Source organism: Aeromonas sp. SrichE-2G (genome assembly GCF_017939565.1).
Taxonomy (GTDB): Bacteria; Pseudomonadota; Gammaproteobacteria; order Enterobacterales; family Aeromonadaceae; genus Aeromonas; species Aeromonas taiwanensis.
The window spans coordinates 508,794-564,465 of the sequence record NZ_JAGKRG010000004.1; the positions used below are offsets into that span (position 1 = coordinate 508,794).

Annotated in this window: 53 protein-coding genes (2 of these 53 only partly in view); 16 read left to right on the forward strand and 37 right to left on the reverse strand. The window is 64.6% G+C overall.

Going from position 1 to position 55,672, the window contains the following annotated elements:
* On the forward strand, positions 1-771 hold the 3' portion of the coding sequence (gene rihA, locus J9885_RS04390; protein ID WP_210548212.1) for a pyrimidine-specific ribonucleoside hydrolase RihA. It extends 165 nt beyond the left edge of the window; the window shows 771 of its 936 coding nt (coding positions 166-936); its start codon lies beyond the left edge, outside the window; it ends in the stop codon at positions 769-771.
* Between the two features lie 29 nt (positions 772-800).
* Positions 801-1,277 carry a hypothetical protein gene (locus J9885_RS04395; RefSeq protein ID WP_043761918.1) on the forward strand — a complete coding sequence of 159 codons (477 nt, stop codon included), beginning with the start codon at positions 801-803 and terminating at the stop codon, positions 1,275-1,277.
* Positions 1,278-1,369: 92 nt separating this feature from the next.
* Here the strand turns inward: J9885_RS04395 and J9885_RS04400 are convergent, their stop codons facing one another.
* The 3 genes from J9885_RS04400 to J9885_RS04410 form a co-directional block, all read right to left on the reverse strand.
* A complete protein-coding gene (locus tag J9885_RS04400; protein WP_210548213.1) occupies positions 1,370-1,666 on the reverse strand; it encodes a winged helix-turn-helix domain-containing protein in 297 nt (98 codons plus the stop codon).
* Positions 1,663-2,193: a DUF1523 family protein gene (locus J9885_RS04405; protein WP_043761911.1), complete on the reverse strand. Its 531-nt coding sequence runs from the start codon at positions 2,191-2,193 to the stop codon at positions 1,663-1,665. Before J9885_RS04405 ends, J9885_RS04400 begins: the two co-directional genes overlap by 4 nt.
* 169 nt (positions 2,194-2,362) lie before the next feature.
* A complete protein-coding gene (locus tag J9885_RS04410) occupies positions 2,363-3,985 on the reverse strand; it encodes a methyl-accepting chemotaxis protein (RefSeq protein ID WP_210548214.1) in 1,623 nt (540 codons plus the stop codon).
* A gap of 167 nt (positions 3,986-4,152) precedes the next feature.
* On the opposite strand from J9885_RS04410, the gene J9885_RS04415 reads away from it, so the two are divergent.
* Positions 4,153-4,785, forward strand: coding sequence for a LysE family translocator (locus tag J9885_RS04415; protein ID WP_043761907.1), 633 nt, complete (start codon positions 4,153-4,155; stop codon positions 4,783-4,785).
* 60 nt (positions 4,786-4,845) lie between these two features.
* Here the strand turns inward: J9885_RS04415 and J9885_RS04420 are convergent, their stop codons facing one another.
* The 3 genes from J9885_RS04420 to J9885_RS04430 are packed head-to-tail and all read right to left on the reverse strand — an operon-like array spanning position 4,846 to position 8,964.
* Positions 4,846-6,051, reverse strand: coding sequence for a cation:proton antiporter (locus tag J9885_RS04420; protein WP_210548215.1), 1,206 nt, complete (start codon positions 6,049-6,051; stop codon positions 4,846-4,848).
* A 36-nt stretch (positions 6,052-6,087) separates the two neighbouring features.
* The gene (locus tag J9885_RS04425) at positions 6,088-7,191 is read right to left on the reverse strand and encodes a beta-N-acetylglucosaminidase domain-containing protein (protein ID WP_134695552.1); all 1,104 of its coding nucleotides are present in this window, start codon (positions 7,189-7,191) and stop codon (positions 6,088-6,090) included.
* Between the two features lie 45 nt (positions 7,192-7,236).
* Positions 7,237-8,964, reverse strand: coding sequence for a potassium/proton antiporter (locus tag J9885_RS04430; RefSeq protein WP_043807954.1), 1,728 nt, complete (start codon positions 8,962-8,964; stop codon positions 7,237-7,239).
* Between the two features lie 355 nt (positions 8,965-9,319).
* Here J9885_RS04430 and J9885_RS04435 point away from each other — a divergent pair, with 355 nt between their 5' ends.
* A complete protein-coding gene (locus J9885_RS04435; protein ID WP_246876792.1) occupies positions 9,320-10,591 on the forward strand; it encodes a GGDEF domain-containing protein in 1,272 nt (423 codons plus the stop codon).
* A gap of 98 nt (positions 10,592-10,689) precedes the next feature.
* On the opposite strand, the gene J9885_RS04440 is transcribed toward J9885_RS04435, so the two are convergent.
* The 8 genes from J9885_RS04440 to asnS form a co-directional block, all read right to left on the reverse strand.
* Positions 10,690-10,836, reverse strand: a complete 147-nt coding sequence (locus J9885_RS04440) for a hypothetical protein (protein WP_010674048.1) — start codon at positions 10,834-10,836, stop codon at positions 10,690-10,692.
* Positions 10,836-11,522 carry a M15 family metallopeptidase gene (locus J9885_RS04445; protein WP_210548216.1) on the reverse strand — a complete coding sequence of 229 codons (687 nt, stop codon included), beginning with the start codon at positions 11,520-11,522 and terminating at the stop codon, positions 10,836-10,838. Before J9885_RS04445 ends, J9885_RS04440 begins: the two co-directional genes overlap by 1 nt.
* Before the next feature lie 52 nt (positions 11,523-11,574).
* Positions 11,575-12,702: a succinyl-diaminopimelate desuccinylase gene (gene dapE / locus J9885_RS04450; RefSeq protein WP_210548217.1), complete on the reverse strand. Its 1,128-nt coding sequence runs from the start codon at positions 12,700-12,702 to the stop codon at positions 11,575-11,577.
* 22 nt (positions 12,703-12,724) lie between these two features.
* Positions 12,725-13,075: an ArsC family reductase gene (locus J9885_RS04455; RefSeq protein ID WP_210548218.1), complete on the reverse strand. Its 351-nt coding sequence runs from the start codon at positions 13,073-13,075 to the stop codon at positions 12,725-12,727.
* Positions 13,076-13,271: 196 nt separating this feature from the next.
* On the reverse strand, positions 13,272-13,586 hold the full coding sequence (locus J9885_RS04460; protein WP_197068409.1) for a hypothetical protein: 315 nt from the start codon (positions 13,584-13,586) through the stop codon (positions 13,272-13,274).
* Between the two features lie 384 nt (positions 13,587-13,970).
* A complete protein-coding gene (locus J9885_RS04465; RefSeq protein WP_210548219.1) occupies positions 13,971-14,627 on the reverse strand; it encodes an adenine nucleotide alpha hydrolase in 657 nt (218 codons plus the stop codon).
* 125 nt (positions 14,628-14,752) lie between these two features.
* Positions 14,753-16,096, reverse strand: coding sequence for an anaerobic C4-dicarboxylate transporter (locus J9885_RS04470; protein WP_182954482.1), 1,344 nt, complete (start codon positions 16,094-16,096; stop codon positions 14,753-14,755).
* A 297-nt stretch (positions 16,097-16,393) separates the two neighbouring features.
* A complete protein-coding gene (gene asnS / locus J9885_RS04475; RefSeq protein ID WP_210548220.1) occupies positions 16,394-17,794 on the reverse strand; it encodes an asparagine--tRNA ligase in 1,401 nt (466 codons plus the stop codon).
* Between the two features lie 183 nt (positions 17,795-17,977).
* On the opposite strand from asnS, the gene J9885_RS04480 reads away from it, so the two are divergent.
* Positions 17,978-18,337, forward strand: coding sequence for a hypothetical protein (locus tag J9885_RS04480; protein WP_210548898.1), 360 nt, complete (start codon positions 17,978-17,980; stop codon positions 18,335-18,337).
* Here the strand turns inward: J9885_RS04480 and J9885_RS04485 are convergent.
* Both J9885_RS04485 and bioA read right to left on the reverse strand, forming a co-directional pair.
* Positions 18,325-19,146, reverse strand: a complete 822-nt coding sequence (locus J9885_RS04485) for a HAMP domain-containing protein (RefSeq protein WP_043761890.1) — start codon at positions 19,144-19,146, stop codon at positions 18,325-18,327. The two genes, J9885_RS04480 and J9885_RS04485, sit on opposite strands and share 13 nt — an antisense overlap.
* Before the next feature lie 145 nt (positions 19,147-19,291).
* The gene (gene bioA, locus J9885_RS04490; protein WP_210548221.1) at positions 19,292-20,566 is read right to left on the reverse strand and encodes an adenosylmethionine--8-amino-7-oxononanoate transaminase; all 1,275 of its coding nucleotides are present in this window, start codon (positions 20,564-20,566) and stop codon (positions 19,292-19,294) included.
* A gap of 189 nt (positions 20,567-20,755) precedes the next feature.
* Between bioA and bioB the strand changes: the two genes are divergently transcribed.
* From bioB to htpX, 5 genes are all read left to right on the forward strand, one after another.
* Positions 20,756-21,844, forward strand: coding sequence for a biotin synthase BioB (gene bioB / locus J9885_RS04495; protein ID WP_210548222.1), 1,089 nt, complete (start codon positions 20,756-20,758; stop codon positions 21,842-21,844).
* Positions 21,841-23,034, forward strand: coding sequence for an 8-amino-7-oxononanoate synthase (gene bioF, locus J9885_RS04500; protein WP_210548223.1), 1,194 nt, complete (start codon positions 21,841-21,843; stop codon positions 23,032-23,034). Before bioB ends, bioF begins: the two co-directional genes overlap by 4 nt.
* Positions 23,024-23,827, forward strand: coding sequence for a malonyl-ACP O-methyltransferase BioC (gene bioC, locus J9885_RS04505; RefSeq protein ID WP_210548224.1), 804 nt, complete (start codon positions 23,024-23,026; stop codon positions 23,825-23,827). Before bioF ends, bioC begins: the two co-directional genes overlap by 11 nt.
* Positions 23,828-23,955: 128 nt before the next feature.
* Positions 23,956-24,636 carry a dethiobiotin synthase gene (gene bioD / locus J9885_RS04510; protein WP_210548225.1) on the forward strand — a complete coding sequence of 227 codons (681 nt, stop codon included), beginning with the start codon at positions 23,956-23,958 and terminating at the stop codon, positions 24,634-24,636.
* 114 nt (positions 24,637-24,750) lie between these two features.
* Positions 24,751-25,623, forward strand: coding sequence for a protease HtpX (gene htpX, locus J9885_RS04515; protein ID WP_043761880.1), 873 nt, complete (start codon positions 24,751-24,753; stop codon positions 25,621-25,623).
* Positions 25,624-25,705: 82 nt separating this feature from the next.
* Here the strand turns inward: htpX and J9885_RS04520 are convergent, their stop codons facing one another.
* Both J9885_RS04520 and J9885_RS04525 read right to left on the reverse strand, forming a co-directional pair.
* On the reverse strand, positions 25,706-27,508 hold the full coding sequence (locus J9885_RS04520; protein WP_210548226.1) for a hybrid-cluster NAD(P)-dependent oxidoreductase: 1,803 nt from the start codon (positions 27,506-27,508) through the stop codon (positions 25,706-25,708).
* 226 nt (positions 27,509-27,734) lie between these two features.
* Positions 27,735-30,239, reverse strand: a complete 2,505-nt coding sequence (locus J9885_RS04525) for a penicillin acylase family protein (RefSeq protein ID WP_210548227.1) — start codon at positions 30,237-30,239, stop codon at positions 27,735-27,737.
* A gap of 187 nt (positions 30,240-30,426) precedes the next feature.
* Here J9885_RS04525 and J9885_RS04530 point away from each other — a divergent pair, with 187 nt between their 5' ends.
* Complete coding sequence (locus tag J9885_RS04530) at positions 30,427-31,542, forward strand: AraC family transcriptional regulator (RefSeq protein WP_210548228.1); 1,116 nt, start codon at positions 30,427-30,429, stop codon at positions 31,540-31,542.
* Between the two features lie 72 nt (positions 31,543-31,614).
* Here J9885_RS04530 and J9885_RS04535 read toward each other — a convergent pair whose 3' ends face one another.
* From J9885_RS04535 to J9885_RS04560, 6 genes are all read right to left on the reverse strand, one after another.
* Positions 31,615-31,830, reverse strand: coding sequence for a DUF465 domain-containing protein (locus J9885_RS04535; RefSeq protein WP_043761874.1), 216 nt, complete (start codon positions 31,828-31,830; stop codon positions 31,615-31,617).
* Between the two features lie 285 nt (positions 31,831-32,115).
* On the reverse strand, positions 32,116-32,706 hold the full coding sequence (locus J9885_RS04540; RefSeq protein ID WP_210548229.1) for a hypothetical protein: 591 nt from the start codon (positions 32,704-32,706) through the stop codon (positions 32,116-32,118).
* Positions 32,707-32,717: 11 nt separating this feature from the next.
* Positions 32,718-34,064 carry an MATE family efflux transporter gene (locus J9885_RS04545; RefSeq protein WP_043761872.1) on the reverse strand — a complete coding sequence of 449 codons (1,347 nt, stop codon included), beginning with the start codon at positions 34,062-34,064 and terminating at the stop codon, positions 32,718-32,720.
* Between the two features lie 131 nt (positions 34,065-34,195).
* Complete coding sequence (locus J9885_RS04550) at positions 34,196-36,019, reverse strand: SulP family inorganic anion transporter (protein ID WP_134695537.1); 1,824 nt, start codon at positions 36,017-36,019, stop codon at positions 34,196-34,198.
* 69 nt (positions 36,020-36,088) lie between these two features.
* Positions 36,089-36,670: a nucleotidyltransferase family protein gene (locus J9885_RS04555; protein ID WP_210548230.1), complete on the reverse strand. Its 582-nt coding sequence runs from the start codon at positions 36,668-36,670 to the stop codon at positions 36,089-36,091.
* Positions 36,660-36,917: a GNAT family N-acetyltransferase gene (locus tag J9885_RS04560; protein ID WP_043761869.1), complete on the reverse strand. Its 258-nt coding sequence runs from the start codon at positions 36,915-36,917 to the stop codon at positions 36,660-36,662. Before J9885_RS04560 ends, J9885_RS04555 begins: the two co-directional genes overlap by 11 nt.
* A 153-nt stretch (positions 36,918-37,070) precedes the next feature.
* Here J9885_RS04560 and cysM point away from each other — a divergent pair, with 153 nt between their 5' ends.
* Positions 37,071-37,961, forward strand: coding sequence for a cysteine synthase CysM (gene cysM, locus J9885_RS04565; RefSeq protein WP_210548231.1), 891 nt, complete (start codon positions 37,071-37,073; stop codon positions 37,959-37,961).
* Positions 37,962-37,985: 24 nt separating this feature from the next.
* Here cysM and J9885_RS04570 read toward each other — a convergent pair whose 3' ends face one another.
* Genes J9885_RS04570 through J9885_RS04585 form a run of 4 tightly spaced genes read right to left on the reverse strand, consistent with a single transcriptional unit; the run spans position 37,986 to position 41,734 of the window.
* Positions 37,986-39,191 (reverse strand): iron-containing alcohol dehydrogenase, encoded by a 1,206-nt coding sequence (locus J9885_RS04570; RefSeq protein ID WP_210548232.1) that lies wholly within the window; start codon positions 39,189-39,191, stop codon positions 37,986-37,988.
* 17 nt (positions 39,192-39,208) lie between these two features.
* Positions 39,209-39,721, reverse strand: a complete 513-nt coding sequence (locus tag J9885_RS04575; RefSeq protein ID WP_210548233.1) for an SCP2 sterol-binding domain-containing protein — start codon at positions 39,719-39,721, stop codon at positions 39,209-39,211.
* Positions 39,711-40,301 (reverse strand): TetR/AcrR family transcriptional regulator, encoded by a 591-nt coding sequence (locus J9885_RS04580; protein ID WP_043761865.1) that lies wholly within the window; start codon positions 40,299-40,301, stop codon positions 39,711-39,713. Before J9885_RS04580 ends, J9885_RS04575 begins: the two co-directional genes overlap by 11 nt.
* Positions 40,302-40,309: 8 nt before the next feature.
* Positions 40,310-41,734: a coniferyl aldehyde dehydrogenase gene (locus J9885_RS04585; protein WP_210548234.1), complete on the reverse strand. Its 1,425-nt coding sequence runs from the start codon at positions 41,732-41,734 to the stop codon at positions 40,310-40,312.
* 200 nt (positions 41,735-41,934) lie between these two features.
* Between J9885_RS04585 and J9885_RS04590 the strand changes: the two genes are divergently transcribed.
* Complete coding sequence (locus tag J9885_RS04590) at positions 41,935-42,228, forward strand: hypothetical protein (protein WP_043761953.1); 294 nt, start codon at positions 41,935-41,937, stop codon at positions 42,226-42,228.
* 51 nt (positions 42,229-42,279) lie between these two features.
* Here the strand turns inward: J9885_RS04590 and J9885_RS04595 are convergent, their stop codons facing one another.
* The 8 genes from J9885_RS04595 to J9885_RS04630 all read right to left on the reverse strand — a co-directional run bounded on the left by J9885_RS04595 (position 42,280) and on the right by J9885_RS04630 (position 50,309).
* The gene (locus J9885_RS04595) at positions 42,280-42,729 is read right to left on the reverse strand and encodes an NlpC/P60 family protein (protein ID WP_210548235.1); all 450 of its coding nucleotides are present in this window, start codon (positions 42,727-42,729) and stop codon (positions 42,280-42,282) included.
* A gap of 110 nt (positions 42,730-42,839) precedes the next feature.
* Positions 42,840-43,754, reverse strand: a complete 915-nt coding sequence (locus J9885_RS04600; protein WP_134695529.1) for a hydrogen peroxide-inducible genes activator — start codon at positions 43,752-43,754, stop codon at positions 42,840-42,842.
* Between the two features lie 302 nt (positions 43,755-44,056).
* Entirely contained in the window at positions 44,057-45,022 is a 966-nt protein-coding gene (locus J9885_RS04605; protein ID WP_134695528.1) for an alpha-L-glutamate ligase-like protein, read from the reverse strand.
* A 3-nt stretch (positions 45,023-45,025) separates the two neighbouring features.
* Entirely contained in the window at positions 45,026-46,564 is a 1,539-nt protein-coding gene (locus J9885_RS04610) for an inactive transglutaminase family protein (protein WP_134695527.1), read from the reverse strand.
* Between the two features lie 3 nt (positions 46,565-46,567).
* A complete protein-coding gene (locus tag J9885_RS04615) occupies positions 46,568-47,326 on the reverse strand; it encodes an ATP-dependent zinc protease (protein ID WP_210548900.1) in 759 nt (252 codons plus the stop codon).
* A gap of 82 nt (positions 47,327-47,408) precedes the next feature.
* Complete coding sequence (gene cmoB, locus J9885_RS04620; protein WP_210548236.1) at positions 47,409-48,386, reverse strand: tRNA 5-methoxyuridine(34)/uridine 5-oxyacetic acid(34) synthase CmoB; 978 nt, start codon at positions 48,384-48,386, stop codon at positions 47,409-47,411.
* On the reverse strand, positions 48,383-49,126 hold the full coding sequence (gene cmoA, locus J9885_RS04625; protein WP_210548237.1) for a carboxy-S-adenosyl-L-methionine synthase CmoA: 744 nt from the start codon (positions 49,124-49,126) through the stop codon (positions 48,383-48,385). Before cmoA ends, cmoB begins: the two co-directional genes overlap by 4 nt.
* Positions 49,127-49,460: 334 nt before the next feature.
* A complete protein-coding gene (locus J9885_RS04630; RefSeq protein WP_210548238.1) occupies positions 49,461-50,309 on the reverse strand; it encodes a DUF72 domain-containing protein in 849 nt (282 codons plus the stop codon).
* Positions 50,310-50,738: 429 nt separating this feature from the next.
* Here J9885_RS04630 and aspS point away from each other — a divergent pair, with 429 nt between their 5' ends.
* From aspS to J9885_RS04645, 3 genes are all read left to right on the forward strand, one after another.
* Positions 50,739-52,505, forward strand: coding sequence for an aspartate--tRNA ligase (gene aspS / locus J9885_RS04635; protein ID WP_043807949.1), 1,767 nt, complete (start codon positions 50,739-50,741; stop codon positions 52,503-52,505).
* Positions 52,506-52,609: 104 nt separating this feature from the next.
* A complete protein-coding gene (locus J9885_RS04640) occupies positions 52,610-53,350 on the forward strand; it encodes a YebC/PmpR family DNA-binding transcriptional regulator (protein WP_042077319.1) in 741 nt (246 codons plus the stop codon).
* Positions 53,351-53,660: 310 nt separating this feature from the next.
* Positions 53,661-55,286 (forward strand): phosphoethanolamine--lipid A transferase, encoded by a 1,626-nt coding sequence (locus J9885_RS04645; RefSeq protein WP_210548239.1) that lies wholly within the window; start codon positions 53,661-53,663, stop codon positions 55,284-55,286.
* Between the two features lie 71 nt (positions 55,287-55,357).
* Here the strand turns inward: J9885_RS04645 and J9885_RS04650 are convergent, their stop codons facing one another.
* Positions 55,358-55,672, reverse strand: partial view of an ROK family protein gene (locus J9885_RS04650; protein WP_043761844.1) — the end only. It continues 900 nt past the right edge of the window; the window shows 315 of its 1,215 coding nt (coding positions 901-1,215); its start codon lies off the right edge, out of view — the gene reads right to left on this strand; its stop codon occupies positions 55,358-55,360.

Consider the following 55,672-nt stretch of genomic DNA (forward strand, 5'->3'; position numbering starts at 1 on the left):
CTGGGGCGCCACGACATCCCGGTGGCGGCGGGGGCCCCCAAGCCCCTGGCCCGGGAGCTCATCATCGCCGACAACGTACACGGGGAGTCGGGACTAGACGGCCCCGCACTACCGGATCCCGCCTTTGCGCCCCAGGTCATGACGGGCCTCGAGTTGATGGCCAAGTGCCTTCGTGAGAGCCCGGAGCCGGTCACCCTGGTGCCGACCGGTCCGCTCACCAACATCGCCCTGTTGCTGGCGGCCCACCCCGAGCTCAAGCCCAGGATCGCTCGCATCGTGTTGATGGGGGGCGCGGCGGGGGCGGGGAACTGGACCCCGGCGGCGGAATTCAATATTTATGTGGATCCCGAGGCGGCCGATATGGTGTTCAAGTCGGGAGTCCCCATCACCATGTGCGGGCTGGACGTGACCCACGAGGCCCAGGTAATGGACGAAGACATCGCGCGGGTGCGCGCCATCGCCAATCCGGTGGCCCGGTGCGTGGCGGAACTGCTGGACTTCTTCATGATCTACCACCGGGATCCCAAGTGGGGATTTGCCGGTGCCCCGCTGCACGATCCCTGCACCATCGCCTGGCTGCTGGCCCCCGCGCTGTTCCACGGGGTGGAGTGCCGGGTCGATATCGAGACGCAGGGGGCACATACTAGCGGCATGACGGTGGTGGACCGCTACGGTCTCACCGGCAAGCCCGCCAATGCGCTGGTGTTGCTGGGGCTGGACAGGGCCGGGTTCATCGACCTGCTGGTGCAGCGGCTGCGATCATTTGGCTGATATCTTGGACATCGAATAAGGGGCTGGGAATGTGGAAAGGGACGTTGGCACTGCTGACATGTATGCAACTGGCGGGCTGCGCCAGCCCGTTCGAGACCATGTGGCAGGGACTGGCGACCTGCGAGCTGGACGACCTCCATCTCGACAGCGAGAGCGGGGCCCCGGTGCATCCGCAGCTTGCGAAGTACACCCCGGACAAGGTGAGCGACGGTTTTGCCTGGTACAAGGTCCATGAAGAGCTGCACGGCCTGCCCATCGTCGGCTTTCTGGTGCCCGCCTCCACCTTCGAGGTGCACGCCCTCTTCGTGGATACCCCCATCGCCAACGCGCGCCGGCTGACCCACAACGCTTATGGCAGCGAGTTTGCCGACGAGGCGCTGCACGACGAGGGGGAGGCTCCCCTGCTGCTGCGCGACCCCAACAACCCCAAGCGTTCCATCATCGACTGCACCCGGGCGGAGTCGGCGGAACCGCCGTCGGAAGAGTCCTTTGACGAAGGGGAATGAGCGTCCGGCATTTGCAGAAGGGAGCACCGGCCAGACAAGAGAGGGGCCAGCCGCAAGGCTGGCCCCTTCGTCATGAGATGCGGACGGGGGATTCAGGGATAACCCAGGGTCTCCTTGATGACGGGCAATTGCGCGTTGATCCAGGCCGGGTTGATGGGCCCCCAGTCGCTGATGCGATAGTGCCCCTGCAGGTGGCGGGCTCCCTCGGTCTGCTCGAAGCCACAGCAAATGTCGAGTTCCGCCAGGGCGCTCAGGGTGTCCTGGGCGGTGCGGCGCGGCATGCCGGTGGCCGCTATGATGGCGGGCACGGTGTCCGTGCCCTGGCTGATGAGGTGAGCCACATAGAGCCGGCGATAGAAGCTGGTGCGCGTCTTGCTCGGCTCGCTCATATCTCGTCCTCGAGACGATCGAAGTAGCGCCAGGTGGCGATGGCGGCCTTGCCCATCACCAGGGCCCAGACGCCAAACCAGAACCAGCGGAAGAAGCTCCAGGTGGAGGCATCGGGCTCGGCGCTCTCTATCTTGGTGACGTTGGGGAAGAGGGAGAACATGTTCACGCGCCAGCCGTAGGAGGTGATCATGGCCAGGCGCTTCTCGAACTCCATGGACTTGGCCTTGGCCTGGACGTCGGCGGCGTTGAACTTGAAGTAGAAGGGCCAGCCCCAGAGCGTGTCCTCGTTGCGGAACACCCGGATCTTCTCGCCGGGGCGTTCGGTATAGATGTAATAGACGTCCACGGTGGGGCCGTCAGCCGGGTTTTTCTGGCTGATGGGGCCATCCTTGTCGGTGCGTTTTACCTCCACCCCTGTGATGGTGGCGATGGTGTGTTCCGGCAGATAGAAATCGAGCCAGATCGCGGAGAGCAGGGCGATGAGGCCGAGCGTGACAAAAGCGGGTTTCTTGAACTTCAGGCTCATGATGGTCTCTAGGTGAGGGGGAATGACGTGCCTCTACCATACCCATATTTGCAGACACAGCCCAGCCCCCAATGACACCTTGATGGCAAAAACCCGTTTTAAACAGCGAACTATGGGAGGGGGGCGCTCACGGGGCCCGTGGCGGGCCCCGGTGTGCCGAGTGGCGGGATCAGAGCTGGAACTGGGCGAGCTGCTTGCGCTGCTGCTCGGCGAGCTGTGACAGTTCGTGACTGGCGGCGGCACTCTGGCTGATGCCGGCCGCATTCTGGTTCACTATCTCGTGGATGTTGCCGAGGTTGCGGCTGATGTCGGCGGTGACGCAGGACTGCTCCTCCGCCGCGGTCGCCACCTGGGCGTTGGCCCCGTTGATCTGGTTGACCGCCTCCGTGATGCCCCCCAGCAGATCCTGCACCTCGGCGGAGAGGCGCTGGTTGTGACCGAGGATCTCCAGGGTCTCCTGTACGCCGCTGTTGGCGGAGAGGGACTGACTCTGCAGCTGTTCGATGATGGCCTGGATCTCCTTGGTGGAGTCCTGGGTACGGGCGGCCAGCTGGCGCACCTCGTCGGCCACCACGGCGAAGCCGCGTCCGCTCTCCCCGGCGCGGGCCGCTTCGATGGCGGCGTTCAGGGCCAGCAGGTTGGTCTGCTCCGAGATGCCCTGGATCACCTCAATCACCTTGCCGATCTGCTCGGACTGGGACTTGAGCCTGGCCACCACGGTGGCGGCATGCTCGAGGCTGCCCGCCATGCGGCTGTTGGCCTGGATACTCTCGGTGAAGAGCGCCAGCCCCTGCTCGACCCGGCTGTTGGCATCCCGTGCCAGCTCGTCGGCCAGGGCGGCGTTGTGGTTGACGTTGTCGGCAGTGCTGGCCAGCTCGGTGACCGCCGAGGCCACCTGCTCTGTCTCGCTGCGCTGCTGCTGGGCATTGACCTCGGCCTGGGTCATGACGGCGGCGAGCTCGGTGGCGGCGGAGGCCACGTTGCCGCTGATGCCGGTCAGGGTCTGGATGGTGCTGCCAAGCTGGCCCAGGGTCTGGTTGATGTCCCTGGCGAGCTGGCCCAGCTCGTTGCTGCCTTCGGCGCTGGCCCGCACGTTGAAGCGGCCCAGGGCGACGGCGTGCATCACCTCCTGCAACTGGCCGATGGGCTGGACGATGCGCCCGGAGATCCACCAGCCCCCCGCCAGGGCCGCGATCAGGGTGACCGCCATCATCAGCAGGGTACGCAGCAGGGTGGCGTGGTAGTGGTCCTGCTCTTCGGCTATCTCGGCCTGGATCAGCTGGTTGATATGGTCGGACATGGCATCGATTTGCTTGATGAGCGCCTCACCCAGATCGCGAAAGCGCAGCCGGGCCTGCTCGTAGGCGGCGGGCTCGACCCCGTCACGGTACTTCTGGGCCAGCAAGGGCAGCATGTTGCTGCGCGTGTGGCCGAGATAGGCCAGCAGGGCGGCCGCCACCTGGCGGTTGTCCTGCTCGGCGCCGGTGATGGCCAGCCTGGTCAGGATGGTGCCAATCTCCTGCTCGGCGGCGGAGAGTTGCGCCGGCAGCTGGGGGAAGCGGCCCTGATCGTAGAGGCCGTAGATGGCGTTGGTGCGCAGCCGGTAGGTGGCATGGATCAGGGCGGCGATGTCGTCCTTGTGGCGGGTGACGCTGGCGGTGGTTTCGTTCATGTCCTGGATTGCCCCGTCGATCTCTTGCTTGCTGATCACGGCCATCAGCAGCATCAGCAGGCTGGCGAGGAGCAGGGGAATGAGTACTTGAAGGCGGATGGAGAGATTATTCAACGACATGAGGCTGCCTACTAACCCTAAAGAGGAGGAAGGCGGCATCTTACACAGGCGCGACAGCTCTTGTCACAGAGTTTTTAAGTCTGAATCCGTGCTGAATGAAAAGGTTTTTCTTGTGTTAAAAGGGTGTGCTGGGCAAGATCGTCTGCTTGTTACCATGGAGGTGTAGTGTGTCCGACTGGATTGATCCCGCCATCTTGGCGCTCTTTGTTCCTACGTTCTTTTTTGTCTCTGTGACTCCCGGCATGTGCATGACTCTGGCGATGACTCTGGGGATGAGCCTGGGGGTGCGTCGCACCCTGCACATGATGTGGGGTGAACTCATCGGCGTCGGCCTGGTCTCCGTGCTGTCCGTGGTCGGGGTGGCGGCGGTCATGCTCAACTACCCGGCCCTGTTCTCGGCATTCAAGTACGTGGGAGGGGCCTACCTGGTCTGGCTCGGCATCCAGATGTGGCAGGCCAAGGGCAAGATGGCCATTCCGGCGGATCTCTCGGCCGCTCAGGAGACCAGGCCGCTCGGGCTCGCGCTGCAAGGCTTCGTCACCGCCATCGCGAATCCCAAGGGATGGGCCTTCATGGTCTCCCTGCTGCCTCCCTTCATCAACGCGGCCAAGCCGATGACACCCCAGATAAGTGCCCTGGTGGCCCTCATCCTGATCATCGAGTTCTCCTGCCTGCTGCTCTACGCGAGTGGTGGCCGCACCCTGCGCCACTTCCTCGCCAAGAGCGGCAACGTCACCCTGATGAACCGCATAGCGGGTTCCCTGATGTTGTTCGTGGGCGTCTGGCTGGCGCTGGGCTGATCGGCTGGCGATGAAAAAAGCCCCCTCCTGGTCAGGGAGGGGGCTTTTTTGTGGGCGGCGTCAGGGCCTGAGGCGCCTGACCCAGGGATTGGCGCTCACCCCGTGCAGTATGACGCTCAAGATGATGGTGCAGAGCACGGTGGCAATGACAGGGTGCTGGCCCGTGAGGGCCGGCTGGTGCTGCAGCACCATGACGGCGAAGACTATGCTGGCGAGCCCCCTCGGACCGAACCAGCCGATAAAGAGCTTGAGTTCCGGGGATTGACCTGTGCCCAGCAGGCTCAGCCAGACCGGCACCATGCGCAGCACGGTGAGGCTGGCGGCCCCATAGAGCCAGAATTGCCAGTGCAGCAGGGTGGGCAGCAGGGGTACCATGATGGCGCCGAACACCATCCAGATCACCACGGAGAGCAGATCCCCGTACCCCTCACAGCTGTCCATCCAGGCGTGCTTGTGCTCCCCGAGCCGGTGGCCGATGAGCAGTCCCCCCACAAAGGCGGCGATAAAGCCGCTGCCCCCCAGGGTCTGGGCCAGGGCAAAGCAGAGCAGTGCGAGCCCCGGCATGGTGAGCTGGCGCCAGAGCGGCAGCTGCCAGCCGTTGAGGTAGGAGAGTCTGAGCAATTGGATGGTCAGGGTGCTGAGCACGAAGGCCACCAGCATCCCGATGCCTATCTCCTCCAGCAGCAGGGTCACGGCCAGGGTGGCGGTGCCCGCATGTTGCTCGGTGGGGGCGATCAGGGCGAGAAGCAGGAGCAGGACGGGCACGCAGATGCCGTCGTTGAGGCCACTCTCCTGGTTGAGCCCTTCCCGCACCGGGGCCGGTACCGCCGGGTTGCTCACCACCGCCTTGCCAAGCGCCGCATCGGTGGGGGCCAGTATGGTGGCGAGGATGGCCACCTCCAGCAGCGGCAGCTCGGGAAACAGCAGGCGACCGAACAGGGTGCCCGCCAGCAGGGTCAGGGGCAGGCCGATCAGCAGCAGCCGGACGGGGAGCTGGCGGTTGGCCAGCAGCACCTGCCAGTTGGTGTTGGCGGCGTCGTTGAACAGCACGATGACCAGGGCCAGTTCGGCCAGCAGCTTGAGCCCCTCGCTGTCGATGTCGAGGGAGAGCAGGCCGAGGCCGCCGTCACCCAGCACGCCCCCCACCAGCAGAAACAGCAGGGGGCCGTTGATGAGCTTCGATTCGAAGCGCCCGGCAATCAGGCTGTAGAGCAGCAAAAAGGCGGCGAGCACCGCCAGGTTCTGGTAGATCAGCGACGCATCCACGGGCGCTTCTCCTCGTCACACCCCTCTCGGGGGACCTCAATCAGTCAGACAGTCCGGATCGAACACGTATTCGCCGTCCAGCCAGCGCAGGATTTCGTCTACGCAGGACTGGTCATGGAACGGCTGGTAACGGCTCCTGAGGTGGCCTATCTGCTCCGGGGTGAGCTGGGCCAGGCCGATGTCCTGGAACAGGGGCAGGTCGGCCTGGATCATGGCGGAGATCTGCGGCCCGCAGGTGGCGTTGAGGGAGGCGTGCAGCGCCTTGTCCGGATCGTACTGGCGGCCGAGCCTGTAGCTCATGGGCAGGGTGGCGAGCGGCAGGGCCGATAGCGCGGCCTGCTTCATGGGGTTGACCGCGTGGCCGCTCACGAGATCCGCCAGCTCCGCCGGGCGGTTCTCGAAGGCGCGCAGGTGCAGGAAGCTGCTCGCCTTGCTGCCGTCGTTGACCGGGTAGTTATCCCAGAGGAAGGGCTTGCGGTGCAGCCAGTCGGCGGCCTGGCGCAGATGGGCGGCCGGGTACTCGGTGGAGCAGACCCTGGGGCCGGTCCAGAAGATGTCGATGCGCCTGTCCAGCCCCTGACCGAGATCGGTGAGGTAGTGGGGGGGCATGGGGCCGAATACCTTCTCCAGCACGGGATCCGTGGAGTAGTAGCTGGGGCAGAACAGCAGTCGCCCGGCGCTGGTGTGGGCCGCGATGTCGTGGGCTATGGTGAGCTGCCAGTGGGCGAGATCCGGGGTGTCTCCCTTCATATCGTCAAACAGCACCGCCAGGATGTCGGGTTTGAGCACCTCCTCGATGACCCTCACCTTCTCCAGCAAGGCGGGGCGCTGGCGCTCATAGTCGTGATGCGCCCCCATGGGGCTCAGGCCCACCCCGAAGGCGAGGCCGTTGTCCCGGCACTGCTGGGCGAGCAGGCGCAGGGCCTCGAGCTGGGCGGCGGGCCAGGGCTTGGCCCAGTGCTTGCGCAGGTAGCCATCTTCCTTGGGGGCATAGAGGTAGAAGCCGTAGCCGTGGCGGGGCAGCCACTGGGCATAGCGGGCGCGAGCCTCCCAGCTCCAGCCCTTGCCGAAGAATCCCTCGATGAGGCCCAGCTTGGGCGAGGGAGGATACAGACCAGACAACTGGGTTTGATAAGGCATGGGTCACTCCCTTCTCACTGAGTAATGGCGGCGCAGGGCCGGTGCCTAGACGGGGTCTTCTTCCAGGAAGCGCACCCCTATCTTGCGGGGTTCGCCATCCTCCATCTCCGCCACGGTCCAGAGCAGGCCCTGCCAGGCGACATGGTCACCGACAACCAGATTATCGCCCAACTGATGGGCAATAAAATCGCCGAGGGTCTGATCCGCCACTTCGCTCACATCCAGGCCGTACAGGGGGGCGAGATCCACCAGTCTGGCGGTCGCCTCCAGCAGGAAGTCGCCGAAGAAGCGGGGGCCCAGATCCTGTTCTGGCGCCTGGCTGAACAGCTGGCCGAGGGCGGGGAGATCCCGTTCGTGGCCGATGACGCAGAGGATGTCGTCCGATTGCAGCCGGGTACTGCCCGAGGGGTGCAGCAGCTCCTGACCGCGGAACAGGGCGCAGATGCGGGTTCCCTGGGGCATGCGCAGCTCCCGCAGGGGAGAACCGATGCACCACTTCTCGGCGCTCAGGCGATAGACGAAGGTCTCCCACTGGCTGTCGAGATCGATCTCGAGGCCGGAGCGGTTGATGGGGGAGGGGGGCGCCGGCACCTCGACCCGCGCCAGGCGGGAGGCGAGCGGCAGCGAGCTGCCCTGCAGGATGAGGGAGACCAGTACCACGAAGAAGGCGACGTTGAAATAGAGCTGGGCGTTGGGCAGCCCCGCCATCATGGGGAAGACCGCCAGGATGATGGGCACGGCGCCACGCAGCCCCACCCAGGAGATGAACCAGCGCTCCCGGGGGGCGAAGTTCTTGAACGGCAGCAAGCCGATCCACACCGACACCGGACGGGCAAACAGGATCATCCAGGTCGCCAGCGCCAGCGCCGGCAGGGCGATGGGCAGCAGATTGCTCGGGGTGGCGAGCAGCCCCAGCACCAGGAACATGCCGATCTGGCTGAGCCAGGTCAGGCCGTCCAGCACCGACAGCGTGGTGCTGCGGCTGCGCAGGGAGAGGTTGCCAAGCAGCAGCCCCGTGAGATAGATGGCGAGGATGCCGCTGCCCCCCACCGCCGTGGTGATGGCGAAGATGAGCAGGCCGCCGCTCACCGTGAGCAGGGGGTAGAGGCCGGGCGCCAGGCGGGCCGTGTTGATGAGTTTCCACAGCAGCCAGCCCCCCGAGAGGCCGATGCCGGCGCCGAGGCCGAACTGCTTGATGAGTTGCAGCAGCAGGAAGCCGGCGTCCAGCCCCTGCTGGGCGCTGGCCAGCACCTCGATCAGGGTGACGGTGAGAAAGACCGCCATGGGGTCGTTGCTGCCGGACTCTATCTCCAGGGTGGCGCTGACCCGCTCGTTGAGGCTGCGCCCGCCGAGCAGGGAGAAGACCGCTGCCGCGTCGGTGGAGCCGACGATGGCACCGATGAGCATCCCCTGCAGCAGGTTGAGGTCGAACAGCCAGGCGGCGGCCAGCCCGGTCAGACCGGTGGTGATGGCGACGCCGACGGTGGCGAGCGACAGGGCGGGCCAGAGTGCCACCCGAAACGAGGAGACCCGGGTGCGCATGCCGCCATCGAGCAGGATGATGGCGAGCGCCAGGTTGCCCACCAGGTAGGCGACCGAGTAGTTGGCGAAGTGGATGCCCCCCGGGCCATCCTCACCGGCCAGCATGCCGACGGCGAGGAAGATGACCAGGATGGGAATGCCGACCCGGGACGAGAGTGCGCTCAACAGGACACTGGCTCCCACCAACAGGGCACCGATAAAGAAGAAACTGTTGATGGTGACGGCATCCAAGGGCGAACTCCTTCCTGGCTGGTGTAAAGTAGGCACATTATATGCAGGAAATGTGACAAAGTGGCGATTTTGTGTCTTGAATTTGCAATTTATTACACTTCTCCGCCTCTGGCCGGACGCCGTTTGTCGGTACACCTATGAAGCCCTTCCTCCAACGCCGCCGATATACTGCCATCCCGCAAGCGGTTGTTGTCCTGTTGCTTACCCCGCTCGATTCGCATCGCCCGCCCGTTATGCGACCCCCGTCCGGTTTTCAAGATCGCTATTGCTTGAAATGTTAATAAAAAGCCGTTTTCCAGCCCGAATTTGGGTATATTCCACCCATGATGAAATAGCCCCTTGAATTGGAATAATAATGTTACAACTCAGACGGTTATGGTGGCTTCTCGCCCTCTTGATGGTGGCCTCGCTGCTCCTGGTCGCACTGTTTGAGTGGGGCCCCAGACGTCATCTGGTGATAGTCCCGAGTGACCAGTGGGAGGTCGCGACCATCGACGATCGCCCTGCGGGTGGCGACTCGGTGGCGACCCTGGCGCCGCAAGGTACCGGCATGACATGCGAGCTGGGGAGCCAGTATCGCTGGCCCTATTGCGAACTGGCGATCACCCTGACCTCCCCTGAGCTGGGGATCGATCTGTCTGACTACGATAACCTGATCTTGCAGTTGGCAGGGGAAGGGCCGAGTAACACCGCCTGGCGGATCTATCTGCGCAACTACCACCCGGACTACTCGCGGGACGGGGATCCTGTCTCCCACAAGGTCAACGCCATCTTGTTCGATCCCGGGCAGTACCCGGGGCGGGTCGAAGTGCCTCTCAAGCTCTTTACTCCTGCCACCTGGTGGCTGACCGACTACGACATTCCCCTGATGCAGCAGGGCCAGGACCTGAGCCGGGTCTTCGCCATCGAACTGGCGACGGGGTCGGGGGCGGCCCCTGGCCACTACCGGCTGAAGGTGGAGACGCTGCTCTTCGAGGGGCCCTGGATGCCACCCAGCCTCTTCTATCGTGCCCTCTTCATCGGCTGGAGTCTGGCGGTGATCTCCCTGCTGCTGATGGATTATCTCGGGATGCGGCGGCGTCTGGCGAAGATGAGCAGGCAGGCCAGGCAGACCATGGCGCGCAACCGGGATCTGGAGCTGGAGTACCGCATGGCCAGCAATCAGGTGCGTTATGACCCTTTGACCGGGGCCCTGAGCCGTTATGAAGGGGAGTCCCGACTGGTGCACCACGATGGCGAGATGACCCTGGTGTTTATCGACATCGACCACTTCAAGCAGATTAACGACAGCCAGGGCCATCCGGTAGGCGATGAGGTGCTCAAGTGTCTGGTGAGCGAGCTGTTGCTGCAATTGGAGGAAGGAGACATGCTCTGCCGCTGGGGCGGGGAGGAGTTCGTGCTGTTGCTACCCGGGCGTTCATTGGTTTGGGGCCAGGCACTGGCCGAGCGTCTGCGCCTCGCGGTGGCCGGGAGTCGCAACTGGCCGAACGGAGTGGCGGTCACCGCCTCGTTCGGGGTGGCGAGCCGCCAGCCTGGCGAGCCGATGACCAAGACGCTGCAGCGCGCCGACATGGCGCTCTATCGTGCCAAGGGGGCGGGGCGCAACCGGGTAGAGGTCGCTGACTGAGATGGATGAAAAAGCAGCGGCCAGTCTCTGCTGGCCGCCTGTGTGCGTCGTGGTGGCTCGGGATGCGGGTATCCATCGGGCCAGGTGTATTCGGGCAGTCAGTCGTCCTCGTCGTCCTTCACTTCCCGTATCTTGTCCTTGTACTTGGGCAACTGCTTCTCGAGCTGCTTCATGTCCTTGATGGCGTTGAGAAACAACCCGAGCAGGAACAGCAGCGGCAGGCCTATCCATAACCACAGACTCATCAGATTCTCCTTTCGCTGTGACCCGGGGTGACGTAACGGGCCAGTATCTCGTCGAGATGGGCCAGTATGCACCCCTTGCCTTCAATATCCGCCTGTTGCAGGCAAAGTGCCAGCGCCGCCGGATCGAGCATGAGCTCGTCCGACTCGGGCGCGAAGCTCAGATGCCAGGGCTCGTAGGCGACCCCCTGATCGGCACCGACCGGCCTGGCATAGGGCAGGAAGAAGCCGAAGTCGTTCATCCGATCGCCGAGCCATTCGCTCAAGTCGGCAAACCAGCCATCCGCCTCGTACTCCCAGGGTTCCAGCGCGAGCCGGGTGCCAGCGGGCAGGCAGTCCGGATCATAGATGTCGAGATCCGTGCCCCAGTGGTGACGGCTGGTGCCAGGCAGGGCACTCCAGCGCAGGATGGCGTGCAGCCGGGCCTCGTCGCTCAGCTGCAGGGCGTCGATGGGTTGGCTGGCGGCATCCAGCAGCGGCCGCTCCCCGCGCCACTTGCCGTTCCAGATGGCGAGCTGACGCTCGAAGCTGCGCCAGCTGGAGGCCGCCTGCAGGTTGAAGCCGTCGTGGGCGGCGGCCACCTGCATGTCGTTGAAGGCCGCCGCGGTGGCGGCGGTCAGACGATGGGGCCCGCGTCCCACCAGGATGAGGTGGCTCTCGTCGAGCCCCAGCAGTTGATCCTGGGTCATGGTTGCATGGTCTCCCGTGTCAGCGGTGGCGCCATTGGCAGGCGAAAGGTCCTCATGCCAGCAACCGCGCCAGCACCCCTTGGTACATGTCCGCCAGGAGATCCAGATCGTCCGCCTTCACGCACTCGTTCACCTTGTGGATGGTGGCGTTGACCGGACCGAGCTCGATGACTTCCGCGCCGGTCGGGGCGATAAAGCGTCCATCGGACGTTCCCCCCGTGGTGAGCAGGGCCGGCTGCTGGCCGTTGACCTGCGCGATGGCGGCGACGGCGGCCTCCAGCAGGGCGCCGGTGTCGGTGAGGAAGGGCTGGCCGGAGAGGGTCCACTTCAGGTCGAAGTCCAGGCCGTGACGGGTCAGCAGCGTCTCGACCCGCTCGCGGATATCCGTGTCGGTGAGCTCGGTGCTGAAGCGGAAGTTGAACTGCACGTGCAGCTCCCCCGGAATGACGTTGGAGGCGCCTGTCCCGCCCTGGATGTTGGCGATCTGGAAGCTGGTGGGGGGGAAGTAGGCGTTGCCTTCATCCCAGACGGTGGCGGCGAGTTCCGCCAGCGCCGGTGCCGCCTTGTGGATGGGGTTGTCCGCCAGGTGGGGATAGGCGACGTGGCCCTGGACCCCGCGCACCACCAGATCGCCGGTGATGGAGCCGCGCCGGCCATTTTTCACCACGTCACCCACCAGGGCGGTGGAGGAGGGCTCGCCGACGATGCACCAGGTGATCTTCTCGTTGCGCGCCTCCAGGGTATCGATGACGCGCACGGTGCCGTTGATGAAGGGCCCCTCTTCATCGGAGGTGATGAGAAACGCGATGGAGCCCTTGTGGTCCGGGTGCTCGGCCACGAAGCGCTCGGTGGCCACCACCATGGCGGCCAGCGACCCCTTCATGTCGGCGGCGCCCCGGCCATAGAGCATGCCATCCAGGATGGTCGGCTCGAACGGCGGGGTGCGCCACTTGTCCAGCGGGCCGGCGGGCACCACGTCGGTGTGGCCGGCGAAGCAGAAGAGCGGTCCTTCACTGCCGCGGCGTGCCCAGAGGTTGGTGGTGTCTTCAAACACCATGGGTTCGATGACGAAGCCGAGGCGCGCGAGGCGCTCTGCCATCAGGGTTTGGCACCCTTCGTCCAGGGGGGTCACGGAGGGGCGGCTGATCAGATCCTTGGCCAGTGTGATGACGTCCGACATCGGTGTTCCTTAACAGAAATAGTTAACGAGAGAAGAGGGATTGGTAGTGGTCGGCCTTGAAGCCCAGGGTCAGCTCGCCATCCTTGTCCAGCAACGGGCGCTTGATCATGGCCGGGTGGGCCAGCAGCAGGTCACGGGCCCTGGCGGTGTCGAGCCCCTGTTTGGCCTCCTCCGGCAGGGCGCGGAAGGTGGTGCCACGGGTGTTGAGCAGGGCTTCCCAGCCGAGGCGCTCCAGCCAGAGATCGAGCTGCTCCGCGGTCAGGCCGTCGGCCCTGTGGTCGTGAAAGCGGTAATTGATACCCGCTTCATCCAGCCACTTGCGGGCCTTCTTGATGGTGTCGCAGTTCTTGATGCCATAGAGGGTGGTGGCCATGAGGGATCCTTTGTCTGGGGGCCTTGGGCCCTGAAATCCGAAGGTGGAATCATGCAAGGGCCCGATTCTGGCATTGTGGCGATCCCATGGCAACGCTCGCGGCCAGACTCGCTGGTTTTACCAGTAACGAAGGGGAAGGGGGAGAGGCTAAAAACGCGCCAGAGGGCGCGTTTTGACAAGAAAAGAGGCGGCAGGATCAGTGCAGCGTGGTCCACTCGTGGTCGAAGACCCGGGCCCGCTCCCAGGGCGCGTCCGGCAGGCTGGAGGAGAGGCCGGCGTATTTGCCCACGTCATCCACCACGATGGCGGAGAGGATCGGCAGATGGTTTTCGGTGCAGTACATGCGGATGCGTTGCAGCAAGGTGCGCAGCTCGTCCTGGCACTGCTCCAGCCCGGCCTGCCTGGCCAGCTTGGAGTAACGAATGGTGGTGCGTTCCTTTGCAGACTCGACGAGGATGTCCCACAGCTTGTAGTCGCAGGTCGAGGTGCCCGCGGTGGCTTGGTTTGTCATAACTCTCTCCGGTGCGAAATGGTCGCTCTGTGTCGACGGGCATCTTGGCCACTTCATGCCCGATGGACGTTGATCCAACGCAAACAAAGTGGAGGTTGTCGGCCTCTATGCCTCGGGAGGCATTCTAGTACGCCTTCCTCAGAGTTAAATATCGTTATTTAAATCATTATTGGCCTTTAAAACTAAAATCGTTTGCTTTTGTTGGTCTTATCTGTGGTGGTGACAGGGGAAACAGAGAGAGCAAGAGAATGGGGGCTGAGACGGTCGGAGGGGGAGCGACGCAAAGGCACGCCACGAGAGGGGGCTGTCCTCTGTGGCGTACCCGCCGGCGTCATGGGGGGGGGTGTCCCGTGGGACGGCGGCTCGCAGGGACTGGCCGGCGTGTCAGCCCTCCGTCTCCGCCAGGTAGGCGAGGTGATCCTGACGGGCGACCTGCCTGTGGCCTAGGATCACGGGCGCCGCAAAACCCGGGCCGTCGGTCACCATGGTGTGGTACTCCCCCTGCTCGCCGCAGGCATCGAAGCCCCGGGTGGCCGCCAGCTGCTGCAGCTCGGCGAGGGCTCCCTTGTCCAGCACCCGCCCCACCCAGTCGGGGGCCAGCACCCGGGTATCGACGCAGGAGAGGTGGGCGACGATGCCCCGGGCCAGCAGATCCGCCAGCAGCGCCTCGCGGGAGAGCTGCCAGAGCGGAGTATGCACGGCGATCCCCAGCGGCTGGCAGCGCTCGCGGATCCAGTTTGGCGCACCGCCCACGCTGTCGATATCGCCGGTGACGACCCCATCCAGTTGCCACTCCTCCTTGAGCTTGGTCAGCGCCCGCTCATAACCGAGATCGAACGGCGCCTCTATGGTGACCAGCCGGTGGGGCAGCCCGAGGGCCGCCGCCTGTCGACGCACTTGCGACAGGGGATGGGCGAGAAAGCGGGGCGAAGGGGGGGCAAAGGTCGCCAGTGCCACCACCTGATGACCCGCTTCGCGGGCATGGCAGAGGGCCTGCATGGCATCCTTGCCGCCGCTCCAGAGCACGATGACGCGAGACATGGGGACGGTTCCGTTGATGAGGGAGGAAGCATGCTACCGAGTGCGCGGGCGGTTGGCAAAGCGCTGGCCGATGGCGGGGGATAAAAAAGCGGCTCCCATGGGGAGCCGCTCGCACTGGGTCTGTGTCACAACAGGATGTTGGTCAGGATAAAGCCCAGGGTACAGGAGGTCACCACCCCGATGAGGCCGGGAATGATGAAGCTGTGGTTGATGATGAACTTGCCGATGCGGGTGGTGCCGGAGCGGTCGAAGCCGATGCAGGCGAGATCGCTCGGGTAGGTCGGCAGCACGAAGTAGCCGTAGCTCGCCGGCAGGAAGGCGATCAGCAGCTTGGGTTCGACCCCCAGCGCCAGCCCCATGGGGGCGATGGCGGTCAGCGCCGCGGCCTGGCTGTTCACCAGCTTGGAGATGAGGAAGAGCACCAGGGCGTAGGTCCAGGGCTGGGCCTGCACCACGTGGGCCAGGGTCTCCTTGAGCAGCGGCATGTGGGCCTGGAAGAAGGTTTCGCTCATCCAGGCGACCCCGAACACGGAGAAGATGGCGACCATGCCTGCCTTGAAGACGGCGCCGTTGGCGATCTCCCCCGGCTTGACCTTGCAGCGCATCAGTATGATGGCGCCGGCGATCAGCATCATCATCTGGATCACCAGGTTCATGGAGAGGGGGCCCGTCTTGTCCTTGATGGTGAAGACCGGACGCAGACCCTCATTGGCCCCCAGCAGCACCACGGCGGCGATGGCGGCGAAGAAGATCCAGGTCGACCAGTAGGCCTCTTTCGGGAACTTGGTATTGAGCAGGGTCTCGCCACCGCCGTAGATGAAGTCGCGTTGGGCGGGGTCCTTGATCTTGGCCTGGAACTCCTCGTCCTTGTCCAGATCCTTGCCGCGGCGCAGGCTCCACAGGGCCGCGACGATGACGCCGGTCAGGGAGGAGGGGATGGCCACCATCAGGATGTCCAGCAGACCGTAGGCCTGACCCACGCCGTGGGCCGCCGCCAGGATGGAGACCATGGAGACCACGGCCACCGAGACCGGCGAGGCGCAGATGGCCATCTGGGAGGCAACGGACGCCACGGCCATGGGGCGCTCGGGGCGAATGTTCTTCTGCAGCGCGATGTCGGCGATGATGGGGAACATGGTGTAGACCACGTGGCCGGTGCCGCACAGGAAGGTGAGGGTCCAGGTGGTGAGCGGCGCCAGCAGGGTGATGTACTGGGGGTGGCGGCGCAGCAGGCGCTCGGCCACCTGCATCATCAGGTTGAGGCCGCCGGCGGTCTGCAGGGTGGCGGCGCAACCGATCACCGCGAGTATGGTCAACATCACCTGCACCGGCGGTTCGCCCGGCACCAGGCCGAAGACGAAGGTCAGCAGGAAGAGACCGATGCCGCTGATGAGACCCAGCCCCATGCCCCCAAAGCGGGTTCCCAGCAGCAAGCAGCCGAGTACCACCAAAAATTCCATCAAGATCATTCCATTACCTCGTGTGGTTGAATCCATGTCCCCATCGGCCAGGGCCCCGGGATCATCTGCCGTTATTTACCCCTTTAGGGAGTGATGCCATTCTGCCCTCCCTAAAGGGGTAAAAATTTGCGTTGCTTCAACAACTCGCCTTTTTCCGATTTAAGTGCATAAAAACTACGGCAGACCCGCTTTACCGGGGCCAAATCTGGTCCCGCTTCAGGGGCAATGGGGATACGAAGGGGAAACGACGGGCACAAAAAAGCCGACCCAGGGGTCGGCTTTTTGCGATTCGCGTGTTGTCCGCGATCAGAACTCGGCGGTACGGGGGGTACGCGGGAAGGGGATCACGTCGCGCACGTTGCCCATGCCGGTCACGTAGACCACCAGACGCTCGAAGCCCAGACCGAAACCGGAGTGCGGCACTGTGCCGTAGCGGCGCAGGTCGCGGTACCACCAGTAGTCTTCCTTGTTCAGGCCCATCTCGGCCAGACGGGCATCCAGCACCTCGAGACGCTCTTCACGCTGGGAGCCGCCGATGATCTCGCCGATGCCCGGGGCCAGCACGTCCATGGCGGCAACGGTCTTGCCGTCGTCGTTGAGGCGCATGTAGAAGGCCTTGATGTCTTTCGGGTAGTTCTTCACCACCACCGGGGACTTGAAGTGCTCCTCGGCCAGGTAGCGCTCGTGCTCGGAGGAGAGGTCGATGCCCCAGGAGACCGGGAACTCGAAGCTCTTGCCGCAGTTCTGCAGCACTTCGATGGCGTCGGTGTAGTCAATCTGGGCGAAGTCGGAGGCAACGAAGCGCTCCAGACGGCCGATGGCGTCCTTGTCCACGTGCTGGGCGAAGAACTCCAGATCGTCGCGGCGTTCCGCCAGCACGGCGTTGAAGACGTACTTCAGCATGGCTTCGGCCAGGGCGGCGTTGTCTTCCAGGTTGGCGAAGGCCACTTCCGGCTCCACCATCCAGAACTCGGCCAGGTGGCGGCTGGTGTTGGAGTTTTCGGCGCGGAAGGTCGGCCCGAAGGTGTAGACCTTGGACAGGGCGCAGGCGTAGGTCTCGACGTTCAGCTGACCGGACACGGTCAGGAAGGTCTCCTTGCCGAAGAAGTCCTTGTCATAGTCCACCTTGCCTTCGGGGGTGCGCGGCAGGTTTTCCATGTCGAGGGTGGAGACGCGGAACATCTCGCCGGCCCCTTCGGTGTCGGAGGCGGTGATCAGCGGGGCTGCGATCCAGAGGTAGCCCTGTTCGTGGAAGAAGCGGTGGATGGCCTGGGAGAGGCAGTTGCGCACCCGGGTCACGGCGCCGACGATGTTGGTGCGGGCACGCAGGTGGCCCTGCTCGCGCAGGTACTCGATGCTGTGGCGCTTGGCAGACATGGGGTAGGTGTCCGGATCTTCGACCCAGCCCACGACCTTGACGTCGGTGGCCTGCAGCTCGAACGCCTGGCCGCTGCCCTGGGATTCCACCACCAGGCCGGTCACTTCGACGGAGCAGGCGGTGGTCAGACGCAGCACTTCATCCTCGTAATTGGCCAGGGTATTGGGGACGACTGCCTGCACCGGATGGAAGCAGGAGCCATCGGAAATGGCCAAAAATGAGATCCCCGCCTTGGAATCGCGGCGGGTCCGGATCCACCCTTTGACTGTCTGGGTGGTGCCGACCGAATACTTACCGGCCAGCACATCTACTACGGATGCGTGCGTCATCGAAATATTGTCTCCAGCTTGTTCTTGCAGCGCTATTTGCAACACTTGGGGTCTGGCCCGGGCGCAGTTGGCCCACCATGGCAGACTAAGCCGTTCATCTTACCCGCGCGGGTTTGATAAACAAGCAAAAATGTCGGACCCTTGCGGGGATTTCCCCATGCATCCTGCATGGATCCTGACGGTATGGCGGGGGTGAGGGTGAAGGAACGCAGGCGCGGGCCGGATGGCTGGATACGGGTACTGCAGGGGCTGGTGATCCTCTGCTGGGGCGGATTCATCGCCCTGCTCTCCCTCTACCATTTCGCACGGCCACAGGTGGCCTACGGCTTTCTGGTCTATGGCGGGGTCAGGGTGCGCCAGAGCTGGGATCCCCTGCTCACTCCCTGGCTGGAGCACGGGCTCTGGGCCTGCTCCCTGCTGACTCTGGTGGTCCTGCTGCTGGAGCGCAGGCGCAGTCGCCGCCAGGATGACGCCCTGCACGTCAACCTGCTCATCCTGCTGCTGATCCTGCTCGCCTGCCTGCTGTTCTACTACCGGGGGTGATCGCCGGACGCCTCGTCCCGGGGCGGGGTTGCGGTGCGCTTGCCGAGCCTTCGCTCCACGCTGTCGAGCATCTGGTTGTAGGCGATCGCCACCCGGCCGATTTCGTCTCCCTCATCCACTTCCAGCCGATGGCCGAAGTCGTTGCGATCGGTGGCCTCTTCCATGGAGCGGGTCAGCTGGTTGAGAGGGCGGACTATCCAGGTGCGGATAACCCAGAGGGTGAGCAGCAGCCCCAGGCCGAAGATGAGGGTGAGGCTGAGCGCCGAGGTGAGGATGTTCTGTTCGACCCGGGTGAACAGGGTGTCGAGGGAGTAGTCAAAACGCACCGCCCCCAGCACGGTATTCTCCGGCACCTGGTGGCAGCTGGTGCAGTCGGTGCCGCGAAAATCCTTCCTGGCCAGCAGCGGGCGGGTCACCACCAGGCGGCTGTGCATGCCGTCGTGCTCTACCTCCAGGCTGCCCTTGCCCGCCAGCGCCAGGGCATCGTATCTGTCTTTGGGGGCCTCAATGTCGCGTCCCGGCCCGTACTGCTTGTTGACTGCCGCCCCGCGTACGATGCGGGCATCCTCCACGTGGGCGTGATCGAGAAACTTGGCGCGCAGGGTGTCGCGGGCATCCATCTTGCCGGTCAGCATCAGCATGTTGAGACCGTCGAAGTAGGCCTCGGTCTGCTCGTGGCTCTGCTCCTTGATGAGGCCCAGGATGAGATCCCGCTCGCGCACCGCCTGATAGGCCGCGGAGAACACCAATACCATGGAGAAGATGAAGAGCAGGAAGAAGTTGAACTTGGCAGCAATGGAGAGGCGCATGGGACTGGTACATCTGTTGGGTAAAACCCGCGCAGTGTACCTTGCCGGGTCAGGGTCTTTTGATAGTTTGCTCACATTATGATGAAAAAGAGCCAAAGGGCCCCGTCGTAGTGGCGGGGCCCATGCCAGATCAGCGCAGCCGGATTCAGAACTCGCCGGCGGTGATGGCCTCGCCGATGGCGCCGGTCAATACCCGAAGCTCTTCCGGGGTGATGACGAAGGGGGGCATCAGGTAGATAAGCTTGCCGAAGGGGCGGAGCCAGGCCCCGAGCGACACGAACTTGCGCTGGATGCGTGCCACGTCCACCCGCTCCTTCATCTCCACCACACCAATGGCGCCGAGCACCCGGACGTCGGCCACCGCCGGGTGCAGGGTCAGCGCCACCAGCTCGGTGCGCAGCTGGTGTTCGATGGCGCGCACCCGTTCCTGCCACGGGGAAGCGAGCAGCAGGTCGATGGAGGCGTTGGCCACCGCACATGCCAATGGATTACCCATAAAGGTGGGTCCGTGCATAAAGACGCCCGCCTTTCCGTCGCAGATGGTGCGGGCAACCTGCTCAGTGGTCAGGGTCGCCGACAGGGTGAGATAGCCCCCGGTGAGCGCCTTGCCCAGACACATGATGTCGGGGCTGATGCCGGCCCAGTCACAGGCAAACAGCTGACCGGTGCGGCCAAAGCCGGTGGCAATCTCGTCGGCAATCAAGAGCACGCCGAACTCGTCGCACAGGGCGCGCACCCACTGCAGGTAGCGGGGGTGATAGAAGCGCATGCCCCCCGCCCCCTGGACGATGGGTTCTAGCACGATGGCGGCGATTTCCTCGTGATGATCCGCCATCAGGGTCGCGAGCTCCACCACGCAACTCTCGTCCCACTCGGCGTGGAAGCGGCAGCTCGGGGCTTCCACGAAATGGTGCTCGGGCAGGAACCCCTTGTAGAGCTCGTGCATGCCGCCATCCGGATCGCACACGCTCATGGCGCCGAAGGTATCACCGTGATAGCCGCCCCTAAGGGAGACGAATTTGGCGCGGGGTGTCCCCTTGGCGTGCCAGTACTGCTGGGCCATCTTGAGGGCCACCTCCACCGCCACCGAGCCGGAATCCGCCAGAAACACCCTGTCCAGCCCCTTTGGGGTGATCTCCACCAGCTTGCGACACAGCTCCACCGCCGGGGCATGGGTCAGGCCGCCAAACATCACGTGGGACATCCTGCCGAGCTGGGCAGTGGCGGCGGCGTCGAGCTCAGGCACCTGATAGCCGTGGACGCAAGCCCACCAGGAGCTCATGCCATCCACCAGCTCGCGCCCGTCGCTGAGGGTGAGGGTCACCCCCCTGGCGCTGGCCACTTCATAGCAGGGCAGGGGATGGGTGAGGGAGGTATAGGGGTGCCAGACGTGGTGCAGGTCGAATTCTTGGTTGGTCATTTTATGTTCTGTTGTCAATTGATTTGATCTGGTCGGTGTTGACAGTCTACGCGTGCTCTCTACACTAGCCAACAATTTCAGCCACTTGGCATCGTGCACCCGTTCTGCGCACGGCCTGGTGGCGGGTTCAGCGGCCGCGCATTCCACCAGGTGGCGCAGGATCCCACTTATAACAACCGGAAGCCATGTATGAATGCTCTCACCCGGGGCGGTCACGCCCTTCGTCACGACTGGACCCTGTCCGAGGTTCAGGCCCTCTTTGCCCTGCCATTCAACGATCTGCTGTTCCAGGCCCAGACGGTGCACCGCGCCCATTTCGACCCGAACGAGGTGCAGGTGAGCACCCTGCTCTCCATCAAGACCGGCGCCTGCCCGGAGGACTGCAAGTACTGCCCCCAGAGCGCTCGTTATCACACCGGGCTCGAGGCCGAGCGGCTGATGGAGGTGGAAAAAGTGCTGGAGCGGGCCCGTGAGGCCAAGGCCAACGGCTCGTCCCGCTTCTGCATGGGGGCCGCCTGGCGCAACCCCAAAGAGAAGGACATGCCCTACATCCTGCGGATGATCGAAGAGGTGCGCGGGCTCGGCATGGAGACCTGCATGACGCTAGGGATGCTCACCGCCGATCAGGCGGCGCGCCTCGGGGCGGCGGGGCTCGATTACTACAACCACAACCTCGACACCTCGCCGGAGTTCTACGGCGACATCATCACCACCCGCACCTACCAGGACCGCCTGGATACCCTGGAGCACGTGCGCGGCGCCGGCATGAAGGTCTGCTCCGGCGGCATCGTCGGCATGGGGGAGCAGGCAAAGGATCGGGCGGGCCTGCTGATGGCGCTCGCCAACCTGCCGCGCCACCCGGAGAGCGTGCCCATCAACATGCTGGTCAAGGTGAAGGGGACGCCCCTGGAAAATCAGGAGAACCTGGACCCGTTCGAATTTATCCGCACCATCGCCGTGGCGCGCATCATGATGCCGGCCTCCCACGTGCGCCTCTCCGCCGGGCGGGAGAAGATGAACGAGCAGATGCAGGCCATGTGCTTTATGGCGGGGGCCAACTCCATCTTCTACGGCTGCAAGCTGCTGACCACCCCCAACCCGGACGAGAACAGCGACATGCAGCTCTTCAAGCGGCTCGGCATTCGCCCCGCCCAGCGGGCCCAGAAGCCGGATCAGGTTCAAGAAGAGGAGCTGCTGGCCGAGGTGAACCGCCAGCGCGAGCCGAGCGAGCTCTTCTACGATGCCACTCGCCCCCGCGCAGAAGCTGTCCGTACATGATGACCCCTGTTGTCACCGGTCCCTTTGCACTGGGGCAGGCCCTGGCCGAGCGTGAGCAGGCCGCCCTGCTGCGCCGCCGCACCCCGGTGGAGGCCGCGAGCGGCGGACGGATCCGGGTCGGTGGGCGCGACTGCCTCAACGTCTCTGGCAACGACTACCTGGGGCTCGCCGGTCATCCTGCCATCAAGGCCGCCTTCGCGGCAGGTGTGGCGCAATATGGCGCGGGCGCTGGCGCCTCCCCCCTGGTGACCGGCTACAGCCGTGCTCATCAGCAGCTGGAGGAGACGCTGGCCGAGTGGCTCGGGGTGGAGGCGGTGCTGCTGTTCAACTGCGGCTTTTCCGCCAATCAGGCGGTGCTCAAGGCCCTGCTCGGCAAGGAGCATCTGCTGTGGCAGGACAGGCTCAACCACGCCTCCCTGCAGGAGATGGGGAGCCAATTGCCCTGCAAGATGAAGCGCTTTGGCCACAACGACATGGCCGCTCTTGAACGGCTGCTTGAGCCAAGCCGGGGCCTGATCGTCTCGGAGGGGGTCTTCAGCATGGACGGGGATCAGGGCCCCTGGGGTGAACTGAGCCGCCTGGCCGCCCAGAGCGGCAACTGGCTGATGATCGACGATGCCCACGGCCTCGGGGTGCTGGGGCCGGAGGGGCGTGGCACCCTGGCGGCACAAGGGGTCAGTCCGGGCAGCGTACACGTCCATATGGGCACCTTTGGCAAGGCGCTCGGGGTGGCTGGCGCGTTTGTGGGTGGCAGTCGCGAGCTGGTGGAGTATCTCGTCAACTTCGCCCGTCATTACGTCTACAGCACCCATATGCCCCCCGCCCAGGCGTGCGCCGTGCGCCAGAGCATCGAGCTGGTGCGTGGGGCCGACGAGCCCCGTGCCCACCTGGCTCGCCTTGTCGCCCGCTTTCGGCAGGGGGCGCAGGCATTGGGCTGGCAGCTTGGCGAAAGCGACACCCCCATCCAGCCGCTGCTGGTGGGGGAGAGCAGTGCCGCCCTGCAACTGGCCGAGCGGCTGCGTGGGCGCGGCGTCTGGGCCGGCGCCATCCGCCCGCCCACGGTGCCGGTCGGCACGGCGCGCCTTCGCATCACCCTCTGCGCCGCCCACGGCGAGGACGACGTGGATCGCCTGCTCGAGGCGCTGGGGCCCCGCCTGGCCGACGAGAGAGGAGGCGCCCATGCTCCATGAGCGTTTCCAGGCGGTGGACAAGACCCTGCTCGCCCGCCGCTTCGGGGCTGCAGCCCGCCACTACGACGCCCATGCCCGCTTCCAGCAGGAGGTGGGGCAGGCGCTGCTGGGGCGGATGAGCGAGGGGGGCATAGCGGAGGAGCTCCGGGGTCAGGGGCTGGATCTGGGCTGTGGCACCGGCTTCTTTCTGCCCCAGCTGGCCTCTCGCTGCAACGGACTGACGGGGCTGGATCTCGCTCCCGGCATGCTGGCCCAGGCCGCATTGCGCGGCAGCGGCGCCCGCCTGGTGTGCGGCGATGCGGAGGCGCTGCCCTTTGCCGACCAGAGCCTGGACTGGGTCTTCTCCAGCCTGGCCCTGCAGTGGTGCGAGCGCCCTGCCCAGGCCTTTGCCGAGTTGCACAGGGTGCTCCGGCCCGGCGGCCAGATCTTTTTCTCGACCCTGCTGGCGGGGTCTTTGTGGCAACTGCGGGAGGCCTGGCGCGCCGTCGATGGCCGTGCCCATGTCAACCGCTTCCTGACGCTGCCCCGGCTGCTGCAGGCCGTCGACGCCGCGGGCTTCACGGCGCCCGAGCTCTGTCCCGTCACCTGGTCCCTCGCCTACCCGGAGATCGGCGGTCTGCTGCGCGACCTCAAGGGCATAGGCGCGAGCCAGGTCAACGACGCGCGCAATACAGGGCTTGGCCATCGCCAGCGCCTGGTGCGCCTGGGAGAGGCCTACGAGCGCTACCGCCAGCCGGACGGCCTGCTGGCCGCCACCTATGAGGTCTGCCTCGGGCGCCTGGTGCGCTGCTGACCCGAAAGGCCCGGCGCCTCGGTCACAGGCCGGGGCTGGCCGCCAGCGGTGGCGGGCGCAGGGTCGCCCTTATCCCATCTCGAAACGGGGCGTGATGGCGCGCCCCTGCATTGCATCAAGGAGTCATCATGACCAGATCCTATTTCGTCACGGGCACGGATACCGACGTCGGCAAGACGCAGGTCGCCCGCACCCTGCTGCAGGCGTTCGCCGCCCGGGGCATTCGCTGCGCCGGATACAAGCCCGTGTCGGCGGGCTGCACCCCGACCCCGGATGGGCTGCGCAACCTGGATGCCCTGCTGCTGCAGAAGGCCGCCAGCCTCCCGCTGCCCTATGAGCGAGTCAACCCCTATGCCTTCGAGCCCCCCATCGCCCCCCATATCGCCGCCCGGGAGGTGGGGGAGAGCATCTCCTTTGCCGGGTTGTCGGCGGGACTGCGGGAGATCGAGGCAAGCGGTGCCGAACTCGTGATCGTCGAGGGGGCGGGGGGCTGGTGCCTGCCGCTGGATCACGAGTATCTGCTCTCGGACTGGGTGGCCCGGGAAGAGCTGCCGGTGATCCTGGTGGTGGGGGCCAGGCTGGGGTGCCTCAACCATGCCCTGCTCACCGTCGCCGCCATCCGCCAGCAGGGGTTGAGGATCGCCGGCTGGGTGGTCAACCGGGTGGATCCGCACATGAGCCGCTATGAAGAGAACCTGGGGACCTTGAAAGCCTTGCTGCCGGCCCCATTTTTGGGTGAGATACCCTTTGTCGAGGCCGTGCACGAGGCGGACTTGTGCGGGTATCTCGACGTTGAACCCCTGCTCTGACGCCAGACATTCAGCAAACATTCATCGAGTCTGTCTATTATCGGGGGCAAGTATGGGCTGGGTTTCCCTCCGGGGTGGCCCGAACCATGCATCCATATCTCACAAGGAGTCAATATGAAGCGAATTATGCTATTCCTGGTGACCAACCTGGCCGTCATGCTGGTGCTGGGGGTGGTGCTCAACATCCTGTTCTCGGTTCTGGGGATCAACAAGTCCAGCATTTCCGGTCTGTTGGTGTTCTGCGCCGTGTTCGGTTTTGGGGGTTCCTTCATCTCCTTGCTGATGTCCAAGTGGATGGCCAAGCGCAGCTACGGCGTCCAGGTCATCGAGCAGCCCCGCAACGAGACCGAGCACTGGCTGGTGAGCACCGTTGCCCGCCAGGCTCGTGAAGCGGGCATCAAGATGCCGGAAGTGGGGATCTACGACTCCCCCGAGATGAACGCCTTCGCCACCGGCGCCCGTCGTGACGACTCCCTCGTCGCCGTGTCTTCCGGTCTGCTCTACAGCATGAGCCGCGACGAGGCGGAAGCCGTGCTGGCCCACGAGGTGAGCCACGTGGCCAACGGCGACATGGTGACCCTGACCCTGATCCAGGGGGTGGTGAACACCTTCGTGATGTTCTTCGCCCGCATCGTGGCCGGCGTCATCAGCAACTTCTTCAGCTCCAACAATGAGGAAGAGAGCAGCAGCACCGGCGGCTTTGCCTACATGATCACCGTGTTCGTGCTGGAGATGGTGTTCGGTGTGCTGGCCTCCATCATCGTCATGTGGTTCAGCCGTCAGCGTGAATTCCGCGCCGACGCCGGTGCCGCCAAACTGGCCGGCCGCGACAAGATGATTGCCGCGCTGGAACGTCTCTCCCGCGGTGCCGAACCGCAGATGGAGGGCTCCATGATGGCGTTTGGCATCAACGGCAAGCGTTCCATGAGCGAGCTGTTCATGAGCCACCCGCCCATCGAGCAGCGTATCGCCGCCCTGCGTGGCTGATAGCAAGACGCGATAGCAAAAACGGCTGCCCCTGGGCAGCCGTTTTGCATTATGGAACGGGGCATTCTTGCCCCCGATCACCCTATTCGACCACGAGATCCGTGAGAGGCACGGCGCAGCAGGCGAGGAACTTGCCCTCGGCCCGCTCGGCTGCGGTGATGGCGGGGGCATCCGGGTGATCCACCTCACCTGTGATCAGGGTGCGCTTGCAGCTGCCGCAGATGCCGGCGCGGCAGCTCCAGGGCATCTCCACCCCCTGCTTGTTGGCCTGATCCAGTACTGTACCCTGGTTGTTGCCGGCAAACTCCTGCTCCCCGATGCGCAGTTTTACCGCTTTGTGGGGACGGGCCACCGAGAGGATGGCGCCGCCAAAGCTCTCCTGGCGGATGCGCCCAGCCGGTACGCCGAGGGCGGTCAGCCGGTTGGCAGCATCGGCCATAAAGCCCAGGGGGCCGCAGATAAACACCTCCCGCTCGGCCAGCCCCTTGACCTGGCCGAGGTGGCTGTCATCCAGTCGCCCCCTGAGCCCCTGCCAGTGAGCCTCGGGCTGGCTCAGGATCAGGGTGAGGGTCATCCCCAGCTGCGCCATGGCGTGCAGCTCGCGGGCGGCGGGAATGTCCGCCTCGCTGCGACATAGGTGCATGAAATGGACCTCGTCGAGTTCACCGCGAAGGTGCAGGGTGCGGGCAATCGACAGCATGGGGGTGACGCCGGAGCCTGCCGAGAGCAGCAGCAGCTTGCGCTCGGACCCCAGATGAAATTCGCCGGCCGGGGAGGCGGCCAGCAGACGATCGCCCACGCTCAGCTCATGGTGCAGCCAGGGGGAGAGGCGGCCATCGGCCAGCTTCTTGACGCTGATGCCGTAACGCTCGGGCTTTTCCGGGGTGGAGCTCAGGGTGTAGCGGCGCTGCACCCGCTCTCCCTTGATGTCCAGGCTGATGGGCAGGTGCTGGCCCGGCAGGTAGTCGGGCAGGGGCTCGCCATCGGCCGCCTCGAACCAGAAGGTTTCCAGGTCCCGTGCCAGGGGCTCCCGGGCCACACACACCAGCGCCCGTTTCTTGGGCGCCGCGTTGGGGTAGATCGGCGGGCGTACCCGCTCCAGCACTTCGATCTCGCTGCCTGCCTCGATCCACCCCTCGTTCAGGGCTACCAGGTTCTGGCCGAAGTAGACCTCCCCATCCTCGCCACGGCGATAGCGGGTGAGGGTGGCGAGCGGCTCTTTCAGGGCATTGAATCGATCCGTGCCTGCCTCCACCGTGGTCATGATGCAGCGGCTGCACGGCTTGGCCACCAGAAACTCCACCTCGCCGATGCGGATCCGCCTCCAACCGTCCTCCTCGAACGGCCTGGTGCCACTCGCCACCAGGTTGGTACGAAACTGGCTCATCTGGTGCAGGGCATCGGATCTCAGATTGAGATCCTCAAGGGAACCCTGACTGATCAGCAGCAGGGGATAGCCGTCGGCAAAGCTCACCCGGGTGCCGGTCTTCTCCCGATAGCGGTTCGACTCCTCGCCGAGCCAGAGCAGCTGAACTGGCTCCCCCGCCACCCGACTCAACCACTCATCGGCGCGGGTGTGGGTGTGCAGGGCGTTGAAGCTGTCGCTCCAGACGCCGGTGGCCTGCGGGGTGAGAGTGAATTCGTGCTCCAGCAGTGTCAGCTGCTCGCACCCCGGATAGCGCAGCAGGAGGCCGCCCTCCACCGGGGTGGCGACGACCAGTTGCAGCTGGGGGTGGGTACGGGCGGTAATGAAGCTGCCATCCGGTTTGACCACCATGTAGCGGCGATCCCCGGCGAGCCCCTCCTGGGTCACCAGGGCGCGGGCCAGTGGCATGCCTGCCGTCGACTTGATGGGGTAGAGATGTATGCTGGCGAGAGTCGGCATGTCCGGGTCCTTGTGCTGTGGCGATTCCTGTGAAGAGGGCAAGATAACGATTCCTGCCCCGTGCGGCAATCCTCTCTTGTCTCCCATGATGGGGGGGGCGATGCCGCTGGCGTGGTGAACGCAGAACAGAGGCTGCTCGCGGTCAGATCATCAGATCAGGGGGATGACCGGATAGAAAAGCGGGCCCAATGGCCCGCTTTGGATGGCATGAACAATGGTGCCGTGATCAGGGCTGGGTCACACGCGGTACCTTGAGGTGCAGGGTACGTTCCTGATGGGCCGCTATCTCTTCATCGGTAAAGCGCATGGGCTGCCACTGCTGGCGGGCGAACAGCTCGGTCTGATCGGTGAAGTGGGGACTTTCGGGATCGTGAGACTGGCCATAGCTCAGGAAGCGTTCCGCTTTGGGGCCCGCGGCATCGAACTGCAGGGCCAGCACGAAGCTGGAGCCGTAGTTGGCGCGATATCGCAGCTCGGGCTGGCCGTCACCGTCGTCATCCAGGCTGCGCAGCGTGGTGCCTGCCACACTCTTGCCGGTCACAATGTTGGCGAAATCCGAGGTGCTGCGCGAAGGCATGTTGGTTTGCACCATGTTGAACAGCCCCTCGAACGAATTGCCCCCAGGCAGCGGGATCGGGGTCAAACCGGCGGCCTTTTGCACAAACTGCAGCGCACCGAGTTCGGCATCCGGCGCGATACCGGCTGCCTGCAAGCGCTGCTGGGCCCGAGCCAGCGCCAGCAGAGCGGGATCCTGATCAGGGGCGCCGTTCCAGGGGGCCAGTCCGCTTGGGGTGGTGGCAGCCCTGGCCGGATCGAAGGGGATGGCAAACAGGGCATCCTGGATGTCTCTGTGCCCGCTGGTGCGAAACGCCGTCAGCCATTCGCGCATCAGGTGGGCGCCCCGGCTCTCCAGCTGATACTCGCCATCCCAGTTGGCGAGTGCCTTGCAACTCGGGGTCAGATCCAGAGGACCACCGTCCAGCTGGATCAGCGGGTGCGCCTGGCAGCGGGCCAGCAGAGGCTCCCTGAGCTCGCGGGCAAACAGGGCGCCGTTGTGGGTCACCACTCCCTGCAGGGTCTGCAGGGTGAAGCGGCGATCGGCACCGGCCAGCCCCATGCTCTCGGGGGTGCTGATGAGCTGGGCGTTGTAGCGGGTACGCGGGCTGCGCACCGTCTGCTCCGGCCCGTAGAGGATGGAATAGCCTTCCAGCGGTTCAGTCAGGTTGGTCAGCCAGTGGCTGCTGTTGGCGTTGTAGACGTAATCGCTTCGGGTCTGGCGCGGGGCCTGGCTCAGCGGGATCAGTCCGGGGGTGCGGGTCAGGCCGCTGTCGACCCACTCGAAGTCGGGGTCGTTGCCTGGCAGCAGCACGCTGCCCTCGCCATCCAGCCAGACGGGGGCCAGTTGCGGGCTTTGGGAGGCCGCGCGCCACCAGGCTTCGGCCTTGGCGCCGAGGCGGGGAACCTGGGTCGCGTCCACGTAGCTGGCCTGGCCCGTCTTGTCGATGAGCAGGGTATTGACCCAGGGCACGCCCTGATGCTCGGCCAGCGCATCGAAGAAGGCCGGGGTGCTTTGTGCCTTGGCCATGGCCAGCCACTGCTCCAGCATCCGGTAGTTGCCGACGTTGGCATCGCGCAAGCTGATGGCGCTGCTGCTGGTCCAGCCCAGAGCGGGAGAGAGGGAGGCGAGGTTGACCATGGGGCCGAAATGGCTGGCATAGAGCGTCTGGACATAAGGCTGCAGGCTGCCGTCGGCCTGCCGTACCTGTACGGTGATCTCTTTCTGGCTCATCTCTCGCCACTGGTCGCCATAGCGGTAGCGCAGCGGATTGGCGGGGTCCAGGGTGAGCTGATAGAGGGTGAACCGCTTGGACTGGGAGACGGTATGAGTCCAGCCGAGCCGCTCGTTGAAGCCGATCAGGATGGCGGGAAAGCCCATCATGGTGGCACCGGTCACGTTGAGCTCGCCCGGGATCTGCAGATGCTGTTCATAGAACCTGAGTTCGCCATCCCAGGGGAAATGGGGATTGCCGAGCAGCAGGCTGGTGGCGTTGCTGGTGCGATCCGCTCCCAGCGCCCAGCCGTTGCTGCCGATCCCCTCCGAGGTCAGCAGCGAGACGGGATCCTGTGAGGGGGCCGGCAGGGTGGCACGCGCCTGTGCGCCGACGGGGGGCTGGGCACTGGCCATGGCGCTGATGAAGCTGCGGCCGCTGGCCAGCTGGGCGAGATCCAGGTGATAGGCCAGCAGCTGGACCGGGGTGATGGGTTCGACCCACTCGGCCCCGCGGCAGGGGGAGGGGTAGTCTGCCGGACCGGCCCGCTCGGTGAGCGAGTGATTGAAGCCCGCCACATAGCCCTCGATGAGGTCCTTCGCCTCCGGGGCCAGCTTCTCATACAGGGTGGTGGCTTGAGTCTGCAGATCCAGGGAGCGATAGCCCAGGTCCGAGAGCAGGTTGCGCTGCTGCTCACCGGCGCCCAGCCAGCGGGATTTTTCTCCCCGCAGCTTCATGATCTGCTCGCTCAGGGTGCAGAGGTTTTCCTCGGCGTGGGCGTATCCGGATCCGAAACCGAGGCTGGCATAGTTGCTCGCCTTGATGTGGGGCACCCCCTGCTCCGTGTAGGTGAGCGTGACGTCGTAGTGGCGGGCGGGATCCGGCTGGCTGTCGTTATCCTGACAGCCGGCCAGTACCAGAGTGCCGAGCAGGGAAAGGGAAAGAGGAAGAGGGGTTCGCATCTTGATTCCTTCTGTGGTGTTGATTTGTTAATGTTTTGTTTCCTTTCGGTCGATGCAGCAGCTATTCAAGCGCAGCCCTCCCCTCGGGTCGCCCGACTGGATGGAATCGGTCATGGAATGAAAAACCAAATAAAAACAAGGATGAACAGGTGTGTCTCGATGGAGCCGTACCTGCAGGAGGAGTGTTATGCAGTGGGAAAATATGGCCGCCGTGCTCAGTCTGGGTCTGGCCGGCATGCTGGTGCTGGCGAACGTGGGATGGTTGCGGCGCACGCGGCGGGATTCCGCCGCCGGCTATCTGCTGGCCCTGCTGGCCCTGAGCGGCCTGCAGGCGCTGGAGTATCTCTATCACCAGCAGCAGTGGTTTCTGGCCCGGCCCCATCTGCTCAAGCTGATCGATCCCCTGGTGGTGATGCTGCCGTTCTGTCTCTATGGCTATATCAGGGCCGTGCAGGGGGAGGGGGTGCTCGCTCGCTGGCGCGATCGGCTGGTGCACGGGTTGCCCCTGCTGCTGGTGGCTGCCCTGGCATTGCCCTACTGGCTGTTGCCTGGCGACGAGAAGGTTCGCTGGATCCTGCTTGGCAGCCAGGAGGAGGCCCTGTGGCCAGGCATGACTCTCTATGGCAACCGCTATCTGGCCTGCATTGCCCTGCTGGGGCTGGCCTACTGGTGGCAGCAGCAGCGCCTCGGGGTCGTCAGCCGCAAGCCGGCGCTGCGCGCCTGGGTCAACCAGTTGCAGGGCCTGCAACTGCTGGTCGCCCTCCTGCTGCTCGGCCGTATCGCCCTGAGCTGGCTTGGCTGGCCGCTCTCAACGGTGTATTTGCAGGCCCCCGTCACCGCCTATCTGTTGCTGCTGGTGCTGGCCCACGCCCGGCTGCCCCAGCAGGACGCCATGGGGGAGGGGCGCGAGCGCGGTGCCGAGGGGATGCCGGCGCCGGTGCAGGATGAGTCGCTGCAACCCCTGTTCGAGGCGCTGGAGGGGGAGCTCGGGCGAGGAGCCTTCCGGGATCCGGCCCTCTCCCTTGGCAAGCTGGCCCAGCTGTGCGGCCTGAGTCCCCATCAGGCCTCCAGCGCCATCAATGCCTGTTCGGGGGGCAACTTCTACGACTGGCTCAACCGCCATCGGGTGGAAGAGGCCAAGCGGCTGTTGCAGGAGAGTGACGAGACGGTGGCCACTGTCTGCTATCAGGCCGGCTTCAACAGCAAATCCACCTTCAACACGGCTTTCCGGCGCCACACCGGCCAAACGCCCAGCGAGTTCCGGCGCAGGCGGCCGGATGAGCTCTGTGCCACATCCTCATGAGCGGACAACAAAAAGCCCGGCGTCGGGCCGGGCTGGAGGATAAATTGCTTATCCGGGCATTCGTCAAGGCGTCTAGTTTGGATGTTGTCTGAGGATGTCGTATATCTCCTCTTTCAGTTTAAGTTTCTGTTTTTTCAGATCCTTCACCTCGGCGCTGTAGTCGCTGGCGTGGTGCTTTTCCAGCTTCTGGATCTCCGCATCCAGGTCGTTGTGCAAGTCAAACTTCTTCTGAAAATGGGCATCACTGACCTTCAGTTTCGAGATGAGATCTCTGTACTCTGGAAACATGTAATGAAGCCTCCTTGTTGTCGTTTGATGTGCCTTGACCTTCAAGCTACGCCTTCCCCCGGGAGATAAACGTGATCCGGATCCAATTCGTGGACATCGTTTTGCACCATGGCGGCGACGATTTTTAACTGTTTGAATCACAAGCAGATTGGCGGATAAATGGTGGGCAGGAGAGGATAAAACCGGGATCCTGTTCACATTATTGCACTGGGGAACACGGGGAAAGGACGGGCGGCGGACAGCAAGAAGGGGCGCGAGGCCCCTTCCGGATAACGAGCGTGGTGTTTACTCTTTTTTCTTTTTCTTCTCGGGCAGGGGCTTGCCGTCCCGGGCGATCACCTTGCCCACCTCGAAGCCTATTTGTGCCGCCAGCTCTTCCAGATCCGGTGCCTTGGCCTCGTTGCCGATGGCGTACTGGTAGTTGGCGATGGTGATCTTCTCCGCCACCGGCGTGCCCGGGACGATGGGCTCGCGCCAACCCTGACCCACATGAGCCACCAGGGTGCCGTTCATGATGAGCTCGCCGACGATCTCCTGGGTGGGAATGCCCTTGCCGTAGGTGAGGCCCTGGGCATGCTTCTTGCCGACCAGCGGTTCTGTGCTTGCGGGCATCAGCTTGGTGCGGATCAGCCACTTGGGCTCCTTGGTCTTGCCCACCGCCTTGCCGGTCTGATACTCGTTGATCTTGATGGTCTTGATCATCTGGGCCATGAACTCCTTGGTCAGGGCCTTCTGGGCTTCGCTGGTCTCGTCGATGACGATGGGGGCCACATACCAGGTCTGGAGAGCCTGCGCCTTGGGCGCTGCCGGGGCGGTTTGCGCCATGGCGAGCGGGCTGAGCAGGATGGCCGTCAACAAGAGTCCGATTTTCTTCATGATGATTCCGCTTATGTTTCGACAAGAATTTTGTTTTGCCAGCGACGACTGCGCCAGCGCCAGAACATGGCCAGACCGCGCACCCACTCGTCGCAGGCGAGGGCCAGCCAGATGCCTACCAGGCCGTAGCCCTGCATGATACCAAGGAAATAGGAGAGGGGAACGGCAATGCCCCACATGGAGACGAGCGCCATGTAGAGCGGGAAACGGGCATCCCCGGTGGCGCGCAGGGCGTTGATCACCACCAGGTTGAAGGTGCGGCCTGGCTCGAGGATGAGGCTGATGAGGAACAGCTGGGCCACCTGGGTGATGATGTCCGCGTCGTCGGTGAACAGGCTGATGATGGCTCGGCCGTTCAGGGCGGCGGCGACGGCGATGACGGCGGTGACGATGAGGCCGAGTTTCAGGCTCTTCATCAGTTGGCGATAGGCCTGATCGAAGCGTCTGGCTCCCGCCAGATGGCCGATGATGATCTCGTTGCCAAGGCCGATGGAGAGGCCGAACAGCAGGATGAACAGGCAGATCTGGAAGAAGTAGGACTGGGTCGCCAGCGCCTTGTCGCCGAGCAGGCCGACAAAGGCGGTCACCACCATGAACTGCAGCATCCAGGAGAGGTTCTCCCCCGCCGCAGGCAGGCCGATGTGCAGCACCTTGTCCAGCATGGCGCGGCTCGGGCGGACGATTTCCGGCAGACGCAGCCGGATGCCGGTCTTGCGGGCCACCAGCCACACCAGCAGCACGACCCCGACGATGCGACCCGCCACCGTGCTGATGGCGACCCCGGCGACCCCGAGCTGGGGCAGGCCGAACCAGCCGTAGAGCAGCAGCAGGTTGCCGACGAAGGTGATGAGGTTGACGATGAGGGTCACGTACATGGCCTGGCGGGTGTGGCCGTGAGCGCGCAGGGTGGCGGCCAGGCAGAGAGCTGCCGCCTCCGGCAGCAGGCACAGGCCGATGATCTGCAGATAGAGGCTGCCGTCGCTCATCAGGTGGGCGGGCAGGTTCATCAGCGCCAGCATGGTGCCGGCCCCGGCCATGACCCCGACGGCGGCCACCAGCCCCACCAGCAGGTTGAAGCCGATGGCGGTGTGAATGACGACCCGGGCCTTCTCCTTGTCCCCTGCCCCCAGATACTGGGTGATCACCACGCTGGTGCCGATGCTGACGAAGCTGAACAGGGTGATGGCCAGATCGAACACCTGGTTGCCGACCGCGAGCGCCGCCACCCCCTGGTAGGAGACGTGACCCACCATGAAGGTATTGAGGGCCCCGGTCAGAAAATGCAGGGCGAGATCGATGAACAGTGGCCAGGTCAGGGAAAAGAGGGAGCCCGGCCCGGCGTGGGATTGAGTCTGCATGGAATATCCAGATGCTGGTGGTGGCCCTCGTCAGGGCCAGCTGGACGGGCATTTAACACCAAGCGGGTGCGGGGCGCAATCCTGGTGGCAGAGAAGAGGGCCGGCGGGTTGGGGCCGCCGGCCGTGGCGCCTCACACCGGGGTCGTGCCGGCCTCCTGCTCGCAGGGGTGGGTGAGACGCGCCGAATCGGGCAGGGCCTCGTCCTGGGGCCAGCGGGTGATCAGGGCGTCCGTGGTGCTCTCCACCACCTCGTCATCCTTGAACACCGGCTCCCGGTAGCAGCGGGTCATGCGCAGGGCCTGATACATGTCGGGGCAGAGAATGATGCCATCCTCGCCGACCCGGATCCCCGCCTGCCTGAACCACTGGCTCAACTGGCCGTGGCGACCGGCCATCACCATGTGGATGCCGCGCCGCTTGAGCTCCTTGTGCAGCTCTCCCACCATGCTCATGACGCTGATGTCCTGATGGGTGAAGCAGGCCACCGCGTCCACCACCAGGCACTGGGGACTGTGGGGATCCTGCACCAGCAGCGCCAGCACCCGCCGCTTGAAGTAGGGGGCGTTGAAGTAGGTCAGCGGCGAGTTGAAGCGATAGACCAGGATGCCGGGAATCGCCTTGGCCTGCTCGTTGTCCCCCAGGGTGCGCACCACCCCTTCGTCATCCATGCCGAGCAACTGGTCGGTGGGGCGCATCACGTTGCGCAGAAACTGGAACAGGCCCAGCAAGACCGCGAGGGTGATGCCCGGAATGACCCCCATGGTCAGCACGCTTATGAAGGTGATGAGGGCCAGCCAGAAGGCGGCGCGGTCCGAGTCGCGCAGGGCCCAGAGGCCGCGAAAGTCGGTCAGCGACAGGGAGGCCATGACCAGCACCACCCCGAGGGCGGCGGTGGGGATGTATTGCAGCGGCCCCGTCAGGTAGAAGGTGACCAGGGCGATGACGGCGGCGGCGATGATGGAGACCAGCTGGCTCTTGCCGCCGTTGGCGTCGTTGACCGCGGTGCGCGAATCCGCGCCGCTGATGGCAAAGCCCTGGGAGGCCGCCGCCGCCAGGTTTGCCATGCCCAGCGCCCGGAACTCCTTGTCCGCGTCTATCTCGTAGCCGTTCTTGGCGGCGAAGCTGCGGGCGGTGAGCATCATGGAGACGAAGCTCACCATGGCGAGGTTGAGGGCCGGCAGCACCAGCTCCCGCATCAGGCCGGGGGGGAATTCCGGCATCTGGAAGGCGGGCAGGCCCGAGCCGATGGCCCCCAGGGTGGCGATGTCGACACGGCCGAGGTTGAACAGCCACACCAGCGCCGCCGTCACCACCATGGCCACCATGGAAGAGGGCCAGGCCGGCTTGTAGCGCTTGGCCAGCAGCAGGGTGAGCAGGGCGGTCAGACTCATGGCCAGGGTGGGCAGATGGGTCTGGGTAAGGTAGTTGGTGCCGTTGAGGATCCGCTCTATCAGATAGCGTTCGCTGAAGGTGAAGCCGAAGATCTTGGAGAGCTGGCCCACCATGATGGTGATGGCCACCCCGTTGAGCAGCCCCATCAGAATGGGCCGGGAGAGAAAGTCCGCCAGCACCCCCAGCTTGAAGCGGCTGGCGATGAGGCACCAGAAGCCGGTCATGGCGGTCATGGTCATGACCAGCTGCCAGTGGCGGGTGGGGTCCCCGGCGGCGAGGGGGGTGACCACGGCGGCGATGACGGCGCAGGTGGCGGCGTCCGGGCCGACGATGAGCTGACGGGAGGTGCCGAACAGGGCGTAGACCACCATGGGCAGGATGCAGGAGTAGAGGCCGACGATGGCCCCCACCCCGGTGAGCTCCGAGTAGGCGATGGCCACGGGGAGCGCCACGGCCGCGACCGAGAGGCCTGCGCGAAGGTCCGGCATCAGCCAGGCCCGCTGATATTGCAGCAGGGCGGCGAGCCCCGGCAGCCAGCGTTCGAGAGAGAAGAAGTCGCGCATTATTTAACCCATTGAGTTACAAACAGCTTTTCGTAGTGTGCCCAAGGTTGCCGAAACATTGCAATCCGGTCATGGCCAGTTCACGACAAGGTCAGGCCAGATCTGCTGCCACCCCTTGGCCTTGACGCGCTCGGTAAAGACCCGGCACTCCTGGCGACAGTGCGGGTTGGGGTCCACCCGCAGGGACCAGTTGGGGGCAAAGCCGTAGGGGGCCAGCCACTCGAACGAATCGTCTGCCAGCAATCTGACCCCGATGCAGGTGGGTACCTCCACCCAGTGTCCGAGGGCCTCCAGAGTGCTGCCAAAGGGGGGCACCTGCTGGCGCACATGCATGCGGGCCTGGTTGCGCACCTCCCAGCGCTGGTCAGGCAGTCGGGCATTCAGCCAGGCCTCGTGATCGGCCTCCTTCAATCCAGTCGGATCAGCACTGTCCAGATAGATAAGATCGATGTCGTTGAGGGGGGTCGGCGCCGGCTTGCGGTGCAGGTGATCCCAGATGAGGTTGCGCACAAACCCCGCCCCCAGCGCCCAGTCGGGCAGGGCCAGCGCCCGCGCGGCCCGCAGGCAATCCATGCGCCGGTCATCGGCCCGCAGCAGGGCCTCGGTGCACGCCTGCAAAGCGGCGTCCTGATTGGCCTGCTCAGCCGGCATTGCGGCGAAGCCAGACGTCGATATAGCTGCAGGTCGGCACTATGGTGAGCCCCTCTGCCAGAGTCCAGTTGTAGAAGCTGCGGGCCAGCCGGTCGGCGATGCCCTGTCCGCGCAGCTCGGCAGGGACCTGGGTGCTGTAGGCGTCGACGGTGGTGGCGTCCAGCCTGCGATAGGCAAGACGGGCGAGCTTGCCGTCCACGGTGCAGACGAACTGCTGCTGTTCCGGCTGGTGAAGAATGTCGCTCATCTGGGATCCTCTCTGGGTGAATGGGGTGATCAGAACATGGCGGGCACGCTTTGCCAACGTCATTCTTTGCCGCCGTGGCGGGCTCGCTTACACTGGCCGGCCTGCGAATGGTCGCATGGCAAGGTATAGAACACAGACAGAGGATGGATCCCCATGGCCTTCGCCACCCTGGAAGAGCTGATAGGCAACACCCCCCTGCTGGCGTTGCGCCGCATCAATCCCCATCCCGGTGTGACCCTGCTGGTGAAGCTGGAGGGCAACAACCCCGCCGGCTCGGTCAAGGACAGGCCGGCCCTGAACCTCATCCGGTGCGCGGAGGCGAGCGGTTACTTAGCGCCAGGGGCACGGCTCATCGAGGCCACCTCCGGCAACACCGGCATCGCGCTGGCCATGGTGGCGGCGGCCAGAGGCTACCGGATGCGCCTCATCATGCCTGACACCATGAGCCAGGAGCGGCGCGACGCCATGCAGGCCTATGGCGCCGAGCTGGTGCTGGTGGAGGGCGGCATGGAGGCGGCGCGCGACCTCGCCCTGGCCATGCAGGGGCGCGGGGAGGGGCTGGTGCTCGATCAGTTCAACAACCCGGCCAACCCGGATGCCCACTACCTCTCCACCGGCCCCGAGATCTGGCACCAGAGCGGCGGGGCGGTCACTCACTTCGTGTCGGCCATGGGCACCACGGGCACCATCATGGGGGTCTCCCGCTATCTCAAGGAGCAGAACCCGGCGGTAGAGGTGATCGGCCTGCAACCGGCCGAGGGGAGCCAGATCCCGGGCATTCGCCGCTGGCCCGAGGCCTACCTGCCCGCCATCTTCGAGCCCGCCCGGGTCGATCGGGTGCTGGATGTGACGCTGGAGGAGTCCCTCGCCACGATGCGCCGGCTGGCCCGGGAGGAGGGGATCTGCTGCGGCGTCAGCTCGGGGGGCGCCGTGGCCGGCGCCCTGCGGGTCGCCGCCGGGATCGGCGAAGGGGTGGTGGTGGCCATCATCTGCGATCGGGGGGATCGCTACCTCTCCACCGGGGTCTTTACCCCCGCGTCCTGACCTCCGGGCGGGCCCGGCGGCCCGCTATTCCCACACCCGTTCCAGCAGCGCCAGCAGCTGCGCCCTGTCTGCATCCTTGCGGTTGTAGAGCAGGGCGCCGTCGTTGATGGCGAGATCCCGGATCTCGGGCAGCAGTCCCCTGTCGGTGAGGCCCGCCTCCCGCAGGGTGCGTGGCAGCCCGACCGCCTGCCACAGGGTGTCGCGCAGGGCATGGAGGGCATCCAGGGTGGCCTGGGCCCGCAGGGGGGCCGGGGTCGCCGCGAAGCGCTCGGCCCCCGCGAGCGGCAGCAGCAGGCGGGCGAGCTCGTCATCGATCTCCGGCCTGTTGTAGTCGAGCACCGCAGGCAGGAAGAGGTTCATGCACAGGCCGTGGGGCAGGTGGCAGCGGGCCCCCAGGCTGTGACCGAGGGCGTGCACCAGCCCCACCATGGAGTTGGAGAAGGCCATGCCCGCCAGGGTGGAACCCTCCGCGAGCTGCAGCCGCAGGTGTGGATCCTGAGGCTGCCCCAGCACCTTGGGCAGGGCGGTGGCGATCTTCTCCACCGCCATCAGGGCCAGGGCGTCGCTGACCGGGTTCCTGGCGTTGCCGATGAAGGCCTCGATGGCGTGGGTCATGGCATCCATGGCGGTGGCGGCGGTGATGTTGAGCGGCAGCCCCCGGGTGAGGCGCGGGTCCAGTACCGCCAGCCGGGGCAGCAGGAAGGGGGAGGTAAAGGGCACCTTGCGCCCGCTCGCCTCGTCCTTGATCACCGCCACCAGGGTCACCTCGGAGCCGGTGCCCGCCGTGGTGGGCACCACCGCCAGGGGATTGAGGGGGCGGGTCAGGCAGCCCGCCCCGGCATAGTCCAGCAACCTCCCGCCCCCTGTCTCACCGTCGCGCGGCGCCAGGGTGGCCAGGATATTGACCGCCTTGGCGGTGTCGATGACGGAGCCGCCCCCGAGCGCCACCAGGCTGTCGCAATCCAGCTCCCGGTAGTGGCGGGCGATCCGCTCCACCACGGCGGTGGAGGAGTCGGCCGGGATCTCGTCCCAGATGGCGGCGACTGCGACCCCCCCCTCGGCCATCACCCCGGCCAGCAGGGTGGCGAGCCCGGTGCCGGCGACCCCCTTGTCGGTGAGCAGCAGCGGGCGGCGCGCCCCCAGCGCCATCAGCTCGTCAGGAAGTTGTTCCAGCGCCTGCTCCCCCGCCATCAGCTTGACCGGGCAGAAGAAATCGTAATAGCGGCTCATGGTGTTCCTCTTGGTGTTCAACCGGTCAGCAGACCCAGGTAGATGTGGCAGGCCCGTGCCAGCTTGCGGCGCGGGCTCGGATAGTGGCGCAGCAACGGCCGCGCGATGATGGCGGGCAGGATCAGGCTCTGCAGCTGCTCCAGCGCGCGCACCAGGTGCATGGCCGCGCTGAGATCCCCCTCCACCTGCAGGCGGTTTTCACAAAACGCCTGGTTGATGCCGAGGCGAAAGCTCAAGGTGCGAAACGCGATGGCGGGGTGCTTGAAGTGCACCCGCAGCGGGTGGGGGGCGGCCTCATCCGGCTGCGGTGCCGCGCCCGTGCGCCAGCGCCCCCCCGCCTTGTGAATGGTCAGCCCGCCTGTCAGGCCGTTCACCGCCAGCTGGATGCTGAGTCCGTCTGGCAGGGGGGCGAGCTCGCGGCGCACCGCCTCGTCGACCCTGGCGGCGCGGCACAGGGTGCGGCCGATGACCCAGAGCAGGCTCCCGATCCAGAGGCGTCTGCCGGTGGCGAGCAGGGAGTCAGCGTGCATGGCGCCCTCCCGCGATGGCGGACCAGAAGAGTGAGAAGGCGCTCTCCCGCCAGTGGGGATCCTCGCCAAGCTCCGGCTGGTCGACGAACAGGGAGGCACAGGTGAGAAACTGGCTCTGGCACACCTCCAGCATCAGCAGGGGCGGCCCCTGCATCAGCTCGCCACTGGCCTGGCCTTGGGCCAGCAGGTGCGGCAGGAAGGGCAGGGTCTCCCCCAGGATCTGGCTGCGCAGGGAGCGGGCCAGCAGGGGGGAGTGGAAGAAGCCCAGCACGAACTTGAGCTCGTGGGGATGGGCCTGCATCCAGGCCATTGCCTGCTGCCAGTAGTGGCGCGTCTGCTCCTCGAGAGAGAGGGTCGGATCCGCCTCGCTGATGGCGGCGCCCAGGCGCCCCTTGATCTCCTGATAGAGCTGCTGGATCAGCACCTCCTTGCTGGGAAAGTGGTGAAACAGGGTGCCGTTGGCCACCCCGGCCGCCTTGGCGATGCGGGCGGTGGCGGCGCCCTGCAGGCCGTCTTCGGCGCACAGGGCGAGGGCGGCATCCAGGATCTGGCGGCGTTTGTCGGTCATGGTCTCTCGCATCTCGCCTCCTAGCGCAGGAACAGGGCCATCATCAGCCGCTGATACCAGCGTCGATAAGGCGGGTGGATAAGCCCCCCTGGGCTGAAACGCCCGCGGCGCAGCACGGTTTTCGCCTTGGAGAAGGTGAGAAAGCCTTCGCGGCCGTGGTAGTGACCCATGCCGGAGGGGCCGATGCCGCCGAAGGGCGCGTCGTCCGCCGCGGCCTGGAACAGGCTCTCGTTGATGGCCATGCCGCCGGCATGGGTCTCCCGGATGAGACGGCGCTGCAGGGTCTCATCCAGGCTCATCAGATAGAGTGCCAGCGGGCGGGGCCGCGCCGCCACATAGGCGATCGCCTCGTCCAGCGAGTCATAAGGCACGATAGGCAGCAGGGGGCCGAAGATCTCCTGCTGCATCACCTGGCAATGGTCGGGCACCTCGGTCAGCAGATGGGGTGCCAGGCGGTGGGCGCCGTCATCCCGGGCAGGCGAAGTGCAGGGGTGTACCTGGGCCCCCGCCTGCCTGGCTTCATCCAGCCAGGCCGTGAGCCGGGCATACTGCTGCGCATTGACGACGGAGCCGTAGTCCGGGCTCGCCAGCCCCTTGGGATAGAGGCGCGTGAAGTGGCTGCGGTAGGCCTCGACAAAGGCCTGCTCTTGGCCGCGCGGCAGCAGCACATAGTCGGGGGCCACGCAGATCTGGCCGGCGTTGAGGCTCTTGCCGAAGATCATCCGCTCCACCGCCAGCGCCATGGGCATGTCGGGGGCGATGAGGCAGGGGCTCTTGCCACCGAGTTCCAGGGTGAGGGGGGTGAGGTGGGGCGCGGCGGCAGCCATCACCCGCCGGCCCACGGCGGTGGAACCGGTGAACACCAGGTGATCGAAGGGGAGGGCACTGAAGGCGGCCGCGAGCTCGGCATCCCCCTCGATGACCATCACCTCGTCATCAGCAAAGACCTCCCCCAGCAGGGTACGCAGCACGGCATTGGTGCGGGGCGTGAACTCGGAGAGCTTGATCATGGCGCGGTTGCCGGCGCCGATGGCACCGATGAGGGGGCCGAGGCTCAGCATCACCGGGAAGTTCCAGGGGACCATGATGCCGACCACGCCGAGGGGCTGGTAGTGCACTTCGACCCTGGCGGGGGCCAGCAGCAGACCTGGGTGGCGGCGCTCCGGTCTCATCCAGCCCTTGAGCCGCTTCAGGCTGTAGTTGATCTGCATGACGCAGGGAAGGATGTCGGCAATCAGGCTGTCATAGCCGCTGCGCTGGCCGTAGTCCAGGGCCAGGGCGTCGCACAGGGTCTGCTTGTGGGCCAGCAGGGCGCCCTTGAGTTGGGTGAGCCTGGTGCGGCGCTCCGCCAGGCTCGGCATGGGGTGTGACATGCAAGCCTGCCTGAGGCGGATCAGCTGATCGGGCAGGGAGAACTTGTCCGATGGGGTGAGGGTGGTATTCATGATGATCTCCGCACAGAAAACAACCGACTGATTAGTCGGTCCAAATCTAGCGGCTCGTCAGCCCCGTGTAAACAGGGTGGCGGAACAGGGGGGAGGCTTTGCCTGGAACTGTGCTCGGGCTCTCACTTCTGGGGCATTCAGATTGGTTGCATATCCAATAAGGGGTAATTTTGAGCTTCAACTCAGAGGGAGAACTGGACATGACCAGGGAATTGCACAGCCTGCTGGCCAGGCTGGACGACGTCATCGCACGGATGCCGGACAGCTTCACCACCTATGAATTTGCCCAGAAACTGGCGTTGCAGCATCAGCGGGAGTATTTCGCCGCGGGGCACTCCCTGGCTGATCAGGAGAAGAACCTGCTTCGCCTGCTCCACGAGAAGATAGCCCTGGCGCTGGCGAGCCATGACGGGGTGATCGAGGGAGCCCTGCTGCCCTGCACGACCCCCTGGGGGGAGCGCGCCACCTCCCCCCGCTGGCACCGCAAGCACTGAGGTATGGATGACAAAAAAGGCCCCTGGGGGCCTTTTGTTTTTCAGGGCTTTCTACTGAATCAGCCTGCGGGCCTGCCAGTAGCGGCTGTTCCAGTAGACGTTGTCGAGGCGCGAGCGGATCACTCCCTTGCTGGTGGAGGCGTGGATGAATTCCCCGGCTCCGGTGTAGACCCCGACGTGGTACTGCTGCCAGCCGGTCTTGAAAAAGACCAGATCCCCGTGCTGCAACCGGTATCTGTCCACCGGGCGGCCGAGGCTGGCCTGGGATTCCGTGGTGCGGGGGAGGCTGAACCCCAGCACCTGGCTGTAGGCGAGCTGGGTGAAGGCGGAGCAGTCGAGGCCGGCACGGCTGGTGCCACCCATGCGATAGGGGACGCCGCGCCACTGTTGATAGAAGCTGTCGAAGGCGCTGCTCTGGCGCACGGGGGGTGGCGGCTCCGGTGTGCTGGAGCAGGCGGTGACAAGCAGGGCCAGCAGGGGCAGCAGCAAGGTGCGGAACATCTCAACTCCTTGATAGGGCTCGGGATTCATCATAGACGATGATCCTGCCTGGTACCTGAATGAGAGCATAACGGCTTGCCGCACGCACAACTGCACACGGCAAGCGGGTCTTAGTCGTCCCCCTTGGGGTTGATGAGCGGCGCGAGCAGCTCGGCAATCTTGTAGAAGGTCTGCACCCGGGTGGTGCTGGGGCGCCACACCAGGCCAATCTCCCGATAGGGCTTCTCCCCGGGCAGGGGAATGGCCACCAGATCCGAGTTGTCGAGGATGCCGGCATCTATGGCCATCTGGGGCAGGAAGGTGGTGCCAAGGCCGGCGCCCACCATCTGCACCAGGGTGTGCAGGCTGGTGGCGGCGAAGGGGTTGATCTTGCTCTTGTCCCTCAGCCGGCAAGCGCTCACCGCGTGTTCGGTCAGGCAGTGCTCCCGCTCCAGCAGGAAGATGCTCTGGTTGGGCAGCTCCTTGTAGTCGAACGGCATGTGCAGCCCTGCCGCCATGTGGGAGGGCATCACCATGTGGAAGGGATCCTGGCCGACCGTCTTGCTGTGGAAGCCGCCGATCTCCACCGGCAGGGCCAGGATCAGCAGGTCGAGCTGCCCCTGCTCCAGCTGCTTGAGCAAATTGGTGGTGGTGTCTTCCCGCAGCAGCAACTCCAGCTCGGGATAGGCCTTGCCGCACACCTGCAGCAGTTTGCTCAGCAGGAAGGGGGCTATGGTCGGGATGCAGCCGAGGCGGACGGTGCCGTGCATGACCCCCCCTTGCTGCTGACCCATCTCCATCAGATCCCGGGCATCGGAGAGCAGGTTGCGCGCCCGCGCGACGATTTCCATGCCGACCGGCGTCATGATGAAACTCTTGTGATCCCGCTCCACCAGCTGCAGGTTCATCATGTCCTCCAGGGTCTGGATCCCGGTACTCAGGGTGGACTGGCTGACATGGCAGGCCTTGGCGGCGCGGTTGAAATTCTTGTGCTCGTCCAGAGCGACCAGATACTGGAGCTGTTTCAGGCTGGGCCAACGTTGCATAGGAGAAACCCGATCGGTGCTATCTATTTGATTTGATTAATCTACCATCGAGAGACCCCGTTGTCGCCGACAAATCGGTGCCCCCTGGCAGGCGCACTGCCTCATGCACATGGGGTGGCCTGCGCCGATGGGCTGGCGACCCCTCATTCGTCTGGAGCTTATCCCCTTGTAGCGCGCCGTTGAAGGGGCGCCGCCGGGGGATGTGACGGGGATCGGCCTTCCTGGCGGGGCCAGGCTCCCGGTGCGGGCCGGCCATAAAAAAACGCGCCGGTTGGCGCGTTTCTGGTGACGGGCGGGGCCACTCACTCCTCGAAGATGCCGAAGTGATCCTTGGCGAAGTTGACCCGCTGCTCCACGCTCATCTTGACCTGGCCCAGCTTCTCGATGGTCTTGAGGTTGGGCACCAGGCCGCGACCGTTGGCGATCTGGATGGCGAGGCCCGGGCGGGCGTTGAGCTCCAGCAGCATGGGGCCGCGGAACTTGTCCAGCACCATGTCGGTGCCGATGTAGCCCAGGCCCGACATCTCGTAGCAGGAGGCCGCCAGGGTCAGCAGTGTGTCCCAGTGGGGTACCTTGAGATCGTAGAGATCCAGGCCGGTGTCCGGGTGATGGCGCAAGGGGGCGCCAAACTGCACCGCCCGCAGGGCGCGGCCGGTACGCAGGCACAGACCCACCCCCACGGCGCCCTGGTGCAGGTTCGCCTTGCCGTCCGAGGCGGAGGTGGAGAGGCGCATCATGGCCATCACCGGGAACCCCTTGAAGATGATGACCCGGGCATCGGGCACCCCTTCGAAGGAGTAACCGTCAAACACGTCGTCGAAGTTGATGAGCCCTTCCACCAGCGCCACGTCCGGCTTGCCGCCGAGGGAGTAGAGCCCCGCCAGGATGTTGGAGACATGGCGCTCCAGATCCTGGCCGTTGCAGGCGCTGCCGTTGGGCTTGTAGAAGAGGCCGTCTTCCTGGCGCAGGATCACCAGGATCCCCTTGCCGCCGGAGCCGCGGGCCGGCTTGATGCAGAAGCCCGGCCACTCCTTGACCAGCTCGGTGATGCGGGTCACGTCGTGCTGTTCGCGGATGGTGCCGATGAGCTCCGGCACCGTCACCCCTGCATCCAGCGCGATGCGCTTGGTCTTGAGCTTGTCATCCACCAGCGGGTAGAGACGGCGCGGGTTGTAGCGGCTGATGTAGGAGTGGTTGCGCTTGTTCATGCCGAGGATGCCTGACTGGGACAGGCTCCACGGGCTGGTGTATTTCTGCCAGAACCACATCTGTTACTTGTCCTTACCCGGGGTGGCACCAGACTTCATCTCGTCCACCAGCGGCTTGAAGCGCTTGAGCTCGCTCAGCTTGTAGCCGGTGTAGTTACCCATCAACAGCACGGTCGCCATCAGCACCAGCTGCAGGCCGAGGAAGTTGAAGGTGAGGTGACGGATCAGCTCGTTGTCCATGGCGAGGTAGGCGATGACCGCCACCAGCAGGGAGCCGCCACCCTGGCGGAACACCTCTTTGGGACCCTCTTCTTCCCACAGGATGGACATCCGCTCGATGGTCCAGGAGAGGATGATCATCGGGAAGAAGGTGATCTTCATGCCGTCGGTCAGCCCCAGCTTGAAGGCAAAGGCGGAGAAGATGCCGATCATCGAGATCACCATGATGATGATCGCCGATATTCGCGCGACCAGCAGCAGGTTAAGCCGCGACAGGTAAGAGCGGATGATGAGGCCGGTGCCCACGATGAGCAGGAAGCCGATGAGACCGGTAACCAGGGAAGTCTGGATGAAGGCGACCGCGATCAGCACCGGCATGAAGGTACCGGAAGTCTTGATCCCCACCAGCACCCGCAGGAAGACCACCATCAGCACGCCGATGGGGATCAGCAGCAGCCCCTTGAACAGGGCTTGCTCTTCCAGGGGCAGGCTGTGGATGGAGAAGTTCATCATCTCGGACTTCTCGAACTTCTGGGCCAGGGCCACGTTCACCGGTTGTTCCTGCTCGATCATGGAGAAGGTGACGCGGGAGTTGTGACCGCCGGTGACGTCCAGCAGGGCGCCGGAGTTGTACTCCCACAGCAGCAGGTTGGCCGGCTGGCCCTGTTCACCGCTTTGCGGGTTGAACAGCTTGTAGTCGGTCGGGCTGTTGAACACCTGCAGGTAGTCCACCAGCTCCTGGCGACGACGGCCGTCCTCCAGGCTCAGGGCGTGCACCACCCGCGCCGGGACGTCGGCGTTGTTCAGCAGCTCGGCGATCAGGTTGGCGCGGCTCTTGTGGGACTTCAGCAGCTCGGCGTTCTGCTCCTGCTTCTCGATTTCCTTGATGATCTCGCGCGTCAGGGTGTAGCCGTCGGCGGAACGCTCCTGGGCGCGCTCGAGGATCTGCTTCATGGCGGTGGCGTAAGGCTCGCTCTCGATCTGCTTCTCGATGGCGGGCGGCTGCGGGTTGGCCGCCGGCTTGGCGTGGGCATCCGCCATCATGTCGACGCGGTAGTAGAGCTCCTGACGGCCGGAGGCGGCGCGGATCGACCACTCGGCACGGGCGTCCCCGTCCTTTTCCACGAACGACAGGCCATAACCCGGGCTCGCGGCATTCTCGTTCATCAGGGTAAAGCCGGGCTGGGTGCCCGGAATGGCCAGGGAGGCGATGACGGGTTCGCCGGTCGCCTCGAACTCGAGCTTGGCCTCGATGGACCAGATCTGGCGTTTCTCACCGGGCGTGAGGGGCACGTCCAGGGCGATATGGTGATAAAACGTCATTCCCAGGCCGACGATGTAGAGCAGGGCGACCAGCAGATAGAACGGCTTACGGGAAACCATGGATTATTTCACATCCTTGAGCTTGGGTTTTGGTTGGATATATTCGCGGGCCACGTCGACCACGGCGATGTCTTTGAGGAACTCACGGCCCAGCAGCACGGGGAAGGTCATGTCGCTGCGGTCTTTCAGGGTAAATTCTGCCTTTTCGGTCATGTCGCCGATGCGCACGGTGAGGCGCACCACGGGACGGCGGTCGAGATCGTCGGCAGAGGCCTGACGCACGCGCACGTGGCGTACCAGGGGCGCCTCGATCTGGATCTTGTCGTCCATCTCCTGGTGGCTCAGGAAGAAACGCACCCAGTTCTTGCCGTTGCGCTCGAAGATGGTGATCTCCTGGGCGCTGATGGAGGAGGTGGTGGCACCGGTATCGACCCGGGCCTGGAAGGCGTCGTTGGCGGCATCAACCCAGATCCACTCCGCTTCGCCCACCAGCAGCTTGCCGTCGACGGTGTGGCCCTGGTTCGGAGCCGGGCACTTCTCGGTCGGAATGGGCATGGCCTTGGGCGGTTCTGGCGGCATATGAGCCAGCTTGCTGTCGACTTTGTTCACGGACTCTTTCATGTTGGTGACATCGGTGTTGAGCTGAACCAGCAGGTGCTGTTGCTGCACGTACTGCTTCTGTTGCTGTTCCATGGATGTTTGCAGGCGTTGCTCGCTCAGGGCAATCTCGTTGCGCAGCTCGGCCAGCGTCAGGGTCGGGACCGGGGGGGCTTTTTCCATACTGACACACCCGCCGAGACTGAGCAGGGAGAGCAGGGTCATTCCTTTTAATTTGCTTTTCATGTCATTCATTTAACTGTGCTTCCTGGAATTGGGTCAGTGTAACTTCCACAGCCGCCATCGGCTAGTCTTTGGCCTTTCTGGCGATCAGTACGGCACGCTTGGGTGCCGGGTGTCCTTCGACCGTGAGTGCGGGATTGTTTGGGTCCAGATAGTCACTCAGGGATTCGTTGATCATCCAGTCGGTACGACGCTGTTCGTCCGTGCTGGTCATATTCTCGTCGACGATGCGCACCTCGGTGAACCCGCAGCGTTCGACCCACAGCTTGAGCGCCTGGCTTGAGGGAATAAACCAGACGTTGCGCATCTTGCCATAGCGATCGGTGGGGACCAGCACCTCGTTCGGGCCGCCGTCGACCACCAGCGTCTCCAGCACCAGTTCGCCATCGTCTTTGAGCTGGTTGCGCAGCTGCTCGATGTGCTCGATGGGGGACTTGCGGTGATAGAGCACTCCCATGGAGAAGACGGTGTCAAACGCGCGCAGCTCCGGCAACTCCTGAATGCCGAGGGGCAGCAGGTGTGCACGCTGGTCGCCACCCATGAAGTGGCGGATGGCCTCGAACTGGCAGAGAAACAGAGGGCTGGGATCGATGCCGACCGCCAGCCTGGCCCCTTCTCCCACCATGCGCCAGAGGTGATAGCCGCTGCCGCAGCCCACGTCCAGTACATAGCGCCCCTCGAGGGGGCTGATATGGGGCAGCACCCGATCCCACTTCCAGTCGGAACGCCACTCGGTGTCGATGTGGATGCCGTGGACGTGGAAGGGGCCCTTGCGCCAGGGCATGAGCTGGCGCAGCAGGCTCTCGGTCTTCTTGCGCTCCCCCTCGCCAAGGCTCTCTGGGCCGCCTATCTCGACCCGGCTCTTCAGCTCGACCTGGCTGGGGGCGACGCTCGGCAGCTTGTTGAGTGCCCGGCTCCAGCGCGGCAGATCCCCGTGCTGGTTGTCGTGCTGCCAGGCGTGCAGCTGGGCCGGCAGGGTGTGCAGCCAGTGGCTCAACCGGTTTTTGGCGATCAGTTGATAGAAGTTGGCAAAGTCGATCATGGCTTGGCAGGCTCACTGGCTTTGATGGCGATCATGGAGCCGAAGTTGAAGCACTGGAACCAGAGATCCTGATGGGCGAAGCCGGCGTCCCGCAGACGGGCCTGATGTACCGGCAGGCTGTCGGTGCGCATCACGTTCTCAAGGGCGGTGCGTTTCTGACTGATCTCCAGCTCGCTGTAACCGTTGGCCCGTTTGAAGTCGAGGTGCAGGTCGATGAGCAGCTCGTTGACCTGCTCGTCCTCGAAGCGGAACTTCTCGCTCAGGATCAGAATCCCGCCCGGGCGCAGGCCGTCAAAGATGCGCTGGATGAGGGCGGCCCGCTTATCGGGGGCGACGAACTGCAGGGTGAAGTTGAGCACCACCACGGAGGCGTTCTCGATGGTGATGTCGCAGATGTCCGCCTCGACGAGCTCCACCGGCACCTCGGACTTGAAGCCGGAGAGGTGGGCGCGGGCCCGCTCGATCATGGGGTGGGAGAGATCCACCGCGGTGATGCGGCAGCCAGGCTGATTGACGTGGCGACGCATCGCCTGGGTCGCGGCGCCAAGGGAACAGCCGAGATCATAGAGACGGCTCTCGGGTTGGGCGTAGCGGGCTGCCATCATGCCGATGGCGGAGATGATGTTGCTGTAACCGGGTACCGACCGCTGGATCATGTCGGGGAAGACGTCGACGACCTGCTCGTCAAAGCAGAAGTCTCCCAAACGCGCGATGGGGGCGGCAAAAATCTGATCGTGCATGCTGGCGCAACCTGGCAGCCGGGGTGGTGCACGGCTGCTTTGTTCAATTGAATCTTGGGTAGACGGGCATCGAAATGGCGTCGTCACCGGTTGACGAACGGGGTGGCTTGCTCCGGGATCCTTCGGGCTTGCCCTGCTCGCAACGGGCCATGGTCCGGGCCCTCTGTCGGTGCCGGGCGCTCGTGAGCAACGGATTGCCATGCCCGCAGGCCCGGGACCTTTCTTGGGGCGCTAGTGTAGAGGAAAGGCGGGCGTTTGTCTTGACGCCAAGCCCCGTGGGGCCACAAAAAAACGGCTTTTTTTAGCATGAAGGCAGGGGTGGGGAAGCGGGTGCTCAAAAGGGCAGCACGCCCTGGCGCGCGCGATCGTTTTCCCCCGGCCAGGGGGCCATCTCCTGCCCCAGCAGACGGGTCACCTGGCGGGCCAGTTCGGGGGCCTGGACGTTGTCGGCGGTGTGGATGAAGAGGTAGAGATCCTTCCCCTCGGCCAGCCACTGCTGCCAGCGGGGGAGCCAGCCCGGCAGGAAGGGGTGGTTGGCGGCGGGATCCGGCAGGCCGATCAGGCGCACCACGGGGGCGCTGGCGGTGGCCAGCAGGTGCACCGGCAGCCTCGGCTTCTTGCCCTGGGCATCCACCATAGCGGCCGAGGTGGCGGGCACCGAGAAGAGCGGCCGGCTGTCGAGCATGATGCGGTTCACCCCCTTCTCCATCAGCATCCGGTTGAGGGCGCGCTCGGCCTCCCCCTTGGCGAAGAAGTCCGGGTGGCGCACCTCGAGAGCGTAGCGAAACTCCCCCGGCAGGCGCTCGAAGAAGGCCTGCAGGCGTGGCAGCCCGTCGGGGCCGAAGCGGGCGGGCAGTTGCAGCTTGAGCAGCCCCAGCTTGTCGTGCAGGGGGGCCAGCAGGCGGATAAAGTCGCTGACCTGTTTGTCCGCGCTCACCAGATCGCTCTGGTGGCTGATGGTTTGCGGAAACTTGAAGCTGAAGCGAAAGTGGTCGGGGACCGCATTGGCCCAGCGCTGCACCGTCTCCGGGGTCGGCGAGGCGTAGAAGGTGGTGTTGCCCTCCACGGTGTTGAACACCCGGGCGTAGTGGGCGAGGTGTTCGGCGGGTTTGGCATTCATGCCCAGAAGTTGACCGGGCCAGGCCGGATGTGACCACTGGGGCAGGCCCAAATAGAGGCTCATGACGGTTCCTGTCTGCGTGGTGAGGGTTTTTCTCCTCCTTTTTGCGCGAGAACAACAAAAAACAGGGCAAAGGAGGCTGCGGGCCATTTTACCCAAATGGAGGTTTTCCTCTATAATGCCAACCCTTTTGTTTGCCAAATTGTTGTGACGCGCGCGGCCGTCCACCCTGGGTGGCGATGATCGCGGCCCGGCAGTTGCCAGACAACGACGCTTGCCAACGCCTTCGCACCCATTCGTCATCCCGCCGGGATCGCGGGGACGCGCCGGCATTGGCGGCAAGAGTCCGGCTCGGGGAGCCGGACGACCCGAGACAGATTTCAAACCGGGCAAGAAGCAGGATCTGGCCAGCTGTGAGACAGACGGTGCTTGCCAGTCGTGCCCGGCGACCCAGGATGAACCGTCTCTCTACCATTTCGAAGGAAGAAGTCCATGCGCTCTATCTATTGCGGACAGGTCAATGAGGCCCATGCCGGGCAGACCATTACATTGTGCGGTTGGGTCCATCGTCGTCGTGATCTCGGCGGCCTCATCTTTATCGACATGCGCGATCGTGAAGGCATCGTGCAGGTGTTCTTCGATCCGGACAAGCCGGACGCCTTTGCCCTGGCCTCCGAGCTGCGCGGCGAGTTCTGCATCCAGGTGACCGGCGTGGTGCGCACCCGTCCGGAGTCACAGCGCAACAGCGACATGGCCACCGGCGCTATCGAGGTGTTCGCCCACGAGCTCACCATCATCAACCGTGCCGAGCCGCTGCCGCTGGACTTCAACCAGGTCAACAGCGAAGAGGTGAGCCTCAAGTACCGCTACCTGGATCTGCGTCGTCCCGAGATGGCCAAGTACCTGAAGACCCGCGCCAAGGCCAGTGCCTTCGTGCGTCGCTTCATGGACGAGCACGGTTTCCTCGACATCGAGACCCCGATGCTGACCAAGGCGACCCCGGAAGGGGCCCGTGACTACCTGGTGCCGAGCCGTGTGCACAAGGGCAAGTTCTACGCCCTGCCGCAGTCCCCCCAGCTGTTCAAGCAGCTGCTGATGATGTCCGGCTTCGACCGCTACTACCAGATCGTCAAGTGCTTCCGCGACGAAGACCTGCGTGCCGACCGCCAGCCGGAATTCACCCAGATCGACGTGGAAACCTCCTTCATGACCGCGCCCCAGGTGCGTGAAATCATGGAAGAGATGATCCGCAAGCTGTGGCTGCACATCCTGAACGTGGATCTGGGCGACTTCCCCATCATGACCTTCGACGAAGCCATGCGTCGTTTCGGCTCCGACAAGCCGGACCTGCGTTTGCCGATGGAGCTGGTGGATGTGGCTGATCTGCTGACCTCCGTCGAGTTCGCCGTGTTCGCGGGCCCCGCCAACGATCCGAAAGGCCGCGTGGCGGCTCTGAAAGTGCCGGGCGGCGCCGAGCTCTCTCGCAAGCAGATCGACGAGTACACCAAGTTTGTCGGCATCTACGGTGCCAAGGGCCTGGCCTGGATGAAGGTCAACGAAGCGGCCAACGGCATCGAAGGCGTGCAGTCTCCGGTGGCCAAGTTCCTCTCCGACGCCATCGTGCGCGAGATCCTGGCCCGCACCGGTGCGATGGATGGCGACATCATCTTCTTCGGCGCCGACTCCAAGAAGGTGGTGTGCGACGCCATGGGCGCCCTGCGTCTGAAGGTGGGCCGCGATCTGGGCCTGGTGGAGAACGTCTGGAAGCCCCTGTGGGTCATCGACTTCCCCATGTTCGAGGAAGATGGCGAAGGCGGTCTGGCTGCCATGCACCACCCCTTCACCGCGCCGAGCAACCTGGGCCCGGACGAGCTCAAGGCCAACCCGCTGGGTGCCTACGCCAATGCCTACGACATGGTGATCAACGGCTACGAAGTGGGTGGCGGCTCTGTGCGTATCCACAACAGCGAGATGCAGTCCACCGTGTTCGACATCCTGGGGATCACCCCGGACGAGCAGCGCCTGAAGTTCGGCTTCCTGCTGGATGCCCTGAAATACGGCACCCCGCCCCACGCCGGCCTGGCGTTCGGTCTGGATCGCCTCAGCATGCTGTTGACCGGTACCGACAACATCCGGGATGTCATCGCCTTCCCGAAAACCACTGCGGCCGCCTGTCTGATGACAGATGCCCCGAGTTTTGCCAACCCGGCCCAACTGGGCGAGCTGGCGATTGCGACCACCGTCAAGGGCGACGAATAAGCCTTCACAGGCACCGAAGGCCGCAGCAATGCGGCCTTTCCCGTTTCCCCCCGCGCAGTCGCAACCTGTGTTACTGAAATTTCAAACTATAACGGAGAGTCCCTATGGCAGGTCACAGTAAATGGGCCAACATCAAACACCGCAAGGCGGCGCAAGACGCCAAGCGCGGCAAGATCTTCACCAAGCTGATCCGCGAAATCACCACCTCCGCGCGTCTGGGTGATGCCGACCCGGCCAACAACCCGCGCCTGCGTGCCGCGGTGGCCGCCGCCCTGACCAGCAACATGACCCGTGACACCATCAACCGTGCCATCCAGCGTGGCGCCGGCGGTGGTGACGGCGAACAGCTCGAGACCATCGTGTACGAAGGTTACGGCCCGGCCGGTTCCGCCGTCATGGTGGAGTGCCTGACCGACAACCGCAACCGCACCGTGGCCGAAGTGCGTCACGCCTTCAGCAAGTGCGGCGGCAACCTGGGGACCGATGGCTCCGTGGCCTACCTGTTCACCAAGAAGGGTGTACTGACCTTCGTGGGTGCCGATGAAGATGCCCTGATGGACGCCGCCCTGGAAGCGGGTGCCGACGACGTGGTGACCGAAGAAGACGGCACCATCGAGGTGTACACCACCCCGAACGACTTCGGCACCGTGCTGGACGGTCTGGAAGCCGCCGGCTTCAAGCCCGAGAGCGCCGAAGTGACCATGATCGCCTCCACCGAGGCGGAGCTGGATGCCGAGACCGCCCCCAAGCTGATGCGCCTCATCGACATGCTGGAAGATCTGGACGACGTGCAGGAGGTGTACCACAACGGCTCCATCTCCGACGAAGTGGCGGCGACTCTGTAATCCCGCCCTGGAGGGGGGCCGCAATGGCGGCATCCCCCTTCGGCGAGGCGGCAACATCCCTGAGCGTCCACCTCGCAACCCGCACCAACAACGGCAGCCACAGGCTGCCGTTTTTTTTATTCGCCAGACTCTGCCTGCTCCCGCTTTTCTGCGCGCCACCTCCCTTAATGTCCGCTTAAGTTTGCCCCTCTAGGATCAGCTTGCATCCTGGCCGCTCCGGTCATCGCTCCGCTCGGGAAGAGGGAGGGGATGCGCACAACGGAGCCTCCTTGCAAGGCTTCAGAAATCACTGGTTTGTCGGAGTCTCTCTATGCGTCTCACTCTGGGAGTGATGAAGGTCAATCTGTTGCTGGTGCTGCTCTTTGCACTGCTCTTCAACTGGCCCATTTTTCTGCACTTCTACCGTATCCTCACCGCCCTCGAACATGTGAAGGCGGGGTTTGTGCTCTCTATCCCCTTCGTGTTGATCGCCGCCCTCAACGCGGTCTTTCTGCCGTTCACCTTTCGATACCTGCTCAAGCCCTTCTTCACCCTGTTGATCCTGACCGGCTCGCTGGCCAGCTACGCCATGCTCAAATACGGGGTCATCTTCGACGTGGGCATGGTGCAGAACATCATCGAGACCAACAGCGGGGAAGCGGGCTCCTACCTCAACGGGTCTGTCATGCTCTGGTTCCTGCTGACTGGCGTACTGCCCGTGCTCTGCCTGCTCTGGATCCGCATTGAATACCCGAGCCCCTGGTACAAGGGGCTGGGTCTGCGCCTCGGCGGCATCGCCTTCTCCCTGCTGTTCCTGCTCGGGGTTGCCGCCCTCTACTACCAGGATTACGCCTCGGTCGGGCGCAACAACCACAACATCGTCAAAGAGATAGTGCCTTCCAACTATGTGCGCGGCGTCTATCGCTACTTCCGGGACATCGTCTTCGCCACTCCCATCCCCTATGAGCAGATTGGCACCGACGCCAGGATAGTGGCCAAGAGCGACAAGCCGACCCTGATGTTCCTGGTGGTGGGGGAGACGGCCCGCAGCCAGAACTACTCCCTCAACGGCTACCAGAAGGAAACCAACGGCTTTACCGCGAAGGAGCCGGGCCTCGTCTCCTTCAGGAACGTGCGCTCCTGCGGCACCGCCACCGCGGTCTCGGTGCCCTGCATGTTCTCCAACCTGACCCGTCGCGGCTATGACGAGACCCTGGCCAAGTCCAGGGACGGCCTGCTGGACGTGCTGCAACACGCCGGTGTCTCCGTGCTCTGGAAGGAGAACGACGGCGGCTGCAAGGGGGTGTGCAAGCACGTGCCCACCATCGAGATCGAGCCCAAGGCGTTCCCGCAATATTGCGAGGGGGAAGCCTGCCATGACGAGGTCCTGTTGCAGGGACTGGATGAGCAGATCGCCGGAATGCGGGGCGGGCAGGGCGGCAAGCTGGTGGCTTTCCACCTGATGGGCAGCCACGGTCCGACCTATTATCGCCGCTACCCGGCAGCCGATCGCGCCTTCCTGCCGGATTGCCCGCGCAGCGACATCGAGAACTGCAGCAATGAGGAGCTGGTCAACACCTATGACAACACCATACGCTACACCGACAAGGTGCTGGCCCAGCTGATCGACAAGCTCAAGACCCTGGAGGATCAATACGATGTGGGCCTGGTCTATCTGTCGGATCACGGTGAATCCCTCGGGGCCATGGGGCTCTACCTGCACGGCACACCCTACAAGTTCGCGCCGGACGATCAGACCCGGGTGCCGCTCCTGACCTGGTTCTCCCCCCAGCTGCAGGCGGATCGCCAGCTGAATCTGGACTGCCTGCAACAGGAGGCGACCACCAAGCGCTTCTCCCATGACAACCTGTTCCATTCAATTCTGGGGATCATGGATGTGCAGACCCGGGTGTATGACGGCAAGCTGGATGTGTTCAAGCCCTGCCGGGCGGGGTAGTGCGGCAAAAACCCGCACAATAAAAAACGGCAGCCAAGAGGCTGCCGTTTTTGTTTCTCAAGGCTTTGGCCCTACTTCTGCTCCATGATGATCTGCAGCAGATCCCCTTCCAGCAGGGAGCGCTTGACCAGGGCGAAGCCGCCGATGGTGGGCTGGTTCTGGAAGCGGGCCTTCACGATGGGCAGGCCACGGTGGAAGCTTGGCAGGGACTGGTGCTCGACGCAGCGGCGGATGGCCGGGATCAGGATCTCCTCGGCGGCGGTGATTTCACCGGCGATCAGCACCTTCTGGGGGTTGAACAGGTTGACCGTGATGGCGATGGCGCGGCCCAGGTGTTCCCCCACGTTCTCGATCACGCTGCGGGCCAGTTCGTCGCCGGCCAGGGC

Excerpts from the sequence above, each read along its gene's own strand:
- dapE (WP_210548217.1), bottom strand. The coding sequence starts at position 12,702 with ATGTCGGACGTCATCACACTGGCCAAGGATCTGATCAGCCGCCCCTCC.
- J9885_RS04575 (WP_210548233.1), bottom strand. The coding sequence starts at position 39,721 with ATGCACGCTGACTCCCTGCTCGCCACCGGCAGACGCCTCTGGATCGGG.
- cmoA (WP_210548237.1), bottom strand. The coding sequence starts at position 49,126 with ATGCACGATCAGATTTTTGCCGCCCCCATCGCGCGTTTGGGAGACTTC.
- J9885_RS04600 (WP_134695529.1), bottom strand. The coding sequence starts at position 43,754 with ATGCAACGTTGGCCCAGCCTGAAACAGCTCCAGTATCTGGTCGCTCTG.
- J9885_RS04535 (WP_043761874.1), bottom strand. The coding sequence starts at position 31,830 with ATGTTTCCAGAGTACAGAGATCTCATCTCGAAACTGAAGGTCAGTGAT.
- bioB (WP_210548222.1), top strand. The coding sequence starts at position 20,756 with ATGAATGCTCTCACCCGGGGCGGTCACGCCCTTCGTCACGACTGGACC.
- bioC (WP_210548224.1), top strand. The coding sequence starts at position 23,024 with ATGCTCCATGAGCGTTTCCAGGCGGTGGACAAGACCCTGCTCGCCCGC.
- J9885_RS04525 (WP_210548227.1), bottom strand. The coding sequence starts at position 30,239 with ATGCGAACCCCTCTTCCTCTTTCCCTTTCCCTGCTCGGCACTCTGGTA.
- J9885_RS04470 (WP_182954482.1), bottom strand. The coding sequence starts at position 16,096 with ATGATCTTGATGGAATTTTTGGTGGTACTCGGCTGCTTGCTGCTGGGA.
- J9885_RS04595 (WP_210548235.1), bottom strand. The coding sequence starts at position 42,729 with ATGTTCCGCACCTTGCTGCTGCCCCTGCTGGCCCTGCTTGTCACCGCC.
- bioF (WP_210548223.1), top strand. The coding sequence starts at position 21,841 with ATGATGACCCCTGTTGTCACCGGTCCCTTTGCACTGGGGCAGGCCCTG.
- J9885_RS04455 (WP_210548218.1), bottom strand. The coding sequence starts at position 13,075 with ATGGCCACCACCCTCTATGGCATCAAGAACTGCGACACCATCAAGAAG.
- J9885_RS04440 (WP_010674048.1), bottom strand. The coding sequence starts at position 10,836 with ATGAGTCTGTGGTTATGGATAGGCCTGCCGCTGCTGTTCCTGCTCGGG.
- J9885_RS04590 (WP_043761953.1), top strand. The coding sequence starts at position 41,935 with ATGACCAGGGAATTGCACAGCCTGCTGGCCAGGCTGGACGACGTCATC.
- cysM (WP_210548231.1), top strand. The coding sequence starts at position 37,071 with ATGGCCTTCGCCACCCTGGAAGAGCTGATAGGCAACACCCCCCTGCTG.
- J9885_RS04630 (WP_210548238.1), bottom strand. The coding sequence starts at position 50,309 with ATGAGCCTCTATTTGGGCCTGCCCCAGTGGTCACATCCGGCCTGGCCC.
- J9885_RS04615 (WP_210548900.1), bottom strand. The coding sequence starts at position 47,326 with ATGACCCTGCTCTCCCTGCTCAGTCTCGGCGGGTGTGTCAGTATGGAA.
- J9885_RS04485 (WP_043761890.1), bottom strand. The coding sequence starts at position 19,146 with ATGCGCCTCTCCATTGCTGCCAAGTTCAACTTCTTCCTGCTCTTCATC.
- J9885_RS04640 (WP_042077319.1), top strand. The coding sequence starts at position 52,610 with ATGGCAGGTCACAGTAAATGGGCCAACATCAAACACCGCAAGGCGGCG.
- bioA (WP_210548221.1), bottom strand. The coding sequence starts at position 20,566 with ATGACCAACCAAGAATTCGACCTGCACCACGTCTGGCACCCCTATACC.
- J9885_RS04395 (WP_043761918.1), top strand. The coding sequence starts at position 801 with ATGTGGAAAGGGACGTTGGCACTGCTGACATGTATGCAACTGGCGGGC.
- J9885_RS04560 (WP_043761869.1), bottom strand. The coding sequence starts at position 36,917 with ATGAGCGACATTCTTCACCAGCCGGAACAGCAGCAGTTCGTCTGCACC.
- J9885_RS04570 (WP_210548232.1), bottom strand. The coding sequence starts at position 39,191 with ATGAGCCGCTATTACGATTTCTTCTGCCCGGTCAAGCTGATGGCGGGG.
- asnS (WP_210548220.1), bottom strand. The coding sequence starts at position 17,794 with ATGACGCACGCATCCGTAGTAGATGTGCTGGCCGGTAAGTATTCGGTC.
- J9885_RS04540 (WP_210548229.1), bottom strand. The coding sequence starts at position 32,706 with ATGAAGAAAATCGGACTCTTGTTGACGGCCATCCTGCTCAGCCCGCTC.
- htpX (WP_043761880.1), top strand. The coding sequence starts at position 24,751 with ATGAAGCGAATTATGCTATTCCTGGTGACCAACCTGGCCGTCATGCTG.
- J9885_RS04520 (WP_210548226.1), bottom strand. The coding sequence starts at position 27,508 with ATGCCGACTCTCGCCAGCATACATCTCTACCCCATCAAGTCGACGGCA.
- J9885_RS04410 (WP_210548214.1), bottom strand. The coding sequence starts at position 3,985 with ATGTCGTTGAATAATCTCTCCATCCGCCTTCAAGTACTCATTCCCCTG.
- J9885_RS04605 (WP_134695528.1), bottom strand. The coding sequence starts at position 45,022 with ATGTGGTTCTGGCAGAAATACACCAGCCCGTGGAGCCTGTCCCAGTCA.
- J9885_RS04580 (WP_043761865.1), bottom strand. The coding sequence starts at position 40,301 with ATGCGAGAGACCATGACCGACAAACGCCGCCAGATCCTGGATGCCGCC.
- cmoB (WP_210548236.1), bottom strand. The coding sequence starts at position 48,386 with ATGATCGACTTTGCCAACTTCTATCAACTGATCGCCAAAAACCGGTTG.
- aspS (WP_043807949.1), top strand. The coding sequence starts at position 50,739 with ATGCGCTCTATCTATTGCGGACAGGTCAATGAGGCCCATGCCGGGCAG.
- J9885_RS04480 (WP_210548898.1), top strand. The coding sequence starts at position 17,978 with ATGGCGGGGGTGAGGGTGAAGGAACGCAGGCGCGGGCCGGATGGCTGG.
- J9885_RS04465 (WP_210548219.1), bottom strand. The coding sequence starts at position 14,627 with ATGTCTCGCGTCATCGTGCTCTGGAGCGGCGGCAAGGATGCCATGCAG.
- J9885_RS04435 (WP_246876792.1), top strand. The coding sequence starts at position 9,320 with ATGTTACAACTCAGACGGTTATGGTGGCTTCTCGCCCTCTTGATGGTG.
- J9885_RS04550 (WP_134695537.1), bottom strand. The coding sequence starts at position 36,019 with ATGCGCGACTTCTTCTCTCTCGAACGCTGGCTGCCGGGGCTCGCCGCC.
- J9885_RS04400 (WP_210548213.1), bottom strand. The coding sequence starts at position 1,666 with ATGAGCGAGCCGAGCAAGACGCGCACCAGCTTCTATCGCCGGCTCTAT.
- bioD (WP_210548225.1), top strand. The coding sequence starts at position 23,956 with ATGACCAGATCCTATTTCGTCACGGGCACGGATACCGACGTCGGCAAG.
- J9885_RS04530 (WP_210548228.1), top strand. The coding sequence starts at position 30,427 with ATGCAGTGGGAAAATATGGCCGCCGTGCTCAGTCTGGGTCTGGCCGGC.
- J9885_RS04645 (WP_210548239.1), top strand. The coding sequence starts at position 53,661 with ATGCGTCTCACTCTGGGAGTGATGAAGGTCAATCTGTTGCTGGTGCTG.
- J9885_RS04445 (WP_210548216.1), bottom strand. The coding sequence starts at position 11,522 with ATGACCCAGGATCAACTGCTGGGGCTCGACGAGAGCCACCTCATCCTG.
- J9885_RS04545 (WP_043761872.1), bottom strand. The coding sequence starts at position 34,064 with ATGCAGACTCAATCCCACGCCGGGCCGGGCTCCCTCTTTTCCCTGACC.
- J9885_RS04610 (WP_134695527.1), bottom strand. The coding sequence starts at position 46,564 with ATGGTTTCCCGTAAGCCGTTCTATCTGCTGGTCGCCCTGCTCTACATC.
- J9885_RS04405 (WP_043761911.1), bottom strand. The coding sequence starts at position 2,193 with ATGAGCCTGAAGTTCAAGAAACCCGCTTTTGTCACGCTCGGCCTCATC.
- J9885_RS04555 (WP_210548230.1), bottom strand. The coding sequence starts at position 36,670 with ATGCCGGCTGAGCAGGCCAATCAGGACGCCGCTTTGCAGGCGTGCACC.
- J9885_RS04425 (WP_134695552.1), bottom strand. The coding sequence starts at position 7,191 with ATGCCTTATCAAACCCAGTTGTCTGGTCTGTATCCTCCCTCGCCCAAG.
- J9885_RS04460 (WP_197068409.1), bottom strand. The coding sequence starts at position 13,586 with ATGACAAACCAAGCCACCGCGGGCACCTCGACCTGCGACTACAAGCTG.
- J9885_RS04585 (WP_210548234.1), bottom strand. The coding sequence starts at position 41,734 with ATGAATACCACCCTCACCCCATCGGACAAGTTCTCCCTGCCCGATCAG.